Origin of the sequence: Halomonas sp. I1 (assembly GCF_032334135.1) — a bacterium.
Lineage (GTDB): Bacteria > Pseudomonadota > Gammaproteobacteria > Pseudomonadales > Halomonadaceae > Halomonas.
On the sequence record NZ_JAVXUS010000006.1, the window covers coordinates 55,088 to 111,134 of the forward strand.

Below are 56,047 nucleotides of genomic sequence, written 5' to 3' on the forward strand. Positions count from 1 at the left end.
AGGCGGGTTTCACCTTCCGGTTTCCGACCCTGGCCGAGGCGCTGGACGACATCATCGAGCGAGGGTAACGGCGTCATCCGGCGACATGGGAGAGATCTCCGCCGTGAAAGGGGGATCAGGTGTGGCAGCGCCGTTGCAGAACCTTGACCTCGTCGTCCAGGCCGGGAGCCGGACCATCGACCTCGATATCCGGCGCGATCTCCTGGATCGGCAGCGGCCGCACCGGTGGCGGGGCGATGCCCCATTCACTCAGCCAGGCGGTGAGCTGCGCCGAGGAGCTGGCGTAGACGATACGCCCCAGACCGACCCAGGCATGGGCGGCGGCGCACATCGGGCAGTGCTCGCCGGAGGTGTAGACGGTGGCGGCGGCACGGGTGTCGGGGGGCAGGTGCTCGGCCGCCCAGCGCGCCAGGGCAAATTCCGGATGTCGCGTCGAATCGCCACCGGCGATGCGGTTGCGATCCTCGGCCAGCACCTCGCCATCGGCGCCGACCAGCACGCTGCCGAAGGGCTCGTCGCCGTGGTCGAGCGCCTCGGTCGCCAGCGCCACGCAACGGCGCAGGTGGGTCATGTCAGTATCGTCGAGCATGGCGGCCTCCTTCGGGATCGAGTGGAGCGGGCATGATCGAATCAATATCAAGGATGCTCGTTGAGTTGTCGATCCGGACCTGACCGGACGTCATCAAGCGCCGTACCTGTGAGGTCCGGCGCTCGTGCCTTGCCGTCTAGCGGTCGTCCTGGTCCACGGTGACGATGACACGCACGGCGTCGAGGCGCAGCCGGGTGGCGTCGATGGCGGCATCCAGGGTGGCGCGTTCGTCGCGCAGGGCGGTCAGCTCGTCCTCGCGCACCGAGGGGTTGCGTTGCGCCAGGGCCTCCAGTCGTGCCAGTTCGGCGTCGAGGGTGGTACGCATGCGGTCCTGGGCGGCCTCGACGATGCTCGGCAGTTCGCGTTCGGCCTCGGTCTCGGCGCGGTCGAGCAATTCGCGTAGCTGGTCGTGGCGGCTCTTGATCAGGTCGCGAGCCACCGCCTTCTTGACCTTGTTCAGGTTCTTCGACAAGCCGCTGAAGGAGATCTTGTCGGTGAGGTTGGCGCCGGACTCGTCCAGCAATACGCGAACCGCCGTGGGCGGCAGGAAGCGGTTGAGGTGCAGCCGCTTGGGCGCTGGGCAATGGGTGCGGAAGACCAGCTCGGCCATCAGGCGGCCGCCGGGAATCGAGGGATGCTTGAGCAGCGCCAGGGCGGTGTTGCCCATGGAACCCTCGAGGATGCGGGCCATCATCTCGCGGGTCAGCGGGTGTTCCCAACTGAGGTGCTGGACATCGTCGCGAGCCAGGGCTCGCTCCCGTGAGAAGGTCGCCGAGAAGCCTTCCTCGCCCTTGACCAGTCCGGGCAGGCCATCGAGCATCTGCGGGCTGGGTTGCAGGAGCTGGATATCGCCGCCCAGGTCCTGGCTGTCGATGCCGAAGATGTCCAGGGCCTGGTCGATGTAGCGGCGCAGGGCACGATCGGTATCCAGCTCGTGGATCGACGAGGCGACCGCCTCGGCGCGCTCGTGACGGCAGGCGTTGAGCTCCAGCAGCCGATTGCGGCCGGCGTCACGCTCGGCCAACCGAGACGTGAAGAGACTCCGGGTCTCGTCGATGACTTCTTCGAGCGCTTCTTCATCGAGCAAGGCGTCGGCCAGGGCGTCGCCGAAGGCGGCGTAGATATCACTGCCGAGGCCATGGGGGGCACTGAAGGCGTCCATGCCGTCGCGGTACCAGCGCAGCAGGCGCTCGCCGGGGCTGTTCGCGAACACCGGCACATGCAGCTCGATGGGATGCTGCTGGCCGATCCGATCGAGACGGCCGATGCGTTGCTCCAACTGGTCGGGGTGCAGCGGCAGGTCGAACATCACCAGGTGATGGCAGAACTGGAAGTTGCGGCCTTCCGAGCCGATCTCCGAGCACACCAGCACCTGGCAGCCCTCTTCCTCGTCAGCGAAGGCGGCCGCGGCCCGGTCGCGTTCCACCAATGACAGTCCCTCGTGGAACACCGGGGCATGCATGCCGCCCAGCACGCGGAGCCCCTCGGACAGGCCGATGGCGGTCTCGCGATCATGGGCGATCACCAGCACCTTGTCGTCGCCGAGGTCGGTCAGGCGTTCGAGCAGCCAGGTCACCCGGGGGTCGATCTGCCACCAGGGCTCGGCATTCAGGGGGTCGTTGGCGAGTGCCTGGTACATGGTGTCCAGGTAGACGAGCACCTCGGGGTGGTCGAGGCCGCTCTCGATGAGCAGTTCGTCCAGGTAGTCCTCGTCGCGCTCGAGGCGACGCAGGACACGGCGGTAGGCGGCGGGTGGCTCGAGGTGTTCGACATGCAGGCGACGTTCGGGGAAGCCGCCGACGTGGCGCCGGCTGTTGCGGAACATCACCCGGCCGGTGCCATGGCGATCCAGCAACTGGTCGCGCAGCTGATCCCGGGCGGCATCGCGCTGTGCCGCGTCGCTTTCCGTCGAGGCCAGGGTCTGCAGCAGGGCCTGGCTGTCGCCTTCGTGGATGACCGCGGCGACCCGCTGATGATCCTCTTCTCGACCGGGCAGGCGCTCCAGGGCATCGATGGCCTCAGCGACCTCGATGTAGTGGCGTTCCTCTTCCTGGAAGTCGACCAGGCTGTGGTAACGATCCGGGTCGAGCAGGCGCAGCCGCGTGAAGTGGCTCTCCTGGCCCATCTGCTCGGGCGTGGCGGTCAGCAGCAGCATGCCGGGCACGTTGCCGGCGAGGCGTTCCACACAGGCATAACCGGGGCCGACCCGTTCCTCGGACCACTCCAGATGATGGGCCTCGTCGACGATCAGCAGGTCCCAGTCGCAGGCCTCGGCCTGGGCCTGGCGGTGCGGGTCGGCGAACAGCCAGTCCTGGCTGGCCAGGATCAACTGGCCGGCCTCGAAGGGATTGGCGTCGCCATGAGCCTCGCATTGCTGCTCGTCCAGCAGGGTGACCTCCAGCGAGAAGCGGCGCAGCAACTCCACCAGCCACTGATGGGTCAGGCTGGCCGGCACCAGGATCAGCGCGCGTTCGGCGCGGCCGGTGAGCAGCAGCCGATGCAGGATCAGGCCGGCCTCGATGGTCTTGCCCAGCCCGACTTCATCGGCCAGCAGCACGCGCGGCGACGGCCGACGAGCGACCTCGTCGGCGATGTAGAGCTGGTGGGGAATCAAGTCGACACGGGGACCGGCCAGGCCCAGGGCGGGGTTCTGTTCGACGCGGTGATGGTGATGCAGGGTCCTGAAACGCAGGTCGAACCAGTCGTTGCGGTCGACCTGGCCGGTCAGCAGGCGATCCCTGGCCTGGTCGAACTGCATGGTATCGGCGAGCTTGGCCTCGGGCAGCTCGCAGAGCTCGCCCTGCTCACTCTCGCCGATATAGGTGATCAGGCCATGGGTTTCCTTGCTGTCGTCGACGGTCATGTGCCAGCCGTCGGCGGACTGGATACGGTCGCCGCTACCGAAGACCACACGGGTCAGGGGAGCCTGCCGATTGCTGTAGGTGCGGGTTTCCTGGCTGGCGCCGAAGAGGACGGTGACGCTGCGGTTATCGCAGTTGAGGATGGTGCCCAGGCCGAGTTCGGCCTCGCCGTCGCTGATCCAGCGTTGGCCGGGGGAAAAGTCGCTCATGGTGCCTCGGGATGCTAGGGATCATGTCTCGCGTCGCGGCCGCGATGAATGGGACGGGGCCGCGAGATACAGGGCGCGGTATCTTACAGCAAAGCGGTCCATGGCTTAAGCCTCTCGAGTGGCGTTCAGTGCGACGCCAGCCAGTCGTCCAGGATGGCACGGGTGAGCTCGCCGACATGCTGGGTCACGCCGCGGCCCTCGGCGTCGAACAGCAGGGTGGTGGGCAGTCCCGGCGACTCGCTCTCGACCATCAGGGCTTGTCGGGGGTCGAGCAGGGCATGCTCGAAGGCGAGGTCGTGGTCATCGAGGTAGCGCACCACCGGCAGCAGGTCCTCGCCCTGGTTGACGACCACCACGGTGACGTCCTCGCGGTCGTCGACTTCATCGAGCAACGGCATCTCCCGCCGACAGGGCGGGCACCAGGTGGCCCAGAGGTTGATCAGCACCCGCTCGCCGGTCAAGGATGCCAGCTCGACACGTTCTCCCTCCAGGTTCTCCAGGGTGAGGTCGGGCAACTGACGCAAGGCCATGCCGCCGCCCAGCGGCGCCAGCGCCGTCAGCGCCAGCCACAGCAGCGAGGCGCCGATCGTCAGCCCCGTGGCACCGAGCAGGGCGCCGATGCGGTCGCGCAGCGACCAGAGCGTCCAGGCCAGTGCCGCCAGCAGCCCGACCACGCCCTGGAAACCGGGCTGCCAAAACTTGAGGATGTCCAGTGGCGCTTCGACATAGGCCGCCGGATGCAGAGCGATATGGCCGAGCCGGGCCGCCACCAGCCAGACGATGAGCAGGCCATTGAACCAGCGCACATGGCGTTGCCTGGGGAGCCCCAGCAGGAAGGCGCTGAGGGCCAGCAAGACAAGGGTGACGGCGAGAGCGTAGAGGCGTGGCAGGGGGATCAGCACAGGCCCCAGGGCGATGGCATCCATGGCGTGGTTCAGGCTTCCGGGTCAAGGGTCGGCGCACCGCGCCGGACCGGTTACACTTGGCGGATTCGTTTCGCCAAGCCTACTGCCGGCAGGCGGGGCTGTCATCCAGCGGGAGCACTCATGGCAAAAACGGCCTTCGACACCCTCCGTGCCCTGGCCATCGCCAGCCAGGCCCTAGGCTTCATTCTCATCATTACCCTGGAAACCGTGATGGGCGATGCGGCGCGTGTCTGGCAGGGCTGGACCCTGGCGGCCATGGTGGTGGCCGCCCTGTGGATCGCTCTGGTGCGCCTTTATCGGCGCAACAAGGCGCGCAAGCGGCGTGATATGTCGTGAGGGCGATGCCCGGCGAGCCCTCTCAAGCGTTCAACGGCAGGTAGACATGCTCGTAGCCGATCGAGCCTGCCACGCCGATCAGCAGGACCGCCATGACCCGGTTGAGGGTCTTGAAGACGCGCGGATTCCCGAGGCGTCGGCCGGCCAGGAAGCCCGCCAGGGCATAGCTGCCGGGGGCGCCGGCGGCCAGCACGGCAAGGCCCAGAGAGACGAACAGCAGTGCAGGCCCTTCGATGCCCGCATGAGGAAACTGGAGTGTCGCGATGGGCAGGGTGGCCAGCAGCCCCTTGGGGTTCATCAACTGCATGACGAGGCCATCGCGAAAGCGTAGCCGGGTGCCTCGGGACGTTCCGTCGATGCTGACGTCGGATCGCATGACCTTGAGGGCCAGGTAAGCGATATAGGCGCATCCCAGGGCGCTGATCACCAGCAGGGCATCGCCGCGCACCCAGCGCGCGCCCACCCAGCCGAACAGCAGCAACAACAGCAGCATGGCCGTGCCGACACCGGCGAAGAACCCCAGTGACGAGGTAAAGCGACCGTTCAGGCCGGAATTCAAGGCAAACAGGTTCACTGGCCCAGGCGTGTACATCACGCCAATGGCATAGGCGAGGATCTCGATCATGATGGGGTCCGGTCAGGCTGTGACGTTGCGCTGGTACTGTCTCGGCGTCATGCCGTAGATGCGCTTGAAGCGACGGTTGAAGTGGCTCAGGTCGGCGAAGCCGTAGCGGTCGACCACGTCGTTGAGCGCGTGGCCCGCATCGAGAGCCGTGCGGGCGGCGTTGATGCGGCAGTTGAGCACGTACTGGTGCGGGGTGATGCCGAACTGCCGTCGAAACAGCCGCAGGAAATGATACTTGGAGAGGTGGGCCGCCTGGCTGATTTCCTCGAGGGACAGGTCATGTTCGGCATGGGCATGGATGAACGCCTTCGCCCGCTCCAGCAACTTGTCGGTGCGCCCCGCTGACACCTCCATGTCCAGGTTGCCGGTCCGCTGGACCAGTCGGGCGGCGATCCGGTAGAGCGAGTACTCCTGGTCGATGCGGCTGCCCGTATCGGTATCGATCCGCCGGGCGAGGTCGAGGATCTCGCCACGCAGCGTACCGTCATGGATCAGCGTCTCGGCGGCACGAAAGTGGCTGGCGCCTTCCCGTCCCGCTGCGCTGGCGAACAGCGGCGCGAGTTGTGCAGGGTTCGCGTAGAGCATCACATAGTCGAGGGTATCGTTGCCCCCGGCCTGGCCGTCGTGCACCTCATCCGGATTGAACTCGATGATGGTGCCCGGGCGGCTGCGGTGATACTCGCCACCGCTGAAGAAGTCCTGGCGACCGGCCAGGGTCACGCCGAAGGCATACTCCTCGTGGGCGTGGCGATCATAGCTGAAGTCGCTCATTGCGGCGCGCAGCATGGTGAGCCCTGGCACATGCCGGCTTCTGGTGAAGCGAAACTGGCTCTGTTGCGTCACGGTCGCACCTCCTCGGGCGGCGTCTGTGCCCTTTACGCCACCACTGTAGCGCCACTCGGCCGCCAGGGCTTGGACAGAATTGCGCAACTCACGCCGATTGTCCCGCATGCCGTAAACAGACGGGGCAGTGGCGTCAGGAACGAAGCGGCGACCGGCCGAGGTCATGTGGCCTGTCGACATCGCGCAGCACGCCGGGGTCGTCGACGGGCAGATGATGGCAACGTTCGCGATGGCGTACGAGCAGCTTTTGTGCGCCGTGGTCACCGGCGAGGTTCGACAGTTCGGCCCAGAAGGTGCGGCCGAATAGTACCGGATGGCCCGGTTGGCCATCATGGGTGGGGCGAAGGATGGTGTCATCGCGGGCGTGGGCGAGCAACTCCTCGCTGGTGGCCGGTGCGGTCCAGGGCATGTCGCCGAGCCAGATCGCCAGGGCGCGGCAATGCGCCAGTTCTGGATCGAGGCAGGCGGTGCGAGCGGCATGACCAAGACTGGTACCGAGGCCTCCTTGAATGCTGGAAGGCACACGCCAGTGCGGTACCGATGGCGACAGTCCCAGGGAGGCCGGGGTGTCACCTTCACGCAGGATCAGACGCTGAAGAGGATAGGTGCGCGAGACCGACTCCCGGGTTGCCGCCAGCAAGGGGCGGCCATCGGCGAGGTGGGCGGTGCGCTTGTCACGGCCGAAACGGCGGGAGTGACCGGCGGCCATCACCAGGACTACCACGTCATCGGCGGTCATGGCTGGCGCCCCCGCTCGACGCGGAGGATATCGGCCATGACGGCCAGGGCAATTTCGGCGGGCGTCTTGCTGCCGAGGTCGAGGCCGATGGGCATGCGCAGGCGGGCAATGTCCTCATCGCCGAACCCTCCGGAGCGGCGCAGGCGCTCGGCCCGCGCCGCGGACGTCTGGTGCGAGCCCATCACGCCGATGTAGAAGGCCGGCGTCCTGACCGCCTCGATCATCGCCAGGTCGTCGATGCGCGGATCATGGGCCAAGGCCACCACCGCCGTGCCGCCATGGCTGGCTTCGGGAATCAGGCTGGATGGCAGACGCGGGACGGCCTGAACGCCCTCGATGTCGAAGGTGCGACAGGCCTCTTCCCGTGGGTCGCAGACGATGACCTCGAAATCCAGCGCGCGAGCGAACTCGGCGCAGAAACGCGTCACCGGGGAGATGCCGGCGATGATCAGTCGATGCGTCGGTGCCAGGCGTAGCCGTACGTGGCCGTGGGTGCGTTCAACACGCGGCCCCAGGCCGTCGTCATCGAGCAGACGGGTGGCTCCGTGGTCGAGGGCCACCTCGCGAAGGCGTGACGGAGCGCCGCGCAGAATGTCGCGCATGGCAACGAGCAAGGCCGTGCTGGCCTCGCCGGCCGGGAAGCGCTCGACCAATACCTCCAGCACTCCGCCACAGGGCAGTTGCGGGCCTTGCTCGCCATTATCGCCGTAGCGCACCAGGCGCGGTGCGGCATCGAATTCGCCGCTGGCCAGGCGGGTCAGGAAGTCGTCTTCGACGCAGCCGCCTGACAGCGATCCGGCGTGTTCGCCGTCGCGGGTGGCGGCAAGCAGCGCGCCAGGAGGACGGGGCGACGAGCCGAAGGTCGCCAGCACGGTGCACAGCCAGACGTCGTGCCCCTGGCGTACCCATGACAGGGCCCTTTCCAGGGTGGCGAGATCAAGGGGCGGCATGGGCGTTGTGCTCGCGCAGGTTCGCGACATCCCCCGGAGCGATATCGCCCGGTCGGCCCCCCCAGGTTTCACGCAGATAGTTGCCCAGGTCGGCGAGTTCGTCGTCGCTCAGGTGAGCGGCGAAGCCGGGCATTTCCTGCATGCGGGCGAAGCCGGGAAAGTCGCGGGCTTCAATACCGTCGAGCATTACCCTGAGCAGATTGGTGGGATCCTCGAGGCGCAGGGTGGTGTTGCCGCTCATGGCCACCGCGACCTGCGGCTTGCCCTGGCCATCGCCGCCATGACAGCCGGCGCAGGTGTCGAGATAGGACTGACGCCCGCGACGTGCGGAGTCGCTCAGGGCCTCCAGAGGACGGGGCTCGATGCGCCTGGCCTCGGGCGGAGTGTCGCCGAGCAGGTAGGTTGCCATGGCCGAGAGATCCTCGTCGGTCAGGTATTGGGTGCTGTGATGCATCACCGGAAACATCTCGTTGAACACCGAGCCCTGCGGGCTCATGCCGTGCTTGAGGAAGTGCGCGAGATCGTCGCGGTTCCAGCCGCGGTCGGCCAGTGCCTCGGCCTCGAGGCTGGGGGCGCGGTAGCCGGCCAGGCTACCGCCCTCCAGGTGGCGGTCGAGATCCATGGCGCCGGTCCAGCTGCGGGGCGTATGGCATTCCCCGCAATGCCCCATCGCCTCGACCAGGTATTGCCCGCGTTGCCAGGCGGAGCTCTGTGACGACGATGCGTCCGGCTCCAGGGCATCGGCGTAGATCAGATTCCAGAATGCCACCCCCCAGCGCTGGTTGTAGGGAAAGGAGAGGTCGGTCTCGGGCGCTGCACGGGCAATCGGTTCGCGGCTCATCAGGAACGCATAGATGGCGTCGGCATCCTCGCGACGCATCAGGTGATAGGACGTGTAGGGCATCGCCGGATAGAGCTGTCGCCCGCTCGGTGTCTCGCCCTCGGTCAAGGCATGATAGAAGTCATCGGCACTGTATTCGCCGATGCCATAATCCGGGTCGGGCGTGATGTTGGTGCCGTAGATGGTGCCGAAGGGCGAGGCGATGGGCACGCCGCCGGCGAAGGGGGCGCCTCCCTCGGCGGTGTGACAGGCCGCACAGTCGGCGGTGCGCGCCAGATAGCGGCCGCGCTCGATGAGCGAGTCATCGTCGGCCGCCTGGGTCGTCAGGCCGGGCACCAGCAGTATTCCGATCAGCAAGCGTCGCATTCAGCCCTCCTTGACCAGTCCGAGTTCCTCGATGGCCGACTTCGCGGCCTGGTAATAACGCACATAGCCGGTGCAGCGGCAGATATGGTGGCCAAGCGCCCGGTCGATGGTGGCCTCGAGATCGGCTCGCGCCACCGGCTCGCGCTCCAGGCGTTCCACCAGCACCGTGGCGGCATTGACGAATCCGGGCGCGCAGTAGCTGCACTGAAAGGCGAAATGATCGACGAATTTCCGCTGGATCGGGTTCAAGGCGACGATGTCGCCGTCATCGCCGCGTTCTGCGTGACCCTCGATGGTGCGGATGCGCTTGCCGTTAAAGAAGTGGGCGCCGGTGATGCAGATGCGCATCTCCTCGCTGGTGCCGTCATCGTGATCGAGGATCACCACGCAAGCACGGCAGATGCCCTGACCGCAGCCGAGCCGCGAACCAGTGAGGCCCTGATATTCGTGGAGGAAGTCGATCATCATCAGATCGTCCGGTACTTCCACGGGACCGACGGCCTGGCCGTTGATCGTCAGACGCAGGGGGCGGGTGGAAAGCTCAGCCATGGAGGGCCTCCTTGATGCGTTCAGGCGTCACGGGCAGGTCACGGAATCGTTGGCCGGTGGCGTGGGCCAGGGCGTTCACGATGGCGCCGACGATGGGAATCATCACCACCTCGCCCATGCCCTTGGCGGGATCGGTATCGGAGAGTGGCGGCAGGATTTCGCTGCCCTGGTTCCAGACCGCACAGTGGCGGGCGAGCGGTACCTGGTAGCGGTTGAAGTTCCAGCTGCCGTTGCCGGGCCCGTCTTCGTAGAGCGGCATCTCTTCGAGCAGGGCGTGGCCGATGCCCATGGCGATGCCGCCCTCGAGCTGGCCCTTGACCAGTTCGGGGACGATCGGCTTGCCGCACTCCACCCAGGAGTAGTGTTCGAGGATATCGACCTCGCCGCTGCCCTTGTTGACACGAAGGTCGACCAGGGTGGCGACCGGGCTGTAATAGGTGACGTGGGCGTTGTTGAGCTGTACGTCGGGGTAGCGGACGTTGCGCCGGTCGAGCAGGTGGTAGTCGTCGTCGCCGTACTTCACTGCCACCGCGTCGAGAGGCAGGCGCGGAGCTTCGTCGCCCAGCGGGAACTCGGCACTGGCCCAGCTCCAGCGGTTGAAGGCATGCACGCTGGCGGCGGTGACCAGGCCCATTTCGTGAGCCTTGGCGGCGAGTTTCGCCAGGGGGATCGGCGTCATGCCTCTGGCGGTGAGGTGCCCTTCGACCCAGCGGGCATCCTCGAGGCGCACCACATAGGGATTGGCCTGGCCTCCGTAGATGCCCTGTCCCCAGATCGACAGCGCCGCGGGCCACAGGCCATGTCGGAATACCAGGCGTGCCGCCTCGCGGGTGGCGTGACTGGAGTAGTAAGCGGAGTTGGACGCCGAGGAGGGCGAAGCGAGCCGAGGGGTCCAGCGCGGATTACGGCTCAGGCGATCCTGTTCGGCCTGCTGCATGGTATAGGGGTTGCCGCTGGTCTCGAGCGCCAGCTCCGGCCAGTCGGTTTCGCCGGTCTTGATGTCGTCGGCCGGCCGACCGAGGAAGTCGACCACGTTCATGGCCTGGGATGTGGCAGTGCCGGTTCCCATGTCGATGGCGATCTGGCGCAGCCGGATGCGCCCCTCGGCGTCGATCTCGACGCTGGCCATGGGCGCCTCGGCGCCGGTGCCGAAATCCTTGTGGCTGATCGCGAAGCCGGTGCCGTAGAGATGGTCGGGATCCTCGGCCTGGCGTTTGTCGCGGCGCTCGGTGCGTTCCTTCCAGAGGGGATGGCGCTCGGCCTTGTCGAGCATCTCACCGACCCGGATGGCGCCGCCGGGGATCGCTCCCTGGGTGTTCTTCATGCCGGCCTCGAGCACATTGGCGCGGCGCAGCTCGATGGGGTCGACGTCGAGGCGCTCGGCGAGTTCATCGACCATCATCTCGGTGGCGGCCATGGTCTGCAGGGTGCCGTAGCCTCGCATCGAGCCGGCTTCCACGGCCCGGGAGGGGTAGGCGGTGGTGGCCAGGTCGCTGCGAGGCAGGTAGTAGACCGACTGGGCGGCGGTGGCGCCGACCGCTGCCACCGAGGCGCTGTAGTTGGCTCGACCGCCGCCGTTGACGTCCATGTGGGCGCGGAAGATCTGGAATTTCAGGGAGTCCCGGTCCACCGCCAGGCGATAATCCATATCGAAGGGGTGGCGTTTGATGCCGCTCTGGAACTGCTCGAAGCGATCATTGGCCAGGCGCACCGGGTGACCGTCGCCATACAGGGCGGCGATCACCGCATAGTAGACGAAGATATTGTGGTCCTTGGAACCGTAGCCCACGGTGTAGCCAGGGTGGACATTGAGGTGGCGGACGTCGAAGCGCGAACCCTCGAGCATCCTTGCCGTCTCGTGGGCCGACTCGAAGGGGCACTGGGTGGCGACCACGAAATTCAGGGTGCCGGTGTCGGGGTCGAGCCAGCCGTTGCCATTGTCCGGCTCCAGTGCGGCCGGCTCGATGTAGGGCGTGGTGTAGCGCGCCTGGAAGACTTCCCAGTTGTCGGGAGGGTCGTCCAGCGTGTCCTGCATGCGCCGGGCGTGATAGACCCCTTGTTCGCCGATGTCGCCATTGAGGCTGGGATCGTCGGGCCACACTGGGCGGCGATTCTTGATGGTGGGGAAAAGGTCGCTGTCCTTGAGGCTGGAGAAGACGTCCGGATCGTAGGGCGTGTCCCCGCCGACGCGCACGTAGCGGAAGCTTCCGTAGGGCGGGCGTTCGACCTCGCCGGTCCTGGCGCCGTAGCGGATCAGGTCGTCGCGGAACTGCAGGGCGTTCTTGGCCGCGCGATAGCGTGCGAAATCATGCCAGATCAGTATGGCGACCGGATGCCCGAGAAAAAGCGGCGTCTTGCCTTCGGGCAGAAGCGGATCCGGGCCATGGCTTTCCGGAAATCCGACCCCGTCCTGCTCGAGGTCGGCGGAAGTGACGATGCGATCCGGTTGCAGGCCGTCATCCAGCAGGGAGAGGTCGAAGCCCTGGTAGGGGCGGTCGGCACGGGTCGCCTTGAGCAGCATGGCGTGGCTCTGCTGCTGTGGCCAGCCAGGCATGTCCCGGGCACGAATGTCGCGGGCGAAGACCTTGGCACCGCTGACCTTGCTGATGGCATCGATGCGAAAGTGTGCCCCTGATGGGGAGGCCCACTGGTCGCGAGCGGCAGTGACTCGGGGCTCGAAGAGCGCCGCGAAGGCGCGACTTCCCAAGGGCGCGACGGTAATGCCGATACCGGTGGCGCTGCCTTTCAGGAAGGCGCGACGCGAGAGGCGAGGGTACTTCATGGTCGTCCCCATTGCGGTGGCTGGACACGGTGCTGGGCGGTGTTATGTCGTTATCGTGGTCATCGTACTTTGTAGCAGGCTAATTGACCAGTTGGACAGTTTTTGGGCAGGGCTGGAACACTCCAGCTAGGTGGCCGGTGCTGCTGTCCATGAAATGAGCGTAGGGAAGGAGGCGGCCGGCCCGCAACTCGAATGCGGCGAGCCAGGCAGGTGACAGAACGATGTCGTCGAGATGTCAGTTGAGTGTCGTTTTCTGCATAACATGCTGATTTTTCTACCTGAAAATCTGGTTCTGGATGCGTGACGCCGTCGGGCGGGAGTGTAAATGTCACGCAATCGACATTGTCTAGACAAGTCGCTTTCATCTTGAGCCACGACACTGGGCGCCATTCCAAGAGGAGAGGCGTCATGTCGATTCCCAACATCATCGTCGAACGACTGAGCAAGACCTTCGGTCGACAAGCGGTCCTTCGCGACATTGGCTTCGAGATACAGCGTGGCGAGATGGTCGCGTTGATCGGGCCCTCCGGTTCCGGCAAGTCGACGCTGTTGCGTCACCTGGTCGGTCTGACCCAGAGCGACCGAGACGGGCTCGGTCGTGTGCGTCTTCAGGGGCGAGACGTTCAGGCCGGCGGTCGACTGATGCGTGGTACCCGGGCACAGCGCTGCCGTACCGGCTACATCTTTCAGCAGTACAACCTGGTGGGGCGCCTCAGCGTGTTCACCAATGTGCTGGTCGGTCGGTTGGGCAGCCTGCCGCGTGGACGTGCCCTGCTCGGACGCTTCACCGCCGACGAGAAGGCCATGGCCCGTCGTGCTCTGGCGCGGGTCGGCCTTGAATCCCTGGCGGAGCAACGTGCCAACACCCTGTCCGGCGGGCAGATGCAGCGGGTGGCCATCGCCCGTGTGCTGATGCAGGACGCCGAGGTCATTCTCGCCGATGAGCCCATCGCTTCGCTCGACCCTCGCAGCGCTCAGGAGGTGATGGGAATTCTCCAGCGAATCAATGCCGAGGATGGGCGCACCGTGGTGATCACGCTTCATCAGGTGGATGTCGCACGGCGCTTCTGTGCACGTGCCATCGCCCTGAAAGAAGGGCGACTGTATTTCGACGGTCCCATCGGCGAACTGACCGATACCCGTCTCACCGCCTTGTACGAGAACGCCGGGCTCGACGAACTCAAGTCTCGTGTTGCCCCCGCCGACCTCACGGCGCCTGTCGGCGCCCTGGGATGAACCTTCCCAAGTGTCACCATCGAGGAGATAGACCATGCCACTGACATCCTTCCGTCGCCTGACCCTGCCACTGATCGTCGGCCTCGGGCTGTTGGGCAGTCAGGTCGCCGCCGCCGAGGGCGAGCCGCTCAAGTTCGGAATCATTTCCACCGAGTCGAGCCAGAACCAGGCGCCGCTCTGGGATCCTTTCCTGGACGATCTGTCCGAGGCGCTGGACCGTCCAGTCGAGCCCTTTTTCGCCACCGATTACGCTGCCGTGATCCAGGCCATGCGCTTCGATCAGATCGACCTGGCCTGGTATGGCAACAAGTCAGCCATGGAAGCCGTGGATCGTGCCGGTGGCGAAATCTTCGCCCAGACCGTGGCGGCCAACGGAGCGCCTGGCTATTGGAGCCTGATGATCACGCACCAGAACAGCGAGCTGGATAACGTCGACGAGGTCCTGGCCAATGCCTCGGAGCTGGTCTTCGGCAATGGCGATCCGAACTCCACCTCCGGCTTTCTGGTGCCCGGTTACTACATCTTTGCCAAGAACGGCGTCGATGCGTCTACCGCCTTCAAACGTACCCTCAACTCCAGTCACGAGACCAATGCTCTGTCGGTGGCCAGCGGCCAGGTGGATGTCGCCACCTTCAACACCGAGAGCATGGAGCGCCTGGAAGAGGTTCACCCGGACAAGGCTGAGCAGCTCAAGGTGATCTGGAAGTCGCCGTTGATCCCGTCCGATCCGCTGGTATGGCGCGAGGACCTGCCCGAAGCGCTCAAGACCGAACTGCGTGACTTCCTCTATGCCTACGGCGAGACCGACGAGCAGCAGGCAATCCTCGAACCGCTGCAGTGGTCCGGCTTCGCGCCTTCCACCAACGATCAACTGCTGCCGATTCGTCAGCTCGAACTGTTCAAGCAGCGTGCCCAGGTGGAAGCCGACGACAGCTTGTCTGCCGAACAGCGCGAGACTCGTCTGGCGGAACTGGACGCCCGGTTGGAAGAGCTGAATGCGCGCCTCGAGGCTGTCGAAGCCGAGAAGGATGCCAATACTACCGCCATGGCGACCCAGTAACCCGCGTGACAACGGGGAGGGGCACTCCCCTCCCTCGGGAGTTTTCTGATGAATTCGTCTTCCACTCTGAGCGCGCCGAGCGGCAAGCGTAGCTGGGTCAACCTGCTCGGCTGGGCCCTGGTGATCGCTGTACTCAGCTGGTCCTGGCATGGCGTGGGTATGCAACCCGGGCTGTTGGTCGTCAACGCCGGCAATATGGCCGAACTGGCCGGCGACTTTGTGCCACCGGCGATGGGCAACCTGGGGCACTACATCGATCAGATGCTGGTGACCATCCAGATCGCCATCTGGGGCACTCTACTGGCCGTGCTGGTGGCGATTCCGACCAGTCTGCTGTCCTCCGAAAACTTGACGCCATGGTGGATCCACCACCCGATACGCCGACTGATGGACGCCTGCCGCGCCATCAACGAACTGGTCTTCGCCATGCTTTTCGTGGTGGCCGTGGGGCTCGGCCCCTTTGCCGGCACACTGGCGCTGTTCGTTCACACCACCGGCGTGCTCGCCAAGTTGTTCTCCGAGGCCGTGGAGGCCAGCGAGGCCGGCCCCATGGAAGGCATACGGGTGACCGGGGCAGGGCGCATCGAGGAGATCGTCTTCGGCCTGATCCCTCAGGTATTGCCGCTGTGGATCTCGGTGAGCCTGTATCGCTTCGAGTCGAATATTCGTTCGGCCACGGTGCTCGGCATGGTCGGTGGTGGCGGGATCGGTGTGGCGTTGTGGGAGACCATGCGCGGTTTCCAGTACGCCGAGACGGCCACCATCATGCTGGTGATCATTACCGCCGTGACGCTGCTCGACATGGCATCGCAGAAACTGCGCAAGCGCTTCATTTGAGGCAGCAACGACGCGATGGCGTTCTTTTCAGGAGTCAAGATGTCTAGACAAATCGCCGAGCCTCGCTACCGCACTCTCGCCGATATCCTGGCCCGTGAGGTGCGCGCCGACTTCACCCCCGGCGAGCTCTTGCCCGCCGAAGCGCAGCTGGCCAGGCGTTTCGGGGTCAACCGCCATACCGTGCGACGTGCCCTGGACGAACTGGTCGCTGCCGGACTGGTCACCCGACATCAGGGGTGGGGCACTCAGGTGGTCGATCGGCGCCTGGACTACACCCTCAATGCCGGCAGCAAGGTGACCCACAACCTGGCCGAGCAAGGGCTGGCGACCGAAGCTCGCTGCCTCGATCAAGGGATGCTCCGGCCTCCCGAGGGCATCGCCCGGCGTTTCGGATATGCCACGGACGACAGGTTGCTGTGTGTCGACACGCTGCGCCATGTCGATGGTTCGCCACTGATGCGGTTGCGTCACTGGTTCGACCCGATACGGGTGCCGGGCTGGCTGGACCGCTATCGGGGCGGTTCCACCCGCGCGCTGCTCGATCAGCACTATGGCCTGCGGCTGCGCCGGCGGCGCGTTCGCCTGGAGGCGCTGCTGGCCGATACCGATGATACACGCCTGCTGCAATGTCCTCATCGGGCGCCCTTGCTGGCGCTGACCAGCGACAACGTCGATGCCGACGGTGTCCTGGTGGAGGTGTCGGTCGGCCGTGCCCGGGCCGACCGGCTGGCCTACCACATCGATTTCGACCACCCCCTTTCCCCGACGGACCCCGACGAGGTTTCTTCATGAACCAGACGCAACGTCACCGCATACTGGCGCTGACGCCTCGCGAGCGCCTCGAGGCGCTCTGGGACGAGCTCGCCATCGCGGTCGAACACCGCTGCGTGCGTGGCCCCGAGACCGGTATGGCCATGGTGCGCGGCCGAATGGGCGGCACCGGCAATGCCTTCAATCTCGGCGAGATGACCCTGACACGCGCCAGCGTGGTGATCGATGACGGCTCTCCGAGCGGTGGCTCGCTCGGCCATGGCTGGGTCGCCGGTCGCGACCGGCGGCACGCGGAACTGATTGCCCTGGTGGATGCCTGTGCACGTCGCGAGGCTTGGGGCGCGCGCATCGAGGCCGAACTGCTCGGCCCGCTCACCCGGGAACTCGAGGCGGTACGCGAGACGGACTCACGCACCGCCGCGGCCACTCGGGTGAATTTTTTCACGATGGTACGAGGCGAATGAGGACGAGGCGAATGACGATGCTCTGGAATGCCTTTCCCGATCCCGTCCAGGACGGACAACGCCAGTTCCGGCGTGTGCTGTCGACGATGGCCGAACCGGGCACGCTGCAGCGGGTCGAGGGCCCGCTGCCGCCGGAGGAAGCGGCTATCGGCCCAGCGCTGTGGTCGACGCTGCTGGCGTTGTGCGACCTGGACACCCGGTTGTGGATCGCTCCGGACCTGGAGGCTGGCGGTTTGCGCGATGCTCTGGCTTTCCACACCGGATGCCGATTCACCGAAGTAGCGGCCGAGGCGGATTTTGCCCTGGTCACACCGGCGACATTCGCGGCGTCCGCTCCGGACTTTGCCGAAGGCGACGACCGCTACCCCGACCGCAGCACCACCCTGCTGGTGGTGCTGGACACCTTGCGAGAAGGGCAAGCCTGGCACCTGTCCGGTCCGGGTATCCCCGATACCCGTGGGCTGGAAGTGGGTGAGGCCGCACCGCTGATGACACGACTCGCCGCTAACCGTGCCCGTTTCCCATGCGGGTTGGACGCCGTGCTGGCCTGTGGGGACTGGCTGACAGCGATCCCGCGCAGTACCCGTATTGAAGGCGAACGCCTGGAGGAGGAAGACGCATGTATGTCGCAGTGAAGGGGGGCGAACAGGCCATCGCCAACGCGCATCGCTGGCTGGCCGACCGTCGTCGCGGCGACCGCGACCAGACCGAGCTGACGGTCGCGCAGATATCGGGCCAGTTGAGACTGGCCGTCGATCGCGTGATGGCCGAAGCCTCTCTCCATGATCCCGAACTGGCGGCCCTGGCTCTGAAGCAGGCCAGTGGTGACCTGGTCGAAGCGGTATTCCTGCTGCGTGCCTACCGCACCACCCTGCCGAGGCTGGCCGAAACGGTACCCCTGGATACCGCCGAGATGCGCATCGAGCGTCGCGTCAGTGCCACTTACAAGGACATTCCCGGTGGTCAGGTACTCGGCCCGACCCACGACTACACCCACCGTCTGCTCGATTTCATGCAGCTGGCCGAAGGCCGGACGCCCGAGCCAGCCCGCGCCGAGCAGGCACTTGAGGCCTGCCCGCAGATCCTCGAACTGCTCGACGACGAGGGGCTGGTCGAGCGCGAGGAAGACGACGGCGCCGAACCACATGACATCACTCGGGACCCGCCCGACTTTCCGGTCGATCGTGCCACCCGGCTACAGATGCTGGCGCGAGGCGACGAGGGTTACCTGCTGGCACTGGGGTATTCCACTCAACGTGGCTATGGCCGCAATCACCCCTTCGCCGGCGAGATTCGCCTGGGCAGCGTGGAGGTGGAAATCGTCGTCGAGGAATGGGAAGCACCGGTGTGCATCGGTGAGATCGCCATCAGCGAGTGCCAGATGATCAATCAGTTTGCCGGCACCCGGGAGGCGCCGCCTCAGTTCACCCGGGGCTACGGGCTGGCGTTCGGTCACAACGAGCGCAAGACCATGGCCATGGCGCTGGTCGACCGCGCCCTTCGCGGGGAGGAGCTCGGTGAGACGGTTCAGGGGCCGGCCCAGCAGGCCGAGTTCGTTCTGGCCCATGCCGACAGCGTGGATGCCGCCGGCTTCGTTTCCCACCTCAAGCTGCCGCACTACGTGGATTTCCAGTCCGAGCTGGAGTTGCTGCGGCGTCTCCGCCGTGCTCATGGTCAGCCCGACAGCGCCGGGAAGCGCAGCGAGGCGGCCGATGACGGCGTGGAGCAGCAGGGGAAAAGGAGAACCCATGACTCCAGCGAAACCGAGCAGGTGACACAATGAACGGTTACAACTTCGCCTATCTCGACGAACAGACCAAACGCATGATTCGTCGGGGGCTGCTCAAGGCCGTGGCGATCCCCGGCTACCAGGTACCCTTCGGTGGCCGGGAGATGCCCATGCCCTATGGCTGGGGCACTGGTGGCATGCAACTGACCGCCAGCATCCTGGGCGAGAGTGACGTGCTCAAGGTCATCGACCAGGGGGCCGACGACACCACCAACGCGGTCAGCATCCGTGCTTTCTTCGAACGAGTGGCCGGGGTCGAGACCACTACCGAAACCGGCAAGGCCGACATCATCCAGACGCGTCACCGCATCCCGGAGGTGTCGCTGAGACATGACCAGATCCTGGTCTTTCAGGTGCCGATCCCCGAGCCGCTGCGCTTCATCGAGCCCAGCGAGGAAGAGACCCGCCTGATGCACTCTCTGGAAGAGTACGGGGTGATGCACGTCAAACTCTACGAGGACATCGCCCGACATGGCCACATTGCCACGACCTACGCCTACCCGGTCAAGGTCGATGGTCGTTATGTGACCGACCCCTCGCCGATTCCCAAGTTCGACAACCCCAAGCTGCACATGTCGGAGGCGTTGATGCTGTTCGGGGCCGGGCGCGAAAAAAGGCTCTATGCCATTCCACCCTATACCCGAGTCGAGAGCCTGGACTTCGACGACCACCCCTTCGAAGTTCAGCAGTGGGACGAGCCCTGCGCGTTGTGTGGCGCCCGGGACAGCTTCCTCGACGAGGTGATCATCGACGATGCCGGTGGACGCTTGTTCGTCTGCTCGGACACCGACTACTGCCAGAGCCGTCGCGAGGAGGTGGCATGAGGCGACCGCAACTCGAACGTTCCGCGCTGCTCGAAGCGCGTGACATCACCCGTCTGTACGGTCCCGAAAAGGGCTGCGAAGGCATCGATTTTCGCCTGCATGCCGGCGAGGTGCTGGGCATCGTCGGCGAGTCCGGGTCCGGAAAGTCGACCCTGCTGCGCGTGCTGTCCGGGCTGGAAGCCCCGGATGCCGGCCGGGTTGTCTATCATCCGCCTGTCGATCGAGGTGTCGATGAGGTGGCCGAGAACGGCGAGCTGGACCTCTACGCCATCGGCGAGGCGCGGCGTCGGGCCTTGCTGCGCATGGAGTGGGGCCTGGTCCATCAGAATCCGCGCGATGGATTACGCCTGGAGGTCTCCGCCGGGGCCAATGTCGGCGAGCGACTGATGGCACTGGGTGAGCGTCACTACGGACAACTGCGTGCCGCCGGCCAGGACTGGATGTCGCGCGTCGAACTCGACCCGCAGCGTATCGATGATGCTCCCCGGACCTTCTCCGGCGGCATGCAGCAACGCCTGCAGATCGCGCGCACTCTGGTGACGCGGCCGCGTCTGGTGTTCATGGACGAGCCTACCGGTGGACTCGATGTCTCGGTGCAGGCGCGTCTGCTCGACATGTTGCGCACCCTGGTCCGCCAGCTCGGGCTCTCCGTGGTGCTGGTCACCCATGATCTGGCGGTGGCGCGGTTGCTGGCCCATCGCTTGATGGTGATGCGCCGAGGCCGGGTCGTGGAAGCCGGCCTGACCGACCAGATCCTCGATGACCCCCAGCATGCCTATACCCAGTTGCTGGTGTCATCGGTGCTGACGCCCTGAGGAACTCGAGATGAATGCCATGACAACCCCGTTTCTGAGTGTCGAGGCACTCGACAAGACCTTCGTGCTGCACGGCCAGGGAGGAACTCGCCTCGAGGTGATGCGTGACCTGTCGCTGTCCCTGTCACCGGGCGAGTGTCTGGTGCTGGCCGGGCGAAGCGGTATCGGCAAGAGCACTCTGTTGAAGATGCTCCACGGCAGCTATCGAATCACCGGCGGTAGCCTGTGTCTGCACTTCGCGGACGGCGAGCTGGAGCTTGCCGAATTGCCGGCCCATGCCTGGCATACCCTGCGTCGCGATGTGATCGGCTATGTCAGCCAGTTCCTGCGTGTGGTGCCGCGAGTCTGCGCCGTGGAGGTGGTGATGGAGCCCCTGCTGACACGCGGTGCCGACACGGTGGAGGCCCGACAGCTAGCCGAAGCGCTGCTGGCCCGATTGAACCTGCCCGAGCGGCTCTGGTCGCTGCCGCCGGGCACCTTTTCCGGTGGGGAGCAGCAGCGAGTCAATATCGCCCGAGGTTTCATCGGCGAGCACCCCCTGTTGCTGCTCGATGAGCCCACCGCCTCACTGGATGCCGCCAACCGCGATGTCGTGGTCGCCATGATCCAGGAAGCCAAGTCGCGCGGCACCGCCATGCTCGGCATCTTCCATGACGAGGAAGTACGCGAACGGGTCGCCGATCGCTTGCTGCCTCTGGATCGCCACATGCCGGGCCGCACCACCGCACCGACTGTCGAGGAGACGCCGCAATGAGTGCCACCGAACAGATCCTGACCCACGCGCGCCTGATCCTCGACGACGAGGTGGTCGACGGCAGCCTGGTGATCCGCGAGGGGCGCATTGCCGATGTGGATACGGCGCCAAGTCGGGTCGCTGGCGCCCTCGACTGCCAGGGCGACTATCTGCTGCCCGGCCTCGTGGAGCTGCACACCGACAACATGGAGAAGTATTTCCAGCCACGACCCAAGGTAGCCTGGCCTGGCCGCCAAGCGGCCCTGGCCCATGACGCCCAGATGGCCGCCAGTGGTATCACCACGGTGTTCGATGCCGTCTCCATCGGTGATGTGGACGAGCAGAGCATGCGCCATGGTGCTCTGCACGACATGGTGGACGCGCTGTCCGGTATCGTCGGCAGCGGGCTTTCCCGGGTCGACCATCGCTTGCACCTGCGCTGCGAGGTCAGCCATCCGGAGACCCTGACACGCTTCGACGTGCTGGCCGATACGCCGCTGCTCGGCCTGGTCTCACTGATGGACCATGCGCCGGGGCAACGCCAGTTCGCCAGCCTTGCTGCCTATCGAACCTACTATCAGGGCAAGTACGGACTCGATGACCGTACGCTGGAGGACTTCATTGCCACCCAACTGGCCAACAGCGAGCGTTACAGTGGCGAGCACCGACGAGCCATCGCCGGACGCTGTCGAGACCGCGGGCTGGCGCTGGCCAGCCACGATGATGCGACCGTTGCTCACGTCGCGGAGAGTCTGGAATACGGCACCCGAGTGGCGGAATTTCCTACCACCCGCGAGGCCGCCGAGGCCTCCCACCGGCACGACATGGCGGTGATGATGGGCGCGCCCAACGTCGTCCGCGGCGGCTCGCATTCGGGCAATATCGCCGCCAGCGAGCTGGTCGGCATGGGGGTGCTCGATATCCTCTCCTCAGACTACTACCCGGCGGCGTTGCTCGACGCGGTCTTCCGCATTGCGGCTATGGCAGAGGGGTATTCATTGCCGCGCGCCGTGGCCACCGCGACGCGCCGGCCCGCCGCCGCCGTGGGGCTCGACGACCGGGGCCGCCTGGCCAAGGGATTGCGCGCCGACCTGCTGCGGGTCCGGGTGGTCGATGACCACCCCCTGGTGCAGCGGGTGTGGTGCGCCGGCAGGCAGGTGCACTGATGGGACGCCTGGTCTACATGATGGGGGCCAGCGGTGTCGGCAAAGACTCCTTGCTCGATGCCGTGCGTTCGCGGTATCCCGACTGGTTGGTCGCCCATCGTTACGTGACCCGTGACAGCGGCGGCACCGAAAACAGTGTGGCGTTGACGCCGGCGGAGTTCGAGGCGAGGCGTCGCCAGGAATTGTTCTGTCTCACCTGGCGGGCACATGGCCTGGACTATGGACTCGGTATCGAGATCGAAACCTGGCTGGCGCGGGGGAGAACGATACTGGTCAACGGCAGCCGGCGAGCCCTTCCGGAGGCGCGTCGGCGACTTGGCGATACTCTCCTGCCGCTGCTGGTCACCGCGCCCGAGCCGGTGCTCGCCGATCGGTTGCGACGTCGGGGGCGCGAGGGCTCGGCACAGATCGAGGAGCGCCTGGCTCGCCATCGCGAGTTGTCGCGATCACTGCCCGAGGTGGCACGGCTCGACAACGGCGGGGCCTTGGACGACACCCTGGTATCGCTGCGAGAGTGGCTCGTGGCGGAGTGCTCGTCATGAACTTCCGTTTCGTCGGTACCGGCGACAGCGCTCAGGTGCCACGCTTCGGTTGCGACTGCCCTGCCTGTGGTCGGGCGCGGGTGTTGAGCAGCCATCGTCGTGGCGCCTGCTGCGCCGAGGTGCGTGTCGATGGCTATCGTTACCTGCTTGATGCCGGACGCACCGACCTTGCCGACAGCTGCGAGCAGGAGACTCCCGAAGCCATTCTGGTCACGCATTATCATGCCGACCATGTGCAGGGCCTCTTTCACCTGCGCTGGGGCACGGGGACGATGATCCCGGTGTATGGCCCCAAGGATGCCAATGGCTGCGCGGACCTCTATCGCCATCCGGGCGTGCTGGACTTCCGGCCCGGGCTCAAGCCGTTTCGACCCTTGATGTTGCCGGGGCTGACGGTCACGCCGGTACCGCTCAATCACAGCAAGCCGACGCTGGGCTTCTGCCTGGAGGACGGCGGCGGCCGTCTGGCCTACCTGACCGACACCTTGGGCCTGCCCGGTGAGACCGAGCGCTTTCTGCGCGACTGGGGGCCGGATGTGGTGGTACTCGATGCCACGCATCCCTCCACTCACCATGAGCCCCGCAACCACAACAACCTGCCCATGGCCTTGCAGATCATCGAGCGGCTGGGGGCGTCGAGTGCGTATCTGACGCATATCGGCCATGACCTCGATGCCGAATGCATGACAGCGGACATGCCGCTATCTGGCCCGGTGTGGCTGGCGCATGACGGTCTGGAACTGGATGCCGGTGCAATGATGGCGCGCCGCTGCGGGTAGCGGCGCGCGGAGACTCACTGGTCCCAGGCGGGGGCAATCTCGGGGTTGGCGATGCGTTCGCCGCGATCGAGGGTAGCGATCTCGGCCATTTCCTCGTCGCTCAGGGTGATATCCAGGGCCTCGATATTGCGCTTGAGGTTGGTCTCCTTGGTGGAGGACGGGAACGTGACGATGTCCAGCTGGTTCAGCCAGGCGATGGCCACCTGCGCCGGCGTGGCGTCATGGGCCTCGGCGATGCGCTGCAGGGTGGCATCTTCCATCACCTTGCCCACCGCCAGCGGCATGAAAGCCGTCACGGCAATGTCATGGCTCTGGCAATGTGCCACCAGGTTGCGGTTCTGCAGGAAGGGGTGCACCTCGATCTGGTTGGTCAGCAGGGTGCCGGTACCGAGGATGTCCACGGCCTGGTCGATCTGTGCCCGGGTGAAATTGGAAACGCCGATATGGCGGGTCTTGCCGGCCCGCTGGACGTCGCTCAGGGCCGTCAGGTAATCGGCCATCGGCACCTCGTCGCCGGGTGAGGGCCAGTGGATCAGCAGCAGATCGACGTACTCGGTGCCGAGTTTCTCGAGGCTCTCGTCGACGCTGGCCTTGAAGTCGGCCGGCTGCAGCCGGTCGAACCAGACCTTGGTGGTCAGGAAAATGTCCTCGCGGGGCACCTCGCTCGCGGCAATGGCGGCGCCGACGTCGGTCTCGTTGTCATAGAACTGGGCCGTATCGATATGACGGTAGCCCAGCTTCAGGGCGGTATCGATGACGCGGCGCACGGTGTCGCCTTCCAGGCGATAGGTGCCGAGGCCGGGGTTGGGAAGGGGGTGTTGGCTGCTCATGTTCGCTCCGTGCTGTGGGATGTCGACTTGTGGGCGGCGACACCCGGCTAACGACGATGCCTGGGGGGCACTGACGCCAGGATTGATGTGCTGACGGGTTATGTGACTTACGGTTTTCTTGCGTACTTTTACTAATGTGGGTTGGAGGATTCGGCACATCAAGGGGTAAAAGACGTAGTTCTCATACATTCAGCAGCTTGCTTGCGACCATGCCGGCGTCTCGGCGTTTATCCAGCGCACCCGACCAGCGGGTCGCGAACAAGGCCAGGATGGCGATCAGCTCGGCTCGTGTGAGGTGGTCGTCCGGCCTCCATGATGCGCTTCTGATTGTCGTGACAGGCGCTCCAGTTCCTCGAGGTAGCTTTCCAGTACCAGGTTGGGCGGCGCCCCTTTGCGGGTGATGGCACTGTAGTGGGTGAGATAGCGGTACTGCCGAGGATTCAGGGCGCGCATTCGGCCGTCGCGTACCCAGCGTTCGGCGTAGTGGGTCGGCAGGTAACCGAGGTAGCGGCCGGAAAGGATCAGAAAGGCGATGCCTTCACGGTCGGTGGCCGAAGCGGCGGCCTTGAGGGGATCATGAAGTGCCTTGATATCCGGTGTCTGGGCATAGGCGGGCACGATGGCATCGCACTGCGCCAATTGCGCCTCGGTCACGTGCGCTGTCTCGAAGAGAGGGTGCCCCGCGGCGCAGTAGAGCTGCGAGGCTTCCTGATAGAGCGAGCGATACTGCAACCCCGGCAGGGACTTGAGCGTCGGAATCACGCCGGTATGCAGTCGCCCATCCAGCACGGCCAGTTCGATGTCGTTGGGCGGTATCATGCGGATATTGATGCGCACATCCGGGCCGCGTTCCTTGAGTGCGCTCAAGGCATCGGTGATCAGCATCTCGGGCATGGTCACGAGGTTGTCGGTGATGCCGATGTTGAGCTCGCCCTTGAGCCGGGCATGCAGGCCATTGACCCGGGTGCGAAAGCCTTCCACCGAGGCCAGGAGCTGCAGGGTGGCCTCATACACTTCGCTGCCCTCGTCGGTCAGGGCGAAGCCGCTGCGTCCCCGCTGGCACAGGCGCAGGCCGAAGCGTGTTTCCAGGTCGTTCATGGCCATGCTGATGGCGGCACGGCTGATGTTCAGCTCTACTTCCGCAGCGGAAAACCCGCCACACTCCACGACCTTGCGGTAGATCCTCAGCAGGCGAAGGTCGGCATCGCTCACCTGTCCGCCCAGCGCCTCTTTACGGCGTGACATCGTTTCCTGCTCCTTGAAAGCGTCCCTAGCACCGAGATCGCTTGAAAGTTAACTCATATCTTACAGGAAATTAAATACATCTGAGTTTAATTGATCATTAGGCGGGGCTAGCCTTCTTGTCAGAACCTCCATCAAGGTGACTCACGAGAGGGTGTCGTCATGTCGGATCAAAACCTTGCCCGGGCTGCCGGGCTGAGCCCCGAGCAGTTGGATGCCTACTGGATGCCCTACACGGGCAACCGCCAGTTCAAGCGCGACCCGCGTATCATCGTCGGCGCCGAGGGCAGCTACCTGACGGATGCCGAGGGGCGACGCATCTATGATGGCCTCTCTGGTCTCTGGACCTGCGGTGCCGGCCACTGTCGTCCGGAAATCACCGAGGCAGTCAGCCGCCAGCTCGGTGAGCTGGACTATTCTCCGGCCTTCCAGTTCGGGCATCCCAAGGCCTTCGAACTGGCGCATCGCCTTCGAGGACTGACCCCCGCCGGACTGGATCATGTCTTTTTCACCGGCTCCGGCTCCGAGAGCGCCGATACGTCCCTGAAGATCGCGCGGGCTTACTGGCGCAAGAAGGGCAAGCCGGCCAAGACCAAGCTGATCGGCCGCTCCAAGGGCTATCATGGCGTCAACTTCGGTGGCATCAGTCTGGGGGGCATCGGGGCCAATCGCGTGCTCTTCGGCCAGGGGGTCGATGCCGACCACCTGCCCCATACGCTGCTGAAGGACAATGCCTTCACGCGGGGCATGCCCGAGCGCGGTGCCGACCAGGCCGATGAGCTGCTGGAACTGATCGCCCTGCACGATGCCTCCAACATCGCCGCGGTGATCGTCGAACCGCTGGCCGGCTCGGCCGGGGTGATTCCGCCGCCCAAGGGCTATCTACAGCGTCTGCGCGAGATCTGCGATCAGCATGACATCCTGCTGATCTTCGACGAGGTCATCACCGGCTTCGGCCGCATGGGATCGATGACCGGCGCCGAGGAGTTCGGCGTGGTGCCGGACATCCTCAACGTCGCCAAGCAGTTGACCAACGGTGCCGTGCCCATGGGCGGGGTCATCGTGCGCGACGAGATCTATCAGACCTTCATGGAGCAGGGCGGCCCCGACTACATGCTCGAGCTGCCCCATGGCTACACCTACTCGGGCCACCCGGTGGCTTGCGCCGCGGCCCTGGCCGCGCTGGATGTGCTCGAGAACGACCGCCTGATCGAGCGCGTTCGCGAGATGAGCCCGGTCTTCGAAGAGGCGCTGCACGGCCTCAAGGGGGCGCGTTATGTCAGCGACATCCGCAACTACGGTCTTGCCGGGGCCCTGCAGATCGAGCCCTATCCCGGCGAACCGGCACGACGCCCCTTCGAGATCGCCATGAAGTGCTGGGAGAAAGGCTTCTATGTGCGCTACGGCGGCGACACCATCCAGCTCGGCCTGCCGTTCATCGTAGAACGCGAGGAAATCGACCGGCTCATCAACGCACTGGGCGACGCGCTCGCGGAGCAGGGTTGAACGGCACAGTCGTGGTGGCAAACGAGGGGCGCCGGGGACGGGGCGAAGAGGAGGTCTTTTGCCATGGATGGCAAAAGTAGCCCCCAGGGAAGGGTTCACGGCGCCTCCTCGCAGCCCCGTCGACGGATCAGCCCCGAGTACTCCGTCACTGCCGACCACAGTACAGGGCAAACGAACTCAATCCGTAACACTCCCTCAGAGAGGATCCCCATGACCACACTCGGCCATCTGATCAACGGCTCACGCGTCGCCGGTGAAGGGCGCACTCAGGATATCTTCAATCCCTCCACCGGCGAGGTCGGCGGCCAGGTGAGCCTGGCCAGCAAGGCCACCGTCGAGGATGCCATCGCCGCCGCCGAGGCCGCCTATCCGGCCTGGAGCAATACGCCGCCCGCCAAGCGGGCTCGCGTGATGTTCAACTTCAAGCAGCTGCTGGAGCAGAACGCCGACGAGATCGCCCGGCTGATCGGCCAGGAGCACGGCAAGATCGTCCACGATGCCAAAGGGGAACTGCAGCGCGGCATCGAGAATGTCGAGTATGCCTGCGGCGCGCCGGAACTGCTCAAGGGCGAGCACAGCAAGAACGTCGGTCCCAACATCGACTCCTGGAGCGAATTCCAGCCGCTGGGCGTGGTCGCCGGCATCACGCCGTTCAATTTCCCGGCGATGGTGCCGCTGTGGATGTATCCGATGGCCATCGCCTGCGGCAACACCTTCGTGCTCAAGCCTTCCGAGCGCGACCCGACCTCGACGCTCTACATCGCCGAGCTGGCGCTCGAGGCGGGGCTGCCCGCCGGTGTGCTCAACGTCGTCAACGGTGACAAGGAGGCCGTCGACACCCTGCTCGACGATGCCCGCGTGCAGGCCGTCAGCTTCGTCGGCTCCACGCCGATCGCCGAAACCATCTACCAGCGTGCCAGTGCCAACGGCAAGCGCTGCCAGGCCCTGGGCGGTGCCAAGAACCATGCCATCGTGATGCCCGATGCCGACATGGACAATGTGGTCGACTCCCTGACCGGGGCCGCCTTCGGCTCTTCCGGCGAACGCTGCATGGCGCTTTCCGTGGCGGTAGCGGTGGGCGACGAGGCGGCCGATGCCATGATCGACAAGATGCAGGGGCGGATGAAGACCCTCAAGGTCGGCCCCTTCCATGATGCCGAGAACGACTTCGGCCCGGTGATCACCAGGGCTCATCAGGAGAAGGTCTGCGGCTATATCGACAGCGCCGAGCAGCAGGGGGCCAGGGTCGTGGTCGACGGCCGCGGCGTGCAGGTACCCGGCCATGAGGACGGCTTCTACGTGGGCGGCACCCTGATCGACCGCGTGACCCCCGACATGACCTGCTACCAGGAAGAGATCTTCGGCCCGGTGCTGCTGGTGGTGCGCGTCGACTCCATGGAAGACGCCATGCAACTGATCGACGATCACGAGTACGGCAACGGCACCTGCATCTACACCCGCGACGGTGAAGCGGCGCGTTACTTCAGCGACCGCATCCAGGTCGGCATGGTCGGTGTCAATGTGCCGCTGCCGGTGCCGGTCTCCTACCACAGCTTCGGTGGCTGGAAGCGCTCGCTGTTCGGCGACCTCGCCGCCTACGGCCCGGACGCGGTGCGCTTCTACACCAAGCGCAAGACCGTTACCCAGCGCTGGCCATCGGCCGGCGTGCGCGAAGGCGCGCAGTTCTCGTTTCCGTCCTGACCGAACAGCGTCGATGACTGCAAGGTAAGATAATGAAACACGGCCGGACCAGTTCACCTGGTTCGGCCGTTTTCTTCTCCATCAAGCCGGCCCGATCAGGTGCTTGACCTCCAGGTAGGCGGCAAGCCCCCAGGGGCCGAGTTCGCGGCCGATGCCACTGTGCTTGAAACCGCCCCAGCCGGCTTCCGGCATCACCAGCTGTTCGCTGTTGAACCAGATGCTGCCGGCGCGCAGGGCGCGGCCGACGCGGCGGGCACGTTCGGTGTTGCCGGAAATGACGGTGGCGGCGAGCCCGAAGTCGGAGTCGTTGGCCAGTTCGATGGCGTCCGCTTCGCTCTCGACGTTGCGCGCGCAGAGTACCGGGCCGAAGATTTCCTCGCGCCACAGTCGGCTGTCGGTGGGCACGTCCCGATACAGTGTCGGCGCAATGAACTCGCCCTGATCCGGCAGGGTGCGATGCCGGGCGTCGCGTACCGCGACCAGTCCTTCCTCGGCGGCGATGGCCAGATAGGCTTCGACGCTCTGGCGCTGGCGGGCGCTGGTCATGGGCCCCATGTCGGTGTCGTCGCCCAGGGGGTCGCCCAGGCGGATGGCGTCGATGCGCCGACCCAGGGCGTCGTACAGGGCGTCGGCCAGCGAGTGGTGGACGATCAGTCGTGAGGTGGCCGAGCAGATCTGGCCGCTGTTGAAGTAGATGCCGGCCATCACCCAGTCGGCGGCCTGCTCCACCTCGGCGTCGTCGAGCACCAGGATCGGCGACTTGCCGCCGAGCTCCAGGGAAACGCCGCGAATGCCCTCGGCGGCGGCGTGCATCACCTTCTCGCCCACCGCGTTGCTGCCGGTGAAGGACAGCTTGTCGATGCCGGGATGCGCGGTGAGCGGGGCGCCGATGCCCTCGCCGTCGCCGTGTACCAGGTTGAGCACGCCGGCGGGCAGGTCGATGGCCTCGGCGATCTCGGCCAGGGCCTGCTCGGGCAGCGGGGTGACTTCCGAGGGCTTGAAGACCACCGTGCAGCCGGCGGCCAGCGCCGGGGCGATCTTCCAGGCGCTGGTCACCAGCGGGAAATTCCAGGGCGTGATCAGTCCGACCACGCCGGCCGGGTCCTCGTAGGTACGTGCCGCGACGCCGTCCATGCCGTGTTCCACCAGGCGTCCCTGGCGTGCCTCCAGAGCCCGGGCCTGGCCGGCATAATAGCGATAGCAGGCGATGGCGTCGTCCAGGTCGATGGCGGTTTCGGCCAGTGCCTTGCCGTTGTTGGTGGACGAGAGCCGCATCAGCGCCTCGCGTCGCTGTTCCAGGTGTGTGGCCAAGGTCTCGAGATAGGGCGCGCGGCCATTGCCACCGAGTGCCTGCCAGGCCGGTTGGGCCCGCCGGGCGGCGGTCACCGCAGCGTCGACGTCGGCCGGGTCGCCGGCAGTGACGTCGGCGATCTGCCGTTGCTGGTAAGGATCGGTCACCGCCAGGCGGCGTTGGCCCTGGCTTTCGATCCACTGATTGTCGATGAACTGCTTGGTCAGGCGTTGCATGGGAAAGCTCCGAATCCGGGATCAAGCGTGAGCGATGGTGTCAGCCCAGGCGGCGGCGTCGACTTCGACCAGCAGGGGACCGTCGGCCGGCCGGGAGGCCAGGGCATGGGCCAGGTCGTTAGGGGTGTCGACTCGCGTGGCGGCGCAGCCGAAGCCCGCCGCCAGCGTCTGGAAATCCGGTGAGCGGAGGTCCACGCCCAGTCGCTCGACGCCGGCATCGTCCATGAAACGGCGAATCTCCTCGTAGCCCTGGTTATTCCACAGCAGGATCACCAGCGGCAGCCGCTCTTCCACGGCGCAGGCCAGTTCGGGGAGGGTGAACATGATGCCGCCGTCGCCGACCAGCGAGACGACCGGCAGGTCGGGACGGGCGAGTTGTGCGCCCATCGCCGCCGGCAGGCCGTAGCCGAGGGTGCCGTAGCCGGTGGAGGCGTTGAAGAAGCGCCGGGGTGCGGGCTGGGCGACCAGGTGATTGGCGGCATAGGTGGTGGCGCAGGAGTCGCCGACCAGGATCGCCTCGGGCAGCACCTCGGCCAGCGTGGCGAACAGCGGCACATAGTCGGCGAAGGCGGGATCCCGGGGCAGGTCGAGGGCATCCAGGGCGTCACGGGTACGCTCTGTACCCCGGCGCTCGAGTCGTTCCGGGGCGTGGGTCACCAGGGCGTTCAAGGCCAGGCCGGCGTCGGCGCAGATGGCCAGGGCGGCGTGCTGGTTGCGGGCCAGTTGCTCGGGGTCGATATCGATGCGGATCAGTCGGCCGGAGAGCTTGAACCCATCGTCGAACACCACGTCGTAGTCGGTTTCGCCGAGCTCGGTGCCGACGGCGAGTATCACATCGGCGTCGTTGGCCAGGCGGCGCACCGCCGGCAGCGAGGCATTGGCGCCGAGGTCCAGGGGATGGTCGCGGCCCAGCAGGCCCTTGGCATTGATGGTGGTGACGGTAGGGGCATCGAGGCCCTCGACCAGGCGACGGGCCGCGCCGGGAGCGTCCACGCAGCCGCCACCCAGCAGCACCAGCGGCCGTTCGGCCTCGCGCAGCCAGGCGGCGGCTTCCCGGATGGCGGTGGCACCGGGCGCCGGGGGCGTCGGGTGCAGGCGTTGCCAATGCGCCGGGGGTGTCACCGGGGCATCGAAGAGGTCGATGGGGATCTCGATATGCACCGGGCCGGGCCGGCGGCTCTCGAACACCGCGAAGGCCCGCGCCAGGGCTTCCGGCAGTCCCTCGGGATCGAGCAGGGTATGGCTGAAGCGCGAGACGCCGGCCAGCAATTGCTGCTGGCTCGGCAGCTCGTGGAGCCGCCCCTGACCGCGCCCCAGGGTGTCGCGACGATTGACGCTGGAGATCACCAGCATGGGCACCGAATCGGCCAGTGCCTGACCCATGGCGGTGGCGATGTTGGTCATCCCCGGCCCGGTGATGATGAAACAGACCCCGGGCTTGCCGGTGGCCCGGGCATAGCCGTCGGCCATGAAGCCGGCGCCCTGTTCGTGGCGCGGTGTGATGTGGCGCAGGCCGCTGTCGTGCAGGCCGCGGTAGAGTTCCACGGTGTGCACGCCCGGGATGCCGAAGATGGTATCCGCCTGGTAGGTGTCGCGCAGCAGGCGGATCAGCAGCTCGGCGCAGGTCATGTCGTGTCGGTCGGTGTCATTCATGAACAGGCTCCTCAGCCGACCAGCCAGTGGCCCATGACCACGATGATCGGCAGGGTGATGGCGGTACGCAGCAGGAAGATGACCACCAGCTCCCAGAGCTTGAGCGGAATCCTGGATTTCAGCAGCAGGGCGCCGATCTCGGACATGTAGATCAACTGGGTCAGTGACAGGCAGGCGATCACGAAGCGGGTCAGTTCGCTCTCGATGTCGCTGGCCAGCACCGCCGGCAGGAACATGTCGGCGAAGCCTACCAGGGTGGCCGGCGCGGCGGCCGCGGCTTCGGGCACACGCATCCACTCGAGGATCGGCACCATGGGATACGACAGCCAGGTGAACAGCGGCGTGAACTCGGCGAACACCAGGGCCACCGTGCCGATGGCGATCACCAGCGGCAGCAGGCCGAAGAAGATGTCGGCGACGTTGAACAGGGCCCGACGCAGGAGCTGGCGTGCCCCCGGTGCCTTCTCCGCCCGGGCGACGGCCATGCCGAGGCTGTAGCGCAGCAGGCCGGCGGAGCCGGTACGTTCCTCGGCGATCTGGCAACCCGCCGGTTCGTAGTAGGTGTTCGGCTTGCGTGACAGCGGCGGCAGGCGCGGCACGATTACCGCGGCGACCAGGCCGGCCACCACGACCGTCAGGTAGAAGGGAATGAAGAGGTGGTTGATGCCGATGAAACTGGTCACCAGCAGGGCGAAGGCGATGGAGACGATCGAGAAGTTGGTGGCGATCGCCGAGGCTTCACGCCGGTTGTAGTAGCCCTGTTCGTATTGCTGGGTGGTGATCAGCACGCCCACGGTGCCCGAGCCCATCCAGGAGGCGGTGGCGTCGATGGCGCTGCGGCCCGGCAGGCCGAAAATCTTGCGAAAGGGCGTGCGGACTAGGCTGCCGATGAACTCCATGAAGCCGAAGTCGACCAGGAAAGGCAGCAGCAGAGCGGCAAAGAAGAAGAAAGTCAGCAGGACCGGCGCCAGGTCGTTGAGCATCACCCCGCCGGTGAAGGAGGCGGTGATCACGTTCGGCCCGACCTGGAAGAAGGTCATCAACGCGAAGAGGGCGCCCAGCAGGCGCATCGCCATCCATAGTGGCGCCACGTCGAACAGTTCTCCCAGGGCGTTATCGCGGGCCCAGCCGGGCTTGGCGAACTTGACCAGCAGCGTCAGCAGCGCCGAAGCGCACAACACGACCGTCGCGATGGCGGGCAGGGAATCGCCGAGCATCGCCTTGAGGCCGTCGGCGAGCAGCCCCATGCCGATGTTGATGGTGTCGCCCGTCGAGAAGGGTACCAGGAACATGCCGATGCCGATCAAGGAGGGCACGAGGAACTTGAGCAGGCCGGCCTTGCCGATGGGGGCGCCGCCCGTCGCGGTATTCGGTGTGGAGTCGAGAGAGGAGGACATGGTGAAACCCTGTTTAGCGTTGTAATGGGATGCCCGGCCGGTGGGCCGGGCAATAATAGTCGGGTGTCAGTCGCGATGCTGGACGCCGGGCAGCACGCACAGCATCTCGTAGAGCAGGGTGGCGCCCATCAGTGCGGTGTTGCCGCTGGTGTCGTAGGGCGGGGCGACCTCGACGAGATCGCCGCCGACCACGTTGAGCCCCTGGGCGCCACGGACGATCTCGAGGCCCTGCTGGGCGGTCAGGCCGCCCATCTCCACGGTGCCGGTGCCCGGTGCCACCGAGGGGTCCAGGCCGTCGATATCGAAGGAGATGTAGACCGGGCGGTCGCCCATCTGCTCGCGAACTTCGGCCATCAGGGGCGCCAGTGACTTGTACCAGCACTCCTCGGCGGTGACGACGCGGAACCCCTGGTCGCGGCACCAGTCGAAATCGTCGGCCGCATAGCCGGTGCCGCGCAGGCCGATCTGGACGACGCGGTTGCTGTCCAGCAGACCTTCTTCCTGGGCACGGCGGAAGGGGCAGCCGTGAGCGACCTCTTCGCCGAACATCTGCTCGTTGATGTCGGCGTGGGCATCGATATGAATCAGCCCGACCGGGCCGTGCTTCTTGGCGATGGCGCGCAGCACGGGCCAGGTCAGGGTGTGGTCGCCGCCCAGGGTCAGGGGCACGCAGTCCTGGGCGAGCACGGCGTCATAGTGGCGCGTGATGATGTCGAGATTCTTGGGCAGGTTGAAGGTGTTGATCGGCACATCGCCGATATCGGCCACCTGCAGGCTGTCGAAGGGGGCGGCGCGGGTGGCCATGTTGTAGGGGCGCAGCATGCGCGATTCGTCGCGGATCTGGCGCGGTCCCAGGCGAGTGCCGGGACGGTTCGAGGTGCCGATGTCCATGGGGATGCCGAGAAAGGCGGCATCGAGGCCGGTGGCGTCGTCCTGAGTGGGCAGACGCATCATGGTGGAAGGGCCGCCGAAGCGCGGCATCTCGTTACCGCCGAGGGGCTGGTTGAAATCGCTCATGGTGGGCTTCCCGAGTCGTGGTGATTGTCTCCCGGTCCAAGCAGGAAGTGTGCCATAACGTTATTTTCCGTTTTTTCAGTTGGTTAGCGAATCTGTTGATTCAGTCGTGAATCGCTTTGGGCGGCTGGGTGATACACTTATGGATCAATGATCCAGAAATGAATCGATACCATGAGCGAGCTTGACTCCTTGACCCTGCGCACCATCATCGAAACCGCCCACGATCACTTCTTCGTGGTCGAGGCCGATGGACGAATACGCGATGTCAGTCCGGCAGCGGCGGCGGTATACGGCATGTCTCGCGAGGACCTCTGCCGCACCACGGTCCAGGCGCTGGAAGCCGAGGGGGTGCTGCGGCCCTCGGTCAGTCTGGAGGTGATGCGCACCGGCGAGCCGGCTCAGGTGGCGCAGATAACCAGCACGGGGCGTCGGGTCATCGCCCAGGCGCACCCGGTGTTCGATGCCGGCAAGCTTGTCGCCGTGGTCAGTCGCTCGATGGACCTCACCGACCTGCAGTTGCTGCAGGAGGAATATGCGCTGCTGCAGCGGCGCTTCAACGAACACCTGAGACGGGGTGGCGGTGAAGAGGCCGGCGCCGAGCTCGAACTGGCGGACCTGGAGGCTCGCAGCGGCCTGATGCGCGAGGTCGCGCTGTTGCTCAAGCGGGTGGCGCCGACGGATGCCACGGTGTTGATGCTCGGCGAGTCGGGCGTCGGCAAGACCGCCTTCGCGCGGCAGCTGCATCGCTGGAGTCCACGGCAGGCGGGGCCCTTCGTCGATGTCAACTGCGGGGCGATCCCCGAGAGTCTGTTCGAATCCGAGATGTTCGGCTATCGGCAGGGGGCCTTCAGTGGCGCCGCGCCGGGTGGCAAGGCGGGACTGATGGAGCAGGCCGAGGGCGGCACCCTGTTCCTGGATGAGGTCGGCGAGCTGCCGTTGCCGATGCAGGCCAAGCTGCTCAAGGTGATCCAGGACGGCTTCATCACGCGGCTCGGCGACACGCGAGCGAGGCGCGTCGACTTCCGCCTGGTGGTGGCCACCAACCAGGATCTGGCGCGTAGCGTCGAGGCCGGCCGATTCCGGCTGGATCTCTATTATCGTCTCAACGTCATTCCCGTGACCCTGCCGCCGTTGCGGGAGCGCCGCGAGGATATTCCCGGGCTGGTCGAGCGACACTTGCAGCGCCTCAACACGCGCTATGGTCGCGACAAGATCATCGCCCGGGATGCCTGGCAGATGTTGATGGGCCGGGAGTGGCCCGGCAACGTGCGCGAGCTCGAGAACTGGCTGGAACGGGCCTGGCTTTCGGCGAGGGAGGATGTGATTCGCCCTCGGCAAGAGGTCGAACAGACAGGGGGTGTCGAGCGAGTCGTGGCGCCGGCGGAGGAGGCCTCTTCCAGACGCCGTGGCCTTGCCGAGGGGGAGACGCTCCAGAATGCCCTGGCTCGCACCGAGCGGGATATCCTGGCCGGACTCTGTCGCGAGGCGGCTTCGACTTATGCCATCGCCGAGCGCCTCGGCATCAGCCAGCCCAGCGTGGTGAGAAAGCTGCGGCGGCATGGGTTGCGCATCGAGCGTTCGCGTTGATAGGGGATTCTTGACCCGTCAATTTATCATGATAAATTGACGGTGATGCTCGATCCCTGACCCAACAAGGACAACGACATGAGCCTACAAGAGCAGACGCTGCGCGAACGCAAGCCGTGGTACCGGACCGTTCCGGATCCCATGGTGCTGATCTTCCTCATCCTGGTCGCCACCTATGTGCTGACCTTCTTCATTCCCGCCGGCGAGTTCGAGCGTGTCATGCGTGACGGCCGTACCGCCGTGGTGCCGGATTCCTTTCAGTATCTGAAGGATGTGGCGTCGATCCATCCCTTCGATATCTTCGTGGCGATTCCCAAGGGGCTGATTTCGGCCTCGCAGTATCTGTTCATCGTCTTCATCGCCGGCGGACTGTTTCACATCCTGCAGAAGAGCGGAGCCCTGGAGAACGCCATCGGGGTGGCCGTGCGCCGCGTCGGCGTCGAACGGCGCAACGTCATCATCACCGTGGGTACCTTCATCTATGGTTTCTTCGGCGTCGCTGTAGGCTTCGAGAACAATATTGCCCTGGTGCCCATTGCCGTGCTGATTGCCAGTGCGATCGGCTGCTCGAGTCTGGTGGGAACGGCCATGGCGGTGGGCGGTATCGGCATCGGTTTCGCGCTGTCGCCGATCAACCCCTATACCGTGGGCGTGGCCCAGGGCATCGCCGAGCTGCCGACCTTCTCCGGTGCCTGGCTGCGCACCTTGTTGGTGGTGACGTCGCTGGCGCTGCTCTCGCTGTATATCTGCAAGCGCGTCACGCGCATGGACTTCGAGGAGTCGCCGCATGCCGAGACGTTGAGCAAGCACCTGAGTGACTATCGCATGAGCCGCCGCGACTGGCTCACCCTGGGCGTGTTCGTCGGTGGCCTGGTGGCCATGCTGTTCGGTGTCTTCATGTCCGGCTGGTACATCAATGAGATCGCCGGCATCTTTCTGCTGCTGGCGATCGTCATCGGTGCCATCAATGGCCTCGGGGCCAATGGCATCGTCAAGCAGATGATGGAAGGCGCGGCCGGTGTGACCGCCGGCGCCCTGGTGATCGGCGTGGCGGCATCCATTCAGGTGATTCTCGAGCAGGCCCAGATCATCGATACCATCGTCAACTCGCTGAGCAGCCTGATCGAGGGGATCCCGATCATGTTCGCGGCGGTCATGGCGAGCGTGGTGCAGGGCGTGATCAACCTCTTCGTGCCTTCCGGGTCGGGGCAGGCCCTGGTAACCATGCCGATCCTGGTGCCGGTGGCCGATCTGGTGGGCATGAGCCGCCAGTTGATGATCACCGCCTTCCAGGTCGGCGACGGCCTGACCAACCTGATCGTGCCGACCTCCGGTGGCACCCTGGCCATGCTGGCGCTGGGGCGGGTGTCCTATGCGCAGTGGCTCAAGGCCATCATGCCCTTCATGGCGCTGGTCTATCTGCTGTGCTGGGGCGGGCTGATCATCGGTCACCTGGCGGGCTACTGAGCATGACCCTGTCGCTGCTGCATGTGCATCCCGAGACCGGCACCGTGGCAAGCCTTGCCGCCACTGGCAGCGTGGCGGTGGGGGGCTACGTCAACCACTGCTGGCGGGGGCTCGGCGCCTGCGCCACCCAGGGCCTGGCGACCAATCCCTGGTACCCCGGGGGCGTCAGGCGTGGCCTCGAGCGCGGGATGACGGCGCAGCAGGCGCTTGATGATGTCATCGTCGCGGATGCCGGCGCAGCTCGGCGGCAGTGTCTGGTGATGGATGCCGCCGGTCGGGCGGCGCTGCACACCGGTACCGACAATCGCCCCGTGGTGGCTGCCACGCTCTATCCCGGGGTGGCTGCCGCCGGCAATATGCTGGCCAATGACGGTGTGGCCGATGCCATGGTGGCGGCCTTCCTGGCGGCCACCTGCGACGATCCCGACGCAGTGATGACGGATGGCGAAATGCCGCGTTTTCGCGAGACGCATGACGCCGAGCTGCTGGCGGCGCTGATCGATGCCCTGGAAGCCGGGCTGGCGGCCGGCGGCGATCATCGCGGCTGTCGATCCGCCGCCCTGCGCATCGAGTCCTTCACCATGGCCCCGATCGATCTGCGCCTGGACTGGGTAGAGGCGGACCCCGTGGCCGAGCTGCGTGCCCTGGCTCGGCGCGTCGAGGCCGAGGACTTCCAGGTGTTTCTGCGTTCCCTGCCGCATCGTTGATCCCGCGCGTCGGACGGGAACCGCCGCGACCCCGATCCGGAGTGATCGGGGCTGATCTGGAGAGCATATGTCGAAGCACGATCAAGGCGCCCCCCTGGGGCGCGAGTTACTGGCGTGGCTGGATGAAGCCGCCACCCATTCCCTGCCCGGGCCAGGCGTGACGCGTCTGTTCTGCAGCGCGGAGCACCGTGCCGTACTCGAGCGGATCGCCGATTGGATGTGTGATGCCGGGCTCGAGCCGAGCCTGGACGCCTCGGGCAATCTGGTCGGCAGTAGCCCGCGGGCAAAGGCGGGGGAGCGGACGCTGATCCTGGGCTCCCATCAGGATACCGTCGTCGAGGGCGGCAAGTACGACGGCATGCTGGGCGTGGCCCTGCCGCTGATGGCGTTGAAGGTGCTGCGCGAGCGCGGCATCGAGCTGCCCTATGGCGTCCAGGTGGTTGCCTTCGGCGATGAGGAAGGCACGCGCTTCCAGTCGACCCTGATCGGTAGCCGTGCCCTGGCGGGTACCTTCCAGCCGGCGAGCCTGGACGCCAGGGATGCCGATGGCGTGACCCTGGGCGAGGCATTGCGCGATTTCGGTGGTGATCCCGACGCCATCCCGGCCCTGGCCCGCGATCCCGAGCGAGTGCTGGGCTTCTGTGAGGTGCATATCGAGCAGGGGCCGGTGCTGGAGCAGCGGGATCATGCCGTGGGCGTGGTAACGGCGCTGACCGGCATCGAGCGCCATCGGGTCTCGCTCTCCGGCAAGGCGGGGCATGCCGGAACCACCCCGATGCCGGGGCGGCGCGATGCCCTGGTCGGTGCCGCGGAAATGGTGGTGGAAGCCGACCGAGTGCTCAACGCCACCGAGCAACTGGTCGGTGTGGTCGGCAAGCTGGACGTGCGGCCCAACGCCGTGAACGTGATTCCCGCCGAGACGACCTTCACCCTGGAGTTGCGCTCGCCCGACCCCGAGAGGCGACGGGCCGGACGCGAGCAACTGCTCGGCGCCTTCGCCGATATCGCCGAGGCTCGCGGGCTCACGCTCGATATGCAGCAGACCTACAGTGCCGAGGCGGTGGACTGTGCCGACTGGATGATCGAGGCACTGGAAGCGGCCGGCGAGGCAGCCGGCCAGCCCGCCGAACGACTGTTCAGCGGAGCCGGCCATGATGGCCTGGCGATGCACGACCTGACCGATATCGGGATGCTGTTCGTGCGTTGTCGCGATGGCCTGAGTCATCACCCCGACGAGGCCATCACCGCCGAGGATGCCGAGGCGGCCACTCGGGTGATGATGGCCTTCCTGCGCGGGCTCGACGAGCGGGTCTGACGCGCCTCACACCTCGGACAGGAAGTCCCGGCGAACCTGGGCTTCCTGAGCGTTCATCACCGCCTGGGCGGACAGCATGTGCTCGTGCATGATTCGCCTGGCCGCCTCGGCGTCGCCGGCTTCGATGGCATCCAGTACTTCGGCGTGGAAGCGGCAGCCGGTCTGGCCGAGATCATGCGTGGCGGGCTCGTAGAGTCGCCGATAGATGGTCAGGTCCGAAAGCACCTGAGTGGTGAAGCGGATGATGAAACACAGCAGCGGGTTGTCGCCCGACAGCTCGGCTAGCATCAGGTGGAAGTTCAGCGAGTCGAGGTGCTGCTGGCGTTCCTCCTCGTCATCGCGGGCGGTGTCGGCGTAACTTGCCAGGCTGGCGCGCAGCCTGGCCATGTCCTCCGGGCCGACGCGACCGGCCAGCGACGCCGCCAGTTCCGGCTCCAGCGCCAGGCGGATCTGGTAGATATCGCGTATCGAGATGTCCTGAAAGAACAGGTAGTGGCTCAGCAGCGAGATCGCCCTGGCCTCGCTCATGGCACGCACGAAGGCTCCGCCGCCGGGGCCGGTGCGCGTCTCTACCAGCCCCTGGGCCTCCAGCACCCGAGTGCTCTCCCGCACGGTGCCCTTCGATACCTCCAGCCGCTCCATCAATTCCGCTTCACCGGGTAGCCGGTCGCCGGGCTTGAGCTGCTTCTCGACGATCCAGCGCTTGATGGTTTCCGCCACCTGATAGGGGCGCCGCTTGGTGGAACTACCTGCCATGAAGTCTGCCATCTGATGAGCTTCGGGAAGCCAGAGGATAACAGAGCCGAGCGGGGCCTGGGGGCTCCTTGACCGAGGTGACGGTCGTGTCAGGTCAAGGCTGAAGCGGTGTTGATATCTGAATAGGATTTTATGATTCACATGTAAGAATAAATATATTTTAACTAATCATGTGCGGCTCATAAGGTGATCGACACAAGACAACAAGGAGATCCCTCCCATGACCGAGCCCGTTTTCGACAGAGAATACACCGATACCCTGGTGGTCGGTGGCGGTCAGGCCGGCGTGGCCATGAGCGAGCACCTGGGCAACCTGGGGGTGCCGCACCTGGTGCTGGAGCGCGACCGCATCGCCGAGGCCTGGCGCACCCGCCGCTGGGATTCGCTGGTGGCCAACGGGCCGGCCTGGCACGACCGCTTCCCGGGCCTGGCGTTCGACGACGTCGAGGCCGATGACTTCGCCCCCAAGGAGCGCGTGGCGGCCTATTTCGAGGCCTATGCGCGCCAGATCGACGCCCCCATCCGCACCGGCGTGGAGGTCAGGAAGGTCGAGCGCAATGAGGGTCGGCCGGGGTTCACCGTCGAAACGTCTCGGGGGGTGATCGAGGCCCATCGCGTGGTGGCGGCCACCGGGCCCTTCCAGCGCCCGGTGATCCCGCCGATCGCCCCCGAGGACGAGCGCCTCGTGCAGATCCACTCGTCCGAGTACCGCAATCCTCAGCAACTGCCCGAGGGCGCCGTGCTGGTGGTCGGCGCCGGCTCCTCCGGGGTGCAGATCGCCGAGGAGCTGCAGCGCAGCGGCAAGCCGGTCTACCTCTCGGTGGGGCCGCATGACCGTCCGCCGCGCGCCTACCGCGGACGCGATTTCTGCTGGTGGCTGGGCGTGCTCGGCGAGTGGGATGCCGAGGTCATGAAGCCGGGCACCGAGCACGTCACCATCGCCGTGAGCGGCGCCAATGGCGGCAAGACGATCGACTTCCGCGAGCTGGCGCACCAGGGCATGACGTTGGTCGGCCGCACCCAGGCCTTCGCGGACGGCAGGGTCACCTTCGAGGGCGATCTGGCCGACAACCTGGCCCGCGGCGACGCCAACTACCTGGCGATGCTGGATGCCGCGGACGACTATGCCGCCCGCAATGGCCTCGACCTGCCGGAAGAGCCCGAGGCGCGGCGGATCCCGTCCGACCCGGCGTGCGTGGCCGACCCGCTGCGCGAACTGGATCTGAATGATGCCGGCGTGACCGCGATCGTCTGGGCCACCGGCTTTTCAGTGGATTACGGCTGGCTGGACGTCGACGCCTTCGATGACAACGGTCGGCCGCAGCACCAGCGCGGGGTGTCCAGCGAGCCGGGGGTCTACTTCGTGGGCCTGCCCTGGCTGTCGCGCCGCGGCTCCAGCTTCATCTGGGGCGTCTGGCACGACGCCAAGCACATCGCCGACCACATCGCCACCCAGCGCAAGTACCTGGCCTACCACGAGGCCGCCCAGCGCCAGGACGCGCCCGGGGCAGCCGAGTCATCCACCGACGCTACCAGCGCAGAGAGGGTCAACTGATGCCGACGCATACCCGAATCCGCATGTTCAACACCCAGGAGACGTACCCCAACCAGGCGTTGGACAACGACCTCTGCCAGGCGGTGAGGGCGGGCAACACCGTCTATGTCCGCGGCCAGGTGGGCACCGACTTCGAGGGCCGGCTGGTTGGCCTGGGCGACCCGCGAGCTCAGGCCGAGCAGGCCATGAAGAACGTCAAGCAACTGCTCGAGGAGGCCGGCTCCGATCTCGGCCACATCGTCAAGACCACCACCTACATCACCGACCCGCGTTTCCGTGAGCCGGTCTATCGCGAGGTGGGCAACTGGCTCAAGGGCGTCTTCCCGATCTCCACCGGCCTGGTGGTGGCCGGCCTCGCCCAGCCCGAGTGGCTGATGGAGATCGACGTCATCGCCGTCATCCCGAATGCGTCAGACGACAAGGAGGCCAGCTCATGACCTTTTCCATCGCCGGCGTCTGCCGCGAGACCGGCCAGTTCGGCACCGCTATCAGCTCCTCGAGCATCTGCGTGGCCAGCCGCTGTCCCTTCATCGCCCCCGGCAGGGGGGCGGTGCTGACCCAGAACGTGACCAATCCCGAACTCGGCCAGCTGGGCGTGCGGTGGCTCGAGGAGGGGCTGGACGCCGAGAGCGTGCTGGCACGGCTCCGCGAGCACGAAGCGTATCCCGAATGGCGCCAGCTTCAGGTCCTCGACGCCGAGGGGCGCAGTGCGGTGTACAGCGGCGCCGAGACCCTGGGGATCCATGCCACCCGGCAGGGCCGGGACTGCGTGGCCGGCGGCAACATGCTCGCCGACACCGGCGTCATCGACGCCATGGTGGCGGCCTTCGAAGCTCATGATGGCGAGCTGGCCGAGCGCCTGCTGGCCGCCATGGACGCCGGCCTGGCCGCCGGCGGCGAGATGGGGCCGGTGTTCTCGGCGGGGCTCAAGGTCACCGACCGGGCCAGCTGGCCGGTGGTCGACCTGCGGGTCGACTGGCACATCGCACCGCTCACCGAGCTGCGCATGGTCTGGGCGCACTACCTGCCGCAGCGCGACGCCTATGTGCTGCGGGCGGTGCGCCCCGATGACTCGCCGTCCTACGGCGTGCCGGGGGATGAGCGCTGATCGTCGTCCGCTGATGCCGGTCGGCGGCGGCCATGGCCCCATGGCCGCCGTCTTACCTCTTCCCTGACCATCCGGGGTTTCCTCATGTCCCAAGATACCGTCGTCGACCTGCTCGCCGAGCTGGTGGCCTTCGACACCACCAGCCATCGCTCCAACCTGCCGTTGATCGCCTTCATCGAGGCGTACCTGGCCCGCCATGGCGTGGCCTCGCGGCGGGTGGCCGACGCGACCGGCGAGAAGGCCAACCTCTATGCCACCATCGGCCCGGTGGACCGCCCCGGCGTGATGCTCTCCGGGCACACCGATACCGTGCCGGTCACCGGCCAGGCCTGGAACGTCGATCCTTTCTGCCTGACCGCCGAGGGCGAGCGCCTCTACGGCCGCGGCACCGCCGACATGAAGGGTTTCCTGGCCGCGGTGCTGGCCGCGGTGCCGGCGCTGGTCGAGGCCGATCTTGCCGTGCCCGTGCACCTGGCCTTCTCCCACGACGAGGAGGTGGGCTGCGTGGGCGTGCGCACCCTGCTCGCCGACCTGGCCCAGCAGCCGCTGCGTCCGGCGGCCTGCCTGGTCGGCGAGCCGACGTCCATGCGGCCGGCCACCGCCCACAAGGGCAAGCTCGCGGTGCGCCTCCACGTGCGCGGCAAGGCCTGCCACTCCGGCATGGCGCCCGAGGGCGTCAATGCCATTCACGCCGCCGCCCGGCTGGCCACCTGGGTCGAGGAGACGGCCGCCGCCAAGGCCATCCATGGCCCCTTCGACGCACGCTTCGCGATTCCCCACACCACCCTGCAGGTGGGCACCATCCAGGGCGGGGCGGCGCTCAACATCGTGCCCCAGGACTGCCGGCTGGACATCGAGATCCGCAACGTCGCCGAGGAGGATCCCGAGGCGCTGCTCGGCGAGCTGATGGCCGTCGCCGCCTACCTGGCGGCCGAGATGCGCGAGACCTCCCCCGAGGCCGGTATCCGGCTCGAGCGTCTGAGCGAGTATCCCGGGCTGTCGATGGCCGACGACCACGCCCTGGTGGCTTTCATCCTCTCGCTGCTCGACGCGAGCGAGCTGGAGCGCATCGGCTACGGTACCGAGGGCGGGCTCTTCCAGCGCGAGCTGGGTATCCCGACCCTGGTCTGCGGCCCCGGTAGCATGGCCCAGGGCCACCAGCCCGACGAGTTCGTGACCCACGAGCAGTTGGCGCGCTGCGAGGCCTTCCTGGCCCGGCTGATCGAGGCGCTCTCGGGGCCCGAGGCGCGACGGCGCCTGGCCGCCGGCGAGCTGCTGGCCGCCGACCCGGCCTGAGCCCCGTGCCGTGCGTCGAAAGGCGGCGCCACCGTTGCCACGACCGGTCTGCCGGGACGCCCGGCCCCGGCAGCTGATATGCTGAATGTGATCGCCCCGCGCTCGTCGCGGGGCGGACCTCTTTCCCCGGCGGCGGTGGCGAGTCGATGCGTCAATTCACCCTCAAGCAGTTGCGCTACTTCGTGGTGGCCGGCGAGCTGTCCAGCGTCACCCAGGCGGCCCGCAAGCTGCATGTCTCCCAGCCCTCGATCTCGGCGGCCATCCAGCAGATCGAGGAGGTCACCGGCCTGCAGCTGTTCGTGCGCCATCACGCCCAGGGGCTGTCGCTGACGCCCTCGGGCAAGCAGTTGATGCAGCGCTCGCGCCAATTGCTGCGCGATGCCGAGGGCCTGGAGAAGTACGCGCTCTCCTTGGGCGAGGAGATCGGCGGCGAGCTGCGCCTGGTGGCCTTTCCCACCTTCGCGCCGGTGTTCCTGCCCCAGCTGCTGCGCCGCTATGCCGATCGCCACCCCGCGGTGAGCCTCTACTGCGACGAGATGAACCAGGTGGATATCGTCCGCGGGCTGGGGCAGGGCGACTACGAGCTGGCCTTCACCTACGACCTCCAGGTGCCCGACGAGATCGACTTCACGCCGCTGTACCGCTTTCCCCCCTATGCCGTGGTCGCCGCCGACCATCCCCTGAGCGAGCGCGACAGTATCGGGCTCGCCGAACTGGTGGCCTATCCCATGGTGCTGCTCGACTGGCCGCTGAGCCGCGAGTACTTCCTGTCGATCTTCACCCACCACGGCCTGACCCCCGCCGTCTCCCACCGCGCCAAGTCCATGGACATGCTGCGCGGTCTGGTGGCCAACGGCTTCGGGTTCTCGCTGTTCAACACCCCCTTGTCGGCCTTCGAGGCCCTCGACGGCGGCGGGCTCAAGCCGCTGCGGCTCGAGGACGAGGCCCGGCCGCTGTCGATGGGCATCGCCTGCCTGCGTGGGTTGCGGCTCAGCCCCGCGGCCGAGGCGATGCATCGCCTGGCCCGGGATCCCGAGGCCCGGGGCGAGGTCTTCGCCCGCCTCGGCGATGGCCAGGCCGAGCCGGCCGACGCCTGACCGCTCTTCAAGGACGATTCGACGCTGCATGACGCCTGCCAGGGAGGGCTTCCTGGTAGAGGCGCTCGGGTGCGTTGCATAGGAAATCATGATGCTGTTGTTCGAGTAAAAATATTTTAATTAACCAAAAGCCCGGGGCTATCGTGACATCACGGTCGTGAGAGAGGCCGAGACGACCCGACAACAATGACACTGACAACGGAGACCCTCCCGATGGCGGCACATGATCTGTCCTTCTGGCGAGACCTGCGCTCCCGGCTGACCCTGCCGGATGGGGCCTTCATCGACGGCCGGCGCGTCCAGGCCGGCGATGGCGAGACCCTGACCACCTGGAACCCGGCTACCGGCGAGGCCCTGACCGAGGTGGCGGCCTGCGGCGTCGACGACGTGGAGCGCGCGGTCGCCGCGGCTCGGCGCAGCTTCGAGGCCGGCGACTGGTCGCGGGCCGCACCGGCCCACCGCAAGGCGGTGCTGCAACGCCTGGCGGCGCTGATGATGGAGCACCAGGAAGAGCTCGCCCTGCTCGAGACCCTGGACACCGGCAAGCCGATCCGCGATGCCTTCGAGCTCGACATCCCCGGCGCGGCCGGCTGCTTCGGCTGGTACGCCGAGGCCACCGACAAGCTCTACGGCGAGGTGGCGCCCACCGACGGCGACAACCTGGCCACCATCACCCGCGAGCCGGTCGGCGTGGTGGCCGCGGTGATCCCCTGGAACTTCCCCCTCGACATCACCGCCTGGAAGCTGGCCCCGGCGCTGGCCGCCGGCAACAGCGTGATCCTCAAGCCCGCCGAGCAGTCGCCGCTCACCGCACTGCGCCTGGCCCAGCTGGCCACGCAGGCGGGCATCCCCGACGGCGTCTTCAACGTGCTGCCGGGCCACGGCCACGTCACCGGCGAGGCTCTGGGCCTGCATGCGGACGTGGACTGCCTGACCTTCACCGGCTCCACGGCGACCGGCAAGCGCTTCCTGGAGTATGCCGCCCGCTCGAACATGAAGCAGGTGTGGCTGGAGTGCGGCGGCAAGAGCCCCAATGTGGTGTTCGCCGACAGCGACCTGGAGGCCGCGGCGAAGACCGCGGTGCAAGGCATCTACTTCAACCAGGGCGAGGTGTGTTCGGCGAACTCGCGGATCCTGGTCCAGCGCGACGCCAAGGACGCCTTCGTCGAGCGCTTCGTGGCCGCCGCCTCCGAGCTGGTGGTCGGCGACCCGCTGGACCCGGCCACCGATGTCGGCTCGCTGATCGACGCCGGTCACGCCGGTAAGGTGCGCGGCTACATCTCGCTGGGCCTGGAGGAGGGCGCCCGCCTGGCGCTGGGCGAGGCACCCGGGGGCGAGGAGCAGGGCGCCTTCGTGTCGCCGACGCTGTTCGAGGGCGTGACCCCGCAGATGACCATCGCCCGGGAAGAGATCTTCGGCCCGGTAGCGGTGCTGATCGAGTTCGCCGATGAGGACGAGGCGGTGGCCATCGCCAACGATTCCATCTACGGCCTGGCCGCCTCGGTGTGGACCGAGAACCTGTCGCGGGCGCACCGCATCTCGCGTCGTTTGCGGGCGGGCACCGTCTCGGTGAACACCGTGGACGCCATCGACTTCACCACGCCCTTCGGCGGCTACAAGCAGTCCGGCTTCGGTCGCGACCTGTCGCTGCACGCCCTGGACAAGTTCACCCAGCTCAAGACCACCTGGGTGCGCCTCTGAGTTGCCCCTGATCACGTTCGCTGGCGTCTCGCCGGCGGGCGAATGACCCCACAACAACAAGAGGGTTGAACAATGCAAGATGCCATGTCCAAACCGGCGGCGGTGGCGACCGCTGCCGGCAAGAAGGCGCGCGGCGTCCTGGGGCTCAAGTCCCTGATGGCCGTCGCGGTCGGCCTGGTGGTGTCCCAGGGCGTCATGGTGCTGATGCTCCAGGGCGTCGGGATCGCCGGGCCCGCCTTCATCGTCCCCCTGGCGATCGCCTGGGTGCTGGCGCTGTGCTATGCGGCGTCCTTCTCCGAACTGGCCCTGCTGGTGCCCCGGGCGGGCAGCCTGAGCGCCTATACCGAGGTGGCCCTGGGGCACTTCCCGGCGATCCTCTCGGTATTCTCGGGCTATGTGGTGGTGGCCATGTTCGCGCTGTCCGCCGAACTGCTGCTGGTCAACTTCCTGCTCGGCGTGCTCTACCCGGCGGTGGAGGGCACCCACTACGTGGCCTTCGGCATCCTCGGCGTGTTCACGGCGCTCAACCTGCTGGGCATCGATGTCTTCGCCAAGCTGCAGAACCTGCTGGCCTTCGCCATGGTGGTGGCCCTGACCCTGCTCGGCGTCAGCGCCCTGACCGGCGGCTTCGCCCCCCACGCCTTCCAGGCCACCGAGCTGGCCGCCGGCTTCAACCTGGGCGAGGGCGCCTTCACGCTGATCGCCCTGGCCATCTGGGGCTATGTGGGCGCCGAGTTCGTCTGCCCGCTGGTCGACGACGCGCGCCGCCCGGAACGCTACATCCCGCGCTCCATGTACCTGGGCCTGACGGTGATCTTCGCCGTCTTCGCCCTCTACTGCCTGGGCGCGCTCTTCTATCTTCCGCGCGATGTGCTGATGACCGCCGAGCTGCCGCACCTGGAGTATGCCTCCGCGGCCTTCGGCGGCTCGGGCACCTTCCTGCTGGCCGTGGCGGCGATCACCGCCACCTGCAGCACCGTCAATACCTCGCTGGCCGCCGTGCCGCGCATGCTGCAGGGCATGGCCGAGCAGGGCCAGGCGTTCCCGGTGCTGGGCTGGAAGACCAGGACCACCCGTGCGCCTTGGGTCGCCGTGCTGTTCACCGCCGGCGTCACCGGCCTGCCGCTGCTGATCTGGGGCAACGATGCCGGCACCGTGGGGCTGCTGCTGATCTCCGCGGCCATCGCCTGGCTGATCGCCTACATCATCGCCCACGTCAACGTCATCGCCCTGCGTCTGCGCTATCCCGACGCCGCGCGCCCCTATCGCTCGCCCCTCTATCCGCTGCCGCAGCTGATCGGCATCGCCGGCATGGTCTACGCCATCGTCTATGCCTCGCCGGCCCCGGAACTGACCGCGGAGATCTTCACCAACGCCGGCGTGGTGCTGGGTCTCGTCAGCGTGATCGCCGTGGCCTGGATCAAGCTGGTGATGAAGAAGCCGCTATTCAAGCCCGAACCCCTGAACGAGATCGCCAAGCGCTGATATCCCGCGCGACAGGCAACCCCGGCGAGGCGCCTCGCGCGCCTCCCGACCCCGAAGGAGAACCACAATGACCAGTCAGAACGCATCCGCTCAATTCGACAAGCAGGAAATCTGGCAGAAGGATCGCGATCACTTCATGCACCCCTGGACCGACTTCTCCACCTTCAAGGAGACCGGGTCCATGGTCTTTCACCAGGCCGACGGCGTCTCCCTCCAGGATGCCGACGGCAAGCGCTATCTGGACGGCATCGGCGGCCTGTGGTGCGTGAACATCGGCTACGGTCGCGACGAGATCGCCGACGCCGTCGCCGAGCAGATCCGCGACATTCCCTACTTCTCGACCTTCGGCCACCACACCACCGCCCCGGCGGCGCGCCTGGCCGCCAAGCTTGCCGAGCTGGCGCCGGGCGATCTCAACCACGTCTTCTACGGCTGCGGCGGCTCGGTGGCCAACGACACCGCCGTGCGCATGATCCACTTCTACTTCAACCAGCTCGGCCAGACGAGCAAGAAGCAGATCATCTCGCGCAAGGACGGCTACCACGGCAGCACCTACATGGCGATGTCGATCACCGGGGTCGAGGTCGACCACATCGGCTTCGACATCGATCGGCAGCTGGTGCACCACATCTCCAGCCCCAACCCCTACCGCCGTCCGGAAGGCCAGAGCCTCGAGGCCTTCTGCGATGCCAAGGTCCAGGAGCTGGAGGACAAGATCCTCGAGCTGGGGCCGGACAAGGTGGCGGCCTTCTTCGCCGAGCCGATCATGGGCGCCGGCGGGGTGATCGTGCCGCCCGAGGGCTATCACCAGAAGACCCTGGCGGTGTGCCGCAAGTACGACGTCCTCTACGTCTCCGACGAGGTGGTCACCGCCTTCGGCCGCCTGGGGCACATGTTCGCCTCCGAGGACGAGTTCGGCATCGTCCCGGACATCATCACCTGCGCCAAGGGCCTGACCTCCGGCTACCTGCCGCTGGGGGCGACCATCTTCTCGGACCGCATCTACGAGGTGATCAGCAAGCCCCAGGCCGACGGCGCCATCTTCACCCACGGCTTCACCTACTCCGGCCATCCGGTGAGCTGTGCGGCGGGCCTGAAGAACATCGAGATCATGGAGCGCGAGGGGCTGTGCGAGCACGTCGAGGACGTGGGCGACTACTTCGAGCGCCGCCTCCACGAGCTCGAGGACCTCGAGATCGTGGGCGACGTGCGCGGCCGCAAGTTCATGATGTGCCTCGAGAACGTCGCCGACAAGACGACCAGGGAGCTGATCGCGCCGGACGCCAAGGTCGGCAACCGCATCGCCGATGAGTGTCAGCGGCGCGGCCTGATCGTGCGGCCGCTGGCGCACATGAACATCCTCTCCCCGACGCTGATCCTGACCCGCGAGCACGTCGACTTCGTGGTGGCCACCCTGCGCGAGAGCATCGAGGCCACGACCGCGTCGCTCAAGGCCGACGGCTACCTGCCGCGCTGACCCAACCGCTCGCCTCTCGTGAGGCGAGCGCTCACAACTTTCCCTTATGTTGTTCTCTATTCATTTTCATGAATAGAACGGAAAGGAGATCCCCATGAAAACAGGAATCGTGCTGGAAGAAACCTATTTCTGGTATGACAGCCTTGGTCAGCCCTTTCCTCCCTTCAAGGCGGAACCGGGCGCCAACTATGACCGTCCCGAGGTCAAAAAACGCTTCTATAACCTGCTGAAAAAGAGTGGAATTACCGACTCCCTGGTGTCACTGGCACCCCGGCAGGCCGGTGATGAGGATATTCTCCGGGTTCACTCCGAAGAGTACCTGAGGTGGCTGAAGCAGGAAAACGAAAAAAGCAGTGCCTATGCCGGACCCGGAGCCGTATTTTCTGGCGGCGACTTTGCGATCGCTAGGCTCTCGGCAGGGGGAACGATCACAGCGGTACGTAGCGTCATCGAGGGTCAGGTGGATAATGCCTTCGCCCTGGTTCGCCCGCCGGGCCATCATGCCGAGACCTCAAGGGGGGCTGGTTTCTGCGTGTTGAACAACGTCGCTATGGCGGCCCGTTATGCCCAGTCCGTCAGGAATTTTGCGCGGATTGCCATCGTCGATTGGGATGTTCATCACGGTAACGGCACCCAGGAGATATTCTGGAACGACCCCAGCGTTCTCACCCTGTCCATCCACCAGGACTACTACTTCCTAGAAGATGACTACGGGACTATGGAGCATCGAGGCGGTGGAGAGGGCCATGGCTACAATATCAATGTCCCGTTACCTCCGGGGGCCGGGAATCGTATCTATCAGTCGGTCTTCGACCGAGTAGTGGAGCCGGCGATTAGGAATTTTGCGCCGGATATCATCATCGTGGCATCCGGGCTGGATGCGGGATGCTTCGACCCACTTGGGCGAATGACGTTGACCCCGTCGGGCTTCAAATCGATGACCGAGAGGATGAGGAAGCTGGCAGAGGATGTCTGCGCTGGGCGGTTGGTCTTGTCCCAGGAAGGAGGCTACGACGCTGCCTCGACGCCTTACATGGGGCTGGCCGTTATCGAGGGCCTATCGGGCCTCGACGTGAGAGAGGAAACGCCCTTCGAGCAGTTCGGCGCGACGATGGCCTATGCCAACGAGGTGCTGCCGCACTATGACAAGGTCATCGGCGAAGCCGAAAGGCAGGCGAATGGCGTGAAATAATGGCTTGCTTTCTCTTATCCCAAGACGATACGAACAATAAAGGACAGACATCATGGTTTCCAAAACGAGTTCGTCCATGACTAGTACAGAGCAGTTATCGAAACGTGACGACATTGCTGGCCATCCACAGGGGCTCGTGACGTTAGCGAGTACGGAGCTCTGGGAACGGCTGAGCTTCTACGGCCTTCAGGTCATTCTTGCCTACTATATATATTATGCCGTCACCGATGGCGGTCTGGGGCTTTCCCGATCCGATGCACTTGCCATCATCGGGGCCTACGGCGGTGGCGTCTATCTTACTCAGCCTTTCGGTGCCTGGTTGGCCGATCGGGTTTTCCCGGTTCGTTACGTGGTGCTGGTGAGCGGCGGTTTGGTGATGGCCGGCCATATCACCATCGCCATCGCCCCGCAGTTGGCGGGCCTGCTGTTCGGACTGGGATTGATTGCACTAGGTACGGGCGGGCTGTTTCCCAACGTCATCGCGATGATGGGCCAACTTTACGAAGACAAGTCGTTGAAGCGAGATAGTGGGTTCTCGATCTTCTATACCGGCATCATGATCGGTGCTCTTGTCGGGCCACTCGTCACAGGTTTTCTTCAGGTACGGTTCGGCTTTCATGTGGCGTTTTCCGCCGCGGCGGTGGGGATGGCGATAGGGTTGTTAATCTATACCCTCAGGTGGCGAACGTTACCGAAGAGTGCGGACAGTGTACCCAATCCGCTGACACACCGAGGAAAGGTGAAAGCCTTGATCATTTTTTCTCTGGCCATCGTCGCGTTCTCTTTACTTGTCAAGACCTCCATTGTGACCTTGGCCAACGTGAATATCACCATTCTCGCTGCGATAGCTACTGTCTCGATCGCTTACTTTATCGTCATGCTAAAATCTAGGGCGACAGACAGAGTCGAGCGTCAGAAAGTCTACGCATTCATACCCGTGTACATAGCCGCGATAATGTTCTGGGTGATGGTCCTTCAGCTATTTACCACCTTCGCTGTTTATGCCGACACTCGCGTCGACTTGAGCTTGGGTTTTATGACGATACCTGCAGCCTATATCAGCACGTTCCAAGTCGTTGCAGGGATCCTGGCAGGTCCGTTGCTTGCTGCCGGCTGGCAAAAAATGGGCGTCAAGCAGCCCAGCACCGTCACCAAAATGGCGCTTGGCCTCACCGTTATGGCCGTTGCTTATGCCATCTTCGCCATCATACCGGCGTGGTACGGCAACCTTGTCGGCCTCCTACCCGTCATTCTCGGAATGGTGGTATTCGGCATCGCTGAAGTGATCTTCGCTCCCATCACTTTTTCGGCCGCTACCCAGCTGGCACCTCGCGCCTTCTACTCGCAGATGGCCTCCTTGTCGGGCTTGGCCATCGGCGCGGGGGCCAGCCTGTCCGGCTTCGTTGGTCAGCTTTACGATGCGTCCTACGAGTCGAAGTTCTTTGCCGTGGTCGCGCTGTGCGTTTTAGCGACGGCCCTGATGCTTTTCGTGCTGCGTTCGTGGCTGCAGCGTTGTGGTCTGGAGTGAGACAGGTGTTCTTTACCACAATCTTGAGCTTGGCGAAAACAAGAATGTCATGACGCTGCAGGTAGTAAAAAACCTCATGTTGCGGCTCGAACTCATGGAAAGAGGGGAACGAATGAGGGGGTATATAGTGCACGATCCACGCCAAGACATCCTGTTCTAGTCCGTGAAGATCGAGCCCTCACTGCGAAGAATCGGTTCTATCAGGCAGTCGTACTGCAACTGGGGCGGCTACCGCGACACGTCGTCGGGGACGGGGAAGCGGCGGATCAAGGTCAAGGGCGGCTGGGATGTTATCTTCACTGAGTAGTGTAAGATGCACCACACCTAGGAAATCACGCCTTTCATCGAACTGTGGCTGTAGGAGGACAATAGTACCCTGCAGCTGCGTAAGATGCCCGAGAGGATGAAGGTGTATGGTGCCCTGGCCGGTATCCAACTGGCCTATTCCGGCATCAACGTCCCGAACCTCAATACCAAGGAAGTCCCTCTAGTCCATCGGCCTTGCCGGTCCGGACCGGATCTTCACCAATGAACAGGTTATTACCCGTATTTCGCGTGGGCGTACCATCCGCGAGCTGGTTGGCGGAGTCTTGATCGTCCCTACCCTGTTGACCTTCGTCTGGATCGCGGCCTTTGGCGGTAGCCAGGAACTTCCTCAGACCATCTGGGTCTATGGGGTGTGATCATTGCCTGCATCGCCAGCGCCTTACTGCACGCCGGGGGACTGGAGACGATTTAGACGGCTTCCATCATTACCGAATTCCCCATTGCGATCTTCGTCCTGCTGATGAAGATGCAGTCTGCATCGCTCACTGCGCTGGGAGTCGGTCGCCAGGAGACACGACAGTGCCGGACTGACGAGGAGTTTTCCGAGGCGGCCAATACCGGCTCACAGGGCACTGACAGATCTGATGGTGTCAGTCGCGAACCGGTCTACAAGTAACCCTCCCACAGACGCTTTGTGGTCGGCATGGCGCCTGTGTCACCAGTGCAAGGGGGCCGCTCAGCCAACCCGTTCGCGGGGGACCTGGCGCAGGTGGCTGGCGGTCTTTCCGCCGGGAAGGGCGGCGATCAGATCGGCGGCCGCCAGCAGTCTGGAGAGGTCGATACCCGTTTCGACCCTGCCCCCTTGCAGGGCGTAGAGCAGGTCCTCGGTGGCGGTGTTACCGGTTGCGCCCGGGGCAAAGGGGCATCCTCCGAGTCCGGCGCAGGCGCTGTCCACGGCCGTGGCACCGTGATGGATGGCGAAGAGCGCATTGGCGACCCCCATGCCGAAGGTATCATGGCCATGGAAGGCCCAGGCCAGTCCCTTGTGGGCATGGCGCTCGCGCAGCTGGCTGAAATGGTGGGCTACCTGGTAGGGAGAGGCGCGGCCAGTGGTATCACAGAGTGCCACCTCCATGGGGAGATCGCCGGCGAGTCGGCTGGCCTTGTCGAGCACTTCATCGACCTGGCGCCAGCTGATTGTGCCCTCGAAGGGACAGTCGAAGCAGGTTCCGAGGTCGAGGCGCAGCCGGGTACCTTGGGTCCGGCGTAGGCGCTCGATCACCCTTGCCAGGTCTTCCAGCGACTCGCCGACGCTGCGGCGCACATTGCTACGGTTGTGCGATTCGGACACCGAAACGACGTAGACCACCTCCCGGATACCGCGCTCCAGGGCGAGCTCGACGCCCTTTAGGTTGGGGGCCAGGGACGAAAGCCGAAGTTCCGGGCGGTCGGCGAACGCTGCGAATAACTCTCCGGTATCGGCCATCTGGGGTATGGCGCTGGGACTCACGAAGGAGCCGATCTCCAGACGGGTGATGCCGGCATCCAGCAGCGCGGCAATGCAGCGTTGCTTGTCGGCGGTGGGCAGAGGGTCGTGGATCGACTGAAAGCCGTCGCGCGGTGCGACCTCGACGATCTCCACCTGTGCGGGGGGCATGAAGCTAGTCATCGAAAGGCCTCCTCCTCGGTCGTACCGCTCAGGCGCGGAATGGCGGCGAGGGCATCGATCAGGAACTGCAACCCAAGGGCGGCGAAGCCGACCGGCAGCAACGCATAGGGGTAGACCATGGGCGTGCCCAGCGAGCTCGATACCCGCTCGCCGTATTCCAGGGCCTGCAGAGCCATGATGCCGCCGCGCCACACCAGAATGGCGCAGAACACGGCACCGAGCAGCCCAGTGAGCAGGTCGACGCCGCCACGCAGGCGCGACGGTAGCTTGTCCTTGAAGTAAGTAATACGTATATGAGCATCGTGGCGCTGGGCCTCGGCGGCACCGATCACCGCCAGGTAGACCAGCAGGAAGGAGTTGATCTCCAGGCTCCAGCTGGTCGGTGCGGCAAAGGCATAACGCATGATGGCGTCGTAACAGATCGACACCATCATGAATGCCAACACCGCCTTCGAGGTCCAGTGAAGGACGGCCAGCAGGCCGTCCCAGCCACGGAGGGCAGTCGTGGTCATGCGTGCCTCCTCAGGCCTGGCCCAGGGCCAGGGCGATGGCCCGCTCGCCGACGTCCTGGCCGACTTCGCCCTTCCAGTGATTCCAGACGTCCTTGACGCTGGCGTTGAAGGTTTCGACCTCCTCGGCGCTGGGCTCGATGATTTCGACTCCGGCCTCTTGAACCTGGGGCCAGTACTCGTTGGCGTAGATGTCATCGTTGCAGTGTTTTATGAAGTTCTCGTCGTACCAGTTGATGGCTTGCTCGAGGACGGAGCGGGTCTCGTCATCGAGTCCTTCCCAGGTGTCGCGAAGCATGAAGGGGGCCACTGAGAAGCCGGTCATCGGCAATCGGTAGCAGTACTTCAACTGTTCCTGGAGACTGCGCCCGATGATCGTCGAGATGTTGAATACCCCGGCGTCTACCGTGCCACGCTGCAGGGCCATGTAGGTTTCCGAGGAAGGAATGCGCGTAGCGCCGATGTCGTACGTCTCCAGCGCCTTGGTGGCTTCGAAGCTGACGATGCGGACCTTCTTGCCACGAACTTCCTCCAGGCGTCGAATCGGGCTGGCGGCGGTGCTCCAGATGTACTCTGGTTCGAGAATCCCGCCGCCCGAGGTAAGCAGGTAGAGATTCTCCTTGGCCAGTTCCTCGTTGATCAGATTCATCAACGGGCTGCCCAGTTTCAGGCGTTCCGGATGTCGATAAAGCTCGCCGACCACTCCCGGCAGACCGGTGATCCCCAGGATGGGCACCGAGCGGGTGATGTAGGAGAAGGTATGGAACATGAAGTCGATGCTGCGTGAGCGCAACGCAGGTAACTGCTCATCGGCCTTCAGCAACTG

At 65.6% G+C, this 56,047-nt stretch carries 52 protein-coding genes (2 of these 52 cut by a window edge); 32 read left to right on the top strand and 20 right to left on the bottom strand.

Annotation, left to right across the window (positions count from 1 at the left end; genetic code table 11):
• A protein-coding gene (locus tag RSO41_RS09110) for a TIGR01777 family oxidoreductase (RefSeq protein WP_315618780.1) crosses the window boundary here: on the top strand, window positions 1-68 show its final stretch. The gene continues 841 nt to the left of window position 1, outside the view; only the last 68 of its 909 coding nucleotides appear in the window; its start codon lies beyond the left edge, outside the window; its stop codon occupies window positions 66-68.
• Between the two features lie 47 nt (window positions 69-115).
• Here the strand turns inward: RSO41_RS09110 and RSO41_RS09115 are convergent, their stop codons facing one another.
• The 3 genes from RSO41_RS09115 to RSO41_RS09125 form a co-directional block, all read right to left on the bottom strand.
• Window positions 116-589, bottom strand: coding sequence for a nucleoside deaminase (locus RSO41_RS09115; protein ID WP_315618781.1), 474 nt, complete (start codon window positions 587-589; stop codon window positions 116-118).
• A gap of 136 nt (window positions 590-725) precedes the next feature.
• Complete coding sequence (gene rapA / locus RSO41_RS09120) at window positions 726-3,659, bottom strand: RNA polymerase-associated protein RapA (RefSeq protein WP_315618782.1); 2,934 nt, start codon at window positions 3,657-3,659, stop codon at window positions 726-728.
• Window positions 3,660-3,784: 125 nt separating this feature from the next.
• Window positions 3,785-4,585, bottom strand: coding sequence for a TlpA disulfide reductase family protein (locus RSO41_RS09125; RefSeq protein ID WP_315618783.1), 801 nt, complete (start codon window positions 4,583-4,585; stop codon window positions 3,785-3,787).
• A gap of 120 nt (window positions 4,586-4,705) precedes the next feature.
• Here RSO41_RS09125 and RSO41_RS09130 point away from each other — a divergent pair, with 120 nt between their 5' ends.
• The gene (locus RSO41_RS09130) at window positions 4,706-4,921 is read left to right on the top strand and encodes a hypothetical protein (RefSeq protein WP_285919114.1); all 216 of its coding nucleotides are present in this window, start codon (window positions 4,706-4,708) and stop codon (window positions 4,919-4,921) included.
• Between the two features lie 22 nt (window positions 4,922-4,943).
• On the opposite strand, the gene RSO41_RS09135 is transcribed toward RSO41_RS09130, so the two are convergent.
• The 7 genes from RSO41_RS09135 to RSO41_RS09165 all read right to left on the bottom strand — a co-directional run bounded on the left by RSO41_RS09135 (window position 4,944) and on the right by RSO41_RS09165 (window position 12,616).
• Window positions 4,944-5,546 (bottom strand): LysE family translocator, encoded by a 603-nt coding sequence (locus RSO41_RS09135; RefSeq protein ID WP_315618785.1) that lies wholly within the window; start codon window positions 5,544-5,546, stop codon window positions 4,944-4,946.
• A gap of 12 nt (window positions 5,547-5,558) precedes the next feature.
• Entirely contained in the window at window positions 5,559-6,389 is an 831-nt protein-coding gene (locus tag RSO41_RS09140) for an AraC family transcriptional regulator (protein WP_315618786.1), read from the bottom strand.
• A gap of 133 nt (window positions 6,390-6,522) precedes the next feature.
• Window positions 6,523-7,128 (bottom strand): nucleotidyltransferase family protein, encoded by a 606-nt coding sequence (locus RSO41_RS09145; protein ID WP_315618787.1) that lies wholly within the window; start codon window positions 7,126-7,128, stop codon window positions 6,523-6,525.
• A complete protein-coding gene (locus RSO41_RS09150) occupies window positions 7,125-8,078 on the bottom strand; it encodes an XdhC family protein (RefSeq protein WP_315618788.1) in 954 nt (317 codons plus the stop codon). Before RSO41_RS09150 ends, RSO41_RS09145 begins: the two co-directional genes overlap by 4 nt.
• Window positions 8,065-9,285 carry a cytochrome c gene (locus tag RSO41_RS09155; RefSeq protein ID WP_315618789.1) on the bottom strand — a complete coding sequence of 407 codons (1,221 nt, stop codon included), beginning with the start codon at window positions 9,283-9,285 and terminating at the stop codon, window positions 8,065-8,067. Before RSO41_RS09155 ends, RSO41_RS09150 begins: the two co-directional genes overlap by 14 nt.
• The gene (locus tag RSO41_RS09160; RefSeq protein ID WP_315618790.1) at window positions 9,286-9,834 is read right to left on the bottom strand and encodes a (2Fe-2S)-binding protein; all 549 of its coding nucleotides are present in this window, start codon (window positions 9,832-9,834) and stop codon (window positions 9,286-9,288) included.
• Window positions 9,827-12,616, bottom strand: a complete 2,790-nt coding sequence (locus RSO41_RS09165) for a xanthine dehydrogenase family protein molybdopterin-binding subunit (RefSeq protein WP_315618791.1) — start codon at window positions 12,614-12,616, stop codon at window positions 9,827-9,829. The genes RSO41_RS09160 and RSO41_RS09165 overlap by 8 nt, the downstream gene beginning before the upstream one ends.
• Window positions 12,617-13,024: 408 nt before the next feature.
• On the opposite strand from RSO41_RS09165, the gene phnC reads away from it, so the two are divergent.
• From phnC to phnP, 13 genes are read left to right on the top strand one after another with little or no spacing between them, the layout of a single operon-like run.
• Window positions 13,025-13,852, top strand: a complete 828-nt coding sequence (phnC, locus tag RSO41_RS09170; RefSeq protein ID WP_315618792.1) for a phosphonate ABC transporter ATP-binding protein — start codon at window positions 13,025-13,027, stop codon at window positions 13,850-13,852.
• A gap of 34 nt (window positions 13,853-13,886) precedes the next feature.
• Window positions 13,887-14,912, top strand: a complete 1,026-nt coding sequence (gene phnD / locus RSO41_RS09175) for a phosphonate ABC transporter substrate-binding protein (protein ID WP_315618793.1) — start codon at window positions 13,887-13,889, stop codon at window positions 14,910-14,912.
• A gap of 48 nt (window positions 14,913-14,960) precedes the next feature.
• Window positions 14,961-15,749: a phosphonate ABC transporter, permease protein PhnE gene (gene phnE / locus RSO41_RS09180; RefSeq protein WP_315618794.1), complete on the top strand. Its 789-nt coding sequence runs from the start codon at window positions 14,961-14,963 to the stop codon at window positions 15,747-15,749.
• A gap of 39 nt (window positions 15,750-15,788) precedes the next feature.
• Window positions 15,789-16,541, top strand: coding sequence for a phosphonate metabolism transcriptional regulator PhnF (gene phnF, locus RSO41_RS09185; RefSeq protein WP_315618795.1), 753 nt, complete (start codon window positions 15,789-15,791; stop codon window positions 16,539-16,541).
• Window positions 16,538-16,984 carry a phosphonate C-P lyase system protein PhnG gene (phnG, locus tag RSO41_RS09190; RefSeq protein WP_315618796.1) on the top strand — a complete coding sequence of 149 codons (447 nt, stop codon included), beginning with the start codon at window positions 16,538-16,540 and terminating at the stop codon, window positions 16,982-16,984. The genes phnF and phnG overlap by 4 nt, the downstream gene beginning before the upstream one ends.
• Window positions 16,985-16,995: 11 nt before the next feature.
• Window positions 16,996-17,619, top strand: a complete 624-nt coding sequence (phnH, locus tag RSO41_RS09195) for a phosphonate C-P lyase system protein PhnH (protein ID WP_315618797.1) — start codon at window positions 16,996-16,998, stop codon at window positions 17,617-17,619.
• On the top strand, window positions 17,604-18,767 hold the full coding sequence (locus RSO41_RS09200) for a carbon-phosphorus lyase complex subunit PhnI (RefSeq protein ID WP_315618798.1): 1,164 nt from the start codon (window positions 17,604-17,606) through the stop codon (window positions 18,765-18,767). The genes phnH and RSO41_RS09200 overlap by 16 nt, the downstream gene beginning before the upstream one ends.
• Window positions 18,764-19,597 (top strand): alpha-D-ribose 1-methylphosphonate 5-phosphate C-P-lyase PhnJ, encoded by an 834-nt coding sequence (locus tag RSO41_RS09205; protein WP_315618799.1) that lies wholly within the window; start codon window positions 18,764-18,766, stop codon window positions 19,595-19,597. Before RSO41_RS09200 ends, RSO41_RS09205 begins: the two co-directional genes overlap by 4 nt.
• Window positions 19,594-20,412 (top strand): phosphonate C-P lyase system protein PhnK, encoded by an 819-nt coding sequence (phnK, locus tag RSO41_RS09210; protein WP_315618800.1) that lies wholly within the window; start codon window positions 19,594-19,596, stop codon window positions 20,410-20,412. The genes RSO41_RS09205 and phnK overlap by 4 nt, the downstream gene beginning before the upstream one ends.
• Window positions 20,413-20,431: 19 nt before the next feature.
• A complete protein-coding gene (phnL, locus tag RSO41_RS09215; RefSeq protein WP_315618801.1) occupies window positions 20,432-21,166 on the top strand; it encodes a phosphonate C-P lyase system protein PhnL in 735 nt (244 codons plus the stop codon).
• Window positions 21,163-22,311: an alpha-D-ribose 1-methylphosphonate 5-triphosphate diphosphatase gene (locus RSO41_RS09220; RefSeq protein WP_315618802.1), complete on the top strand. Its 1,149-nt coding sequence runs from the start codon at window positions 21,163-21,165 to the stop codon at window positions 22,309-22,311. Before phnL ends, RSO41_RS09220 begins: the two co-directional genes overlap by 4 nt.
• Window positions 22,311-22,853 carry a ribose 1,5-bisphosphokinase gene (gene phnN / locus RSO41_RS09225; protein ID WP_315618803.1) on the top strand — a complete coding sequence of 181 codons (543 nt, stop codon included), beginning with the start codon at window positions 22,311-22,313 and terminating at the stop codon, window positions 22,851-22,853. Before RSO41_RS09220 ends, phnN begins: the two co-directional genes overlap by 1 nt.
• The gene (gene phnP / locus RSO41_RS09230; protein ID WP_315618804.1) at window positions 22,850-23,632 is read left to right on the top strand and encodes a phosphonate metabolism protein PhnP; all 783 of its coding nucleotides are present in this window, start codon (window positions 22,850-22,852) and stop codon (window positions 23,630-23,632) included. The genes phnN and phnP overlap by 4 nt, the downstream gene beginning before the upstream one ends.
• A gap of 14 nt (window positions 23,633-23,646) precedes the next feature.
• On the opposite strand, the gene dkgB is transcribed toward phnP, so the two are convergent.
• Both dkgB and RSO41_RS09240 read right to left on the bottom strand, forming a co-directional pair.
• Window positions 23,647-24,462: a 2,5-didehydrogluconate reductase DkgB gene (gene dkgB / locus RSO41_RS09235; RefSeq protein ID WP_315618805.1), complete on the bottom strand. Its 816-nt coding sequence runs from the start codon at window positions 24,460-24,462 to the stop codon at window positions 23,647-23,649.
• Window positions 24,463-24,738: 276 nt separating this feature from the next.
• Complete coding sequence (locus RSO41_RS09240; protein WP_315618806.1) at window positions 24,739-25,707, bottom strand: LysR family transcriptional regulator; 969 nt, start codon at window positions 25,705-25,707, stop codon at window positions 24,739-24,741.
• A gap of 159 nt (window positions 25,708-25,866) precedes the next feature.
• Here RSO41_RS09240 and RSO41_RS09245 point away from each other — a divergent pair, with 159 nt between their 5' ends.
• Both RSO41_RS09245 and RSO41_RS09250 read left to right on the top strand, forming a co-directional pair.
• Window positions 25,867-27,210: an aspartate aminotransferase family protein gene (locus RSO41_RS09245; protein WP_315618807.1), complete on the top strand. Its 1,344-nt coding sequence runs from the start codon at window positions 25,867-25,869 to the stop codon at window positions 27,208-27,210.
• A gap of 210 nt (window positions 27,211-27,420) precedes the next feature.
• Window positions 27,421-28,911, top strand: a complete 1,491-nt coding sequence (locus RSO41_RS09250) for a CoA-acylating methylmalonate-semialdehyde dehydrogenase (RefSeq protein ID WP_315618808.1) — start codon at window positions 27,421-27,423, stop codon at window positions 28,909-28,911.
• 81 nt (window positions 28,912-28,992) lie between these two features.
• Here the strand turns inward: RSO41_RS09250 and RSO41_RS09255 are convergent, their stop codons facing one another.
• The 4 genes from RSO41_RS09255 to speB form a co-directional block, all read right to left on the bottom strand.
• The gene (locus tag RSO41_RS09255) at window positions 28,993-30,438 is read right to left on the bottom strand and encodes an aldehyde dehydrogenase family protein (protein ID WP_315618809.1); all 1,446 of its coding nucleotides are present in this window, start codon (window positions 30,436-30,438) and stop codon (window positions 28,993-28,995) included.
• A 21-nt stretch (window positions 30,439-30,459) separates the two neighbouring features.
• On the bottom strand, window positions 30,460-32,091 hold the full coding sequence (locus RSO41_RS09260) for a 5-guanidino-2-oxopentanoate decarboxylase (protein ID WP_315618810.1): 1,632 nt from the start codon (window positions 32,089-32,091) through the stop codon (window positions 30,460-30,462).
• A gap of 11 nt (window positions 32,092-32,102) precedes the next feature.
• Window positions 32,103-33,488 (bottom strand): YjiH family protein, encoded by a 1,386-nt coding sequence (locus RSO41_RS09265; RefSeq protein ID WP_315618811.1) that lies wholly within the window; start codon window positions 33,486-33,488, stop codon window positions 32,103-32,105.
• A gap of 66 nt (window positions 33,489-33,554) precedes the next feature.
• The gene (speB, locus tag RSO41_RS09270) at window positions 33,555-34,505 is read right to left on the bottom strand and encodes an agmatinase (protein WP_315618812.1); all 951 of its coding nucleotides are present in this window, start codon (window positions 34,503-34,505) and stop codon (window positions 33,555-33,557) included.
• Between the two features lie 171 nt (window positions 34,506-34,676).
• On the opposite strand from speB, the gene RSO41_RS09275 reads away from it, so the two are divergent.
• The 4 genes from RSO41_RS09275 to RSO41_RS09290 all read left to right on the top strand — a co-directional run bounded on the left by RSO41_RS09275 (window position 34,677) and on the right by RSO41_RS09290 (window position 39,581).
• The gene (locus tag RSO41_RS09275) at window positions 34,677-36,092 is read left to right on the top strand and encodes a sigma-54 interaction domain-containing protein (protein ID WP_315618813.1); all 1,416 of its coding nucleotides are present in this window, start codon (window positions 34,677-34,679) and stop codon (window positions 36,090-36,092) included.
• Between the two features lie 78 nt (window positions 36,093-36,170).
• Entirely contained in the window at window positions 36,171-37,559 is a 1,389-nt protein-coding gene (locus RSO41_RS09280; RefSeq protein WP_315618814.1) for a YfcC family protein, read from the top strand.
• 2 nt (window positions 37,560-37,561) lie between these two features.
• Complete coding sequence (locus tag RSO41_RS09285) at window positions 37,562-38,266, top strand: DUF1028 domain-containing protein (RefSeq protein ID WP_315618815.1); 705 nt, start codon at window positions 37,562-37,564, stop codon at window positions 38,264-38,266.
• Between the two features lie 67 nt (window positions 38,267-38,333).
• A complete protein-coding gene (locus tag RSO41_RS09290) occupies window positions 38,334-39,581 on the top strand; it encodes a M20 family metallo-hydrolase (protein ID WP_315618816.1) in 1,248 nt (415 codons plus the stop codon).
• Between the two features lie 6 nt (window positions 39,582-39,587).
• On the opposite strand, the gene RSO41_RS09295 is transcribed toward RSO41_RS09290, so the two are convergent.
• Entirely contained in the window at window positions 39,588-40,337 is a 750-nt protein-coding gene (locus RSO41_RS09295) for a FadR/GntR family transcriptional regulator (protein WP_315618817.1), read from the bottom strand.
• 220 nt (window positions 40,338-40,557) lie between these two features.
• Between RSO41_RS09295 and RSO41_RS09300 the strand changes: the two genes are divergently transcribed.
• The 11 genes from RSO41_RS09300 to RSO41_RS09350 all read left to right on the top strand — a co-directional run bounded on the left by RSO41_RS09300 (window position 40,558) and on the right by RSO41_RS09350 (window position 53,459).
• Window positions 40,558-41,892: an NAD(P)/FAD-dependent oxidoreductase gene (locus tag RSO41_RS09300; protein ID WP_315618818.1), complete on the top strand. Its 1,335-nt coding sequence runs from the start codon at window positions 40,558-40,560 to the stop codon at window positions 41,890-41,892.
• A complete protein-coding gene (locus tag RSO41_RS09305) occupies window positions 41,892-42,329 on the top strand; it encodes a RidA family protein (RefSeq protein WP_315618819.1) in 438 nt (145 codons plus the stop codon). The genes RSO41_RS09300 and RSO41_RS09305 overlap by 1 nt, the downstream gene beginning before the upstream one ends.
• The gene (locus RSO41_RS09310; protein ID WP_315618820.1) at window positions 42,326-43,000 is read left to right on the top strand and encodes a DUF1028 domain-containing protein; all 675 of its coding nucleotides are present in this window, start codon (window positions 42,326-42,328) and stop codon (window positions 42,998-43,000) included. Before RSO41_RS09305 ends, RSO41_RS09310 begins: the two co-directional genes overlap by 4 nt.
• Window positions 43,001-43,084: 84 nt before the next feature.
• The gene (gene argE, locus RSO41_RS09315; protein WP_315618821.1) at window positions 43,085-44,296 is read left to right on the top strand and encodes an acetylornithine deacetylase; all 1,212 of its coding nucleotides are present in this window, start codon (window positions 43,085-43,087) and stop codon (window positions 44,294-44,296) included.
• A 146-nt stretch (window positions 44,297-44,442) separates the two neighbouring features.
• Window positions 44,443-45,393, top strand: a complete 951-nt coding sequence (locus tag RSO41_RS09320; RefSeq protein WP_315618822.1) for a LysR family transcriptional regulator — start codon at window positions 44,443-44,445, stop codon at window positions 45,391-45,393.
• Between the two features lie 213 nt (window positions 45,394-45,606).
• Entirely contained in the window at window positions 45,607-47,094 is a 1,488-nt protein-coding gene (locus RSO41_RS09325) for an aldehyde dehydrogenase (RefSeq protein ID WP_315618823.1), read from the top strand.
• Window positions 47,095-47,166: 72 nt separating this feature from the next.
• The gene (locus RSO41_RS09330; RefSeq protein WP_315618824.1) at window positions 47,167-48,579 is read left to right on the top strand and encodes an APC family permease; all 1,413 of its coding nucleotides are present in this window, start codon (window positions 47,167-47,169) and stop codon (window positions 48,577-48,579) included.
• A 67-nt stretch (window positions 48,580-48,646) separates the two neighbouring features.
• Window positions 48,647-50,056: an aminotransferase gene (locus tag RSO41_RS09335; protein ID WP_315618825.1), complete on the top strand. Its 1,410-nt coding sequence runs from the start codon at window positions 48,647-48,649 to the stop codon at window positions 50,054-50,056.
• Between the two features lie 94 nt (window positions 50,057-50,150).
• On the top strand, window positions 50,151-51,248 hold the full coding sequence (locus RSO41_RS09340) for a class II histone deacetylase (RefSeq protein WP_315618826.1): 1,098 nt from the start codon (window positions 50,151-50,153) through the stop codon (window positions 51,246-51,248).
• 52 nt (window positions 51,249-51,300) lie between these two features.
• Entirely contained in the window at window positions 51,301-52,776 is a 1,476-nt protein-coding gene (locus RSO41_RS09345) for an oligopeptide:H+ symporter (protein ID WP_315618827.1), read from the top strand.
• Between the two features lie 548 nt (window positions 52,777-53,324).
• Window positions 53,325-53,459: a BCCT family transporter gene (locus RSO41_RS09350; RefSeq protein ID WP_410000320.1), complete on the top strand. Its 135-nt coding sequence runs from the start codon at window positions 53,325-53,327 to the stop codon at window positions 53,457-53,459.
• Between the two features lie 320 nt (window positions 53,460-53,779).
• Here the strand turns inward: RSO41_RS09350 and RSO41_RS09355 are convergent, their stop codons facing one another.
• The 3 genes in view from RSO41_RS09355 to RSO41_RS09365 are tightly spaced (at most 10 nt apart) and all read right to left on the bottom strand, a layout consistent with a single transcriptional unit that may run on beyond the window.
• Window positions 53,780-54,712: a hydroxymethylglutaryl-CoA lyase gene (locus RSO41_RS09355; RefSeq protein ID WP_315618828.1), complete on the bottom strand. Its 933-nt coding sequence runs from the start codon at window positions 54,710-54,712 to the stop codon at window positions 53,780-53,782.
• Window positions 54,709-55,224 (bottom strand): TRAP transporter small permease, encoded by a 516-nt coding sequence (locus RSO41_RS09360; protein ID WP_315618829.1) that lies wholly within the window; start codon window positions 55,222-55,224, stop codon window positions 54,709-54,711. The genes RSO41_RS09355 and RSO41_RS09360 overlap by 4 nt, the downstream gene beginning before the upstream one ends.
• Window positions 55,225-55,234: 10 nt before the next feature.
• Window positions 55,235-56,047, bottom strand: partial view of a TRAP transporter substrate-binding protein DctP gene (locus tag RSO41_RS09365; protein WP_315618830.1) — the 3' portion only. It continues 234 nt past the right edge of the window; 813 of the gene's 1,047 nt are visible here — the last part of the coding sequence; the start codon falls outside the window, past its right edge — the gene reads right to left on this strand; the stop codon is at window positions 55,235-55,237.

Excerpts from the sequence above, each read along its gene's own strand:
- RSO41_RS09115 (WP_315618781.1), bottom strand. The coding sequence starts at position 589 with ATGCTCGACGATACTGACATGACCCACCTGCGCCGTTGCGTGGCGCTG.
- rapA (WP_315618782.1), bottom strand. The coding sequence starts at position 3,659 with ATGAGCGACTTTTCCCCCGGCCAACGCTGGATCAGCGACGGCGAGGCC.
- RSO41_RS09125 (WP_315618783.1), bottom strand. The coding sequence starts at position 4,585 with ATGGATGCCATCGCCCTGGGGCCTGTGCTGATCCCCCTGCCACGCCTC.
- RSO41_RS09130 (WP_285919114.1), top strand. The coding sequence starts at position 4,706 with ATGGCAAAAACGGCCTTCGACACCCTCCGTGCCCTGGCCATCGCCAGC.
- RSO41_RS09135 (WP_315618785.1), bottom strand. The coding sequence starts at position 5,546 with ATGATCGAGATCCTCGCCTATGCCATTGGCGTGATGTACACGCCTGGG.
- RSO41_RS09145 (WP_315618787.1), bottom strand. The coding sequence starts at position 7,128 with ATGACCGCCGATGACGTGGTAGTCCTGGTGATGGCCGCCGGTCACTCC.
- RSO41_RS09150 (WP_315618788.1), bottom strand. The coding sequence starts at position 8,078 with ATGCCGCCCCTTGATCTCGCCACCCTGGAAAGGGCCCTGTCATGGGTA.
- RSO41_RS09155 (WP_315618789.1), bottom strand. The coding sequence starts at position 9,285 with ATGCGACGCTTGCTGATCGGAATACTGCTGGTGCCCGGCCTGACGACC.
- RSO41_RS09160 (WP_315618790.1), bottom strand. The coding sequence starts at position 9,834 with ATGGCTGAGCTTTCCACCCGCCCCCTGCGTCTGACGATCAACGGCCAG.
- RSO41_RS09165 (WP_315618791.1), bottom strand. The coding sequence starts at position 12,616 with ATGAAGTACCCTCGCCTCTCGCGTCGCGCCTTCCTGAAAGGCAGCGCC.
- phnC (WP_315618792.1), top strand. The coding sequence starts at position 13,025 with ATGTCGATTCCCAACATCATCGTCGAACGACTGAGCAAGACCTTCGGT.
- phnD (WP_315618793.1), top strand. The coding sequence starts at position 13,887 with ATGCCACTGACATCCTTCCGTCGCCTGACCCTGCCACTGATCGTCGGC.
- phnE (WP_315618794.1), top strand. The coding sequence starts at position 14,961 with ATGAATTCGTCTTCCACTCTGAGCGCGCCGAGCGGCAAGCGTAGCTGG.
- phnF (WP_315618795.1), top strand. The coding sequence starts at position 15,789 with ATGTCTAGACAAATCGCCGAGCCTCGCTACCGCACTCTCGCCGATATC.
- phnG (WP_315618796.1), top strand. The coding sequence starts at position 16,538 with ATGAACCAGACGCAACGTCACCGCATACTGGCGCTGACGCCTCGCGAG.
- phnH (WP_315618797.1), top strand. The coding sequence starts at position 16,996 with ATGACGATGCTCTGGAATGCCTTTCCCGATCCCGTCCAGGACGGACAA.
- RSO41_RS09200 (WP_315618798.1), top strand. The coding sequence starts at position 17,604 with ATGTATGTCGCAGTGAAGGGGGGCGAACAGGCCATCGCCAACGCGCAT.
- RSO41_RS09205 (WP_315618799.1), top strand. The coding sequence starts at position 18,764 with ATGAACGGTTACAACTTCGCCTATCTCGACGAACAGACCAAACGCATG.
- phnK (WP_315618800.1), top strand. The coding sequence starts at position 19,594 with ATGAGGCGACCGCAACTCGAACGTTCCGCGCTGCTCGAAGCGCGTGAC.
- phnL (WP_315618801.1), top strand. The coding sequence starts at position 20,432 with ATGACAACCCCGTTTCTGAGTGTCGAGGCACTCGACAAGACCTTCGTG.
- RSO41_RS09220 (WP_315618802.1), top strand. The coding sequence starts at position 21,163 with ATGAGTGCCACCGAACAGATCCTGACCCACGCGCGCCTGATCCTCGAC.
- phnN (WP_315618803.1), top strand. The coding sequence starts at position 22,311 with ATGGGACGCCTGGTCTACATGATGGGGGCCAGCGGTGTCGGCAAAGAC.
- phnP (WP_315618804.1), top strand. The coding sequence starts at position 22,850 with ATGAACTTCCGTTTCGTCGGTACCGGCGACAGCGCTCAGGTGCCACGC.
- dkgB (WP_315618805.1), bottom strand. The coding sequence starts at position 24,462 with ATGAGCAGCCAACACCCCCTTCCCAACCCCGGCCTCGGCACCTATCGC.
- RSO41_RS09240 (WP_315618806.1), bottom strand. The coding sequence starts at position 25,707 with ATGTCACGCCGTAAAGAGGCGCTGGGCGGACAGGTGAGCGATGCCGAC.
- RSO41_RS09245 (WP_315618807.1), top strand. The coding sequence starts at position 25,867 with ATGTCGGATCAAAACCTTGCCCGGGCTGCCGGGCTGAGCCCCGAGCAG.
- RSO41_RS09250 (WP_315618808.1), top strand. The coding sequence starts at position 27,421 with ATGACCACACTCGGCCATCTGATCAACGGCTCACGCGTCGCCGGTGAA.
- RSO41_RS09255 (WP_315618809.1), bottom strand. The coding sequence starts at position 30,438 with ATGCAACGCCTGACCAAGCAGTTCATCGACAATCAGTGGATCGAAAGC.
- RSO41_RS09260 (WP_315618810.1), bottom strand. The coding sequence starts at position 32,091 with ATGAATGACACCGACCGACACGACATGACCTGCGCCGAGCTGCTGATC.
- RSO41_RS09265 (WP_315618811.1), bottom strand. The coding sequence starts at position 33,488 with ATGTCCTCCTCTCTCGACTCCACACCGAATACCGCGACGGGCGGCGCC.
- speB (WP_315618812.1), bottom strand. The coding sequence starts at position 34,505 with ATGAGCGATTTCAACCAGCCCCTCGGCGGTAACGAGATGCCGCGCTTC.
- RSO41_RS09275 (WP_315618813.1), top strand. The coding sequence starts at position 34,677 with ATGAGCGAGCTTGACTCCTTGACCCTGCGCACCATCATCGAAACCGCC.
- RSO41_RS09280 (WP_315618814.1), top strand. The coding sequence starts at position 36,171 with ATGAGCCTACAAGAGCAGACGCTGCGCGAACGCAAGCCGTGGTACCGG.
- RSO41_RS09285 (WP_315618815.1), top strand. The coding sequence starts at position 37,562 with ATGACCCTGTCGCTGCTGCATGTGCATCCCGAGACCGGCACCGTGGCA.
- RSO41_RS09290 (WP_315618816.1), top strand. The coding sequence starts at position 38,334 with ATGTCGAAGCACGATCAAGGCGCCCCCCTGGGGCGCGAGTTACTGGCG.
- RSO41_RS09295 (WP_315618817.1), bottom strand. The coding sequence starts at position 40,337 with ATGGCAGGTAGTTCCACCAAGCGGCGCCCCTATCAGGTGGCGGAAACC.
- RSO41_RS09300 (WP_315618818.1), top strand. The coding sequence starts at position 40,558 with ATGACCGAGCCCGTTTTCGACAGAGAATACACCGATACCCTGGTGGTC.
- RSO41_RS09305 (WP_315618819.1), top strand. The coding sequence starts at position 41,892 with ATGCCGACGCATACCCGAATCCGCATGTTCAACACCCAGGAGACGTAC.
- RSO41_RS09310 (WP_315618820.1), top strand. The coding sequence starts at position 42,326 with ATGACCTTTTCCATCGCCGGCGTCTGCCGCGAGACCGGCCAGTTCGGC.
- argE (WP_315618821.1), top strand. The coding sequence starts at position 43,085 with ATGTCCCAAGATACCGTCGTCGACCTGCTCGCCGAGCTGGTGGCCTTC.
- RSO41_RS09320 (WP_315618822.1), top strand. The coding sequence starts at position 44,443 with ATGCGTCAATTCACCCTCAAGCAGTTGCGCTACTTCGTGGTGGCCGGC.
- RSO41_RS09325 (WP_315618823.1), top strand. The coding sequence starts at position 45,607 with ATGGCGGCACATGATCTGTCCTTCTGGCGAGACCTGCGCTCCCGGCTG.
- RSO41_RS09330 (WP_315618824.1), top strand. The coding sequence starts at position 47,167 with ATGCAAGATGCCATGTCCAAACCGGCGGCGGTGGCGACCGCTGCCGGC.
- RSO41_RS09335 (WP_315618825.1), top strand. The coding sequence starts at position 48,647 with ATGACCAGTCAGAACGCATCCGCTCAATTCGACAAGCAGGAAATCTGG.
- RSO41_RS09340 (WP_315618826.1), top strand. The coding sequence starts at position 50,151 with ATGAAAACAGGAATCGTGCTGGAAGAAACCTATTTCTGGTATGACAGC.
- RSO41_RS09345 (WP_315618827.1), top strand. The coding sequence starts at position 51,301 with ATGGTTTCCAAAACGAGTTCGTCCATGACTAGTACAGAGCAGTTATCG.
- RSO41_RS09355 (WP_315618828.1), bottom strand. The coding sequence starts at position 54,712 with ATGACTAGCTTCATGCCCCCCGCACAGGTGGAGATCGTCGAGGTCGCA.
- RSO41_RS09360 (WP_315618829.1), bottom strand. The coding sequence starts at position 55,224 with ATGACCACGACTGCCCTCCGTGGCTGGGACGGCCTGCTGGCCGTCCTT.